Origin of the sequence: Rhizobium sp. BR 317 (assembly GCF_047445835.1) — a bacterium.
GTDB lineage: Bacteria > Pseudomonadota > Alphaproteobacteria > Rhizobiales > Rhizobiaceae > Rhizobium > Rhizobium paranaense.
On record NZ_JARWLB010000011.1, the window covers coordinates 1 to 56555 of the forward strand.

The following is a 56555-nucleotide window of genomic DNA, read 5'->3' on the forward strand; positions in this document are numbered from 1 at the left end:
TCACCAGACGCACGTCCGGCCCATTGGGCATTTCTGCGTCGATCCGCTTCAGGAGGTCGAKGAATTCCGTGGCCCGGTGACGCTTGTAGCCATGACCGATCACCGCCCCCGTGGCAATGTCGAGCGCGGCGAACAGCGGAAATTTCTTTCCGTCCAGAATGACGAGGTCCGCCTGCCTGCCAGCCATCGATCAAACTCCTGCTCTTGTCACAGAAGCCAAACAAAATGAAGCTTACTTTCGTTCCACGTGACTAAAGTCATTTGCCACAGAAGTTCATTACATTGTCTGCTTGGCCTCTTCATGGGAGGTTGAGCCATAGCAAATGAGACTGGCCGACGACGGCAGAAGGGCTCCATCACCAGCGATGGCGCACAGATCCTGGCCGGCTATGACAAGGACGGCATCCCCACGATACCAGGTGATCCACCGACCGGTGATATGCTCCTGTCTGCAACGAATGGCGACATCAATCTCAATGCCGCCACGGGCACGTCGGACTCGAATAGTTCTAACAGCTCCTGGAGCATTGGCGTAGGTGTCAACTTCGGCTGCTCGACGACATCGAAGAACTGCAGCACCAGAGTCGGCGCCAGCGCCTCCTACGGCGAAGGTGGTTCTGAAACCACAGGTATCACCCACAATCTCACTATTGAATCAAATTCTGGACGAGCGGCTTGCCAATTATTCTGAAGCAAAGGCTCAACTCAAGCAGTCTCTCTTCGCTTGCGAGGACGCGTGTGACCGACTGCTGGATGAAATAGAAATTGGGAACACGAGAAGATGCCTGCAGGAGGTCCTTCCTGAGGTTTACACCTCGATACGATTCACGAAATTTGGGCCGTAGTGGCTGGCTGGCCCCGACGTTGAACTTGAAGGTGCTCAGTGAATCCCATTGAAGAGCAAAGGCTGAAACTTGACCAGCTTTATCGCGTCGTACGCGACGGGAGCTCCAGCGTAGGTCAGCAGTTTGAATACGCTGAAGCGGGGAAAATTGCTTTCCGCGCCGCTGGGACCGCACCCTACGTGCGTCAGTGATACAGCTTGTTAAGGAACTCCACGCCAAGTTGGCCAACCTTACATTCCAGCGTTGCGATTTGCGCCTCATACTCGGCGATGACGCTGGCCTCATAGGCATACCGGCCATCCGGGCATGTTCATTCGTTTTGATGATGACGGCGCTGACGTCCTTCAGCGTGGCCCGTGCCGATKATCTGACCTTCGATTTGAGCCCCGAGCAGCCGGGCCGCATTCATGTCGGGCGGGATGGGACGGCAGTCGCGGCTATCCCTAAGAATTTCAAGTTCGTTACGCCGGGCACGCTCACGGTTGCCGTCGCACCCGGCGGACCGCCGCTCGCGACCTATGCAACGGATGCCAAGACCGTGGTCGGTGCCGATCCGGATATTGCCTATGCCATCGCCGATAGTCTCGGGCTGAAGCTGGAACTCGTGCCGGTCGCCTGGATCGATTGACCGCTGGGTCTGACGTCGGGCAAATACGATGCCGTCATCTCCAATGTCGGTGTCACCGAGCAGCGCAAGGAGAAGTTCGATTTCTCCACCTATCGGCAGGGCCTGCACGGCATCTACGTCAAGTCGGACAGCAAGATCGGCTCTATCAAGGAGCCGAAGGACGCGGCAGGACTCAGATTCATCGTCGGCGTCGGCACCAATCAGGAGCGTATCCTGCTCGAATGGAGCAAGGAGAATGTCGCGGCCGGGCTGAAACCGCTGGAGCTGCAATATTACGACGACGATGCCGCAAGCTTGCTGGCCCTGGCGTCGGGCCGTGCCGATGTGATCGTGCAGCCGCATGCGCAGCTCGTCTACATCGCCGCCCGCGACAACAACATCAAGAGCGTCGGCACGCTGAGCGCCGGCTGGCCGGATCGTTCCGACGTGGCGGTGACGACGCGAAAGGGAAGCGGCCTAGGCTGCGTTGACAAATTCAGTCGTGTCGGATTGTCCTACCTCCCGCTAAGGCACTGTTGATAAATTATCGCACCGGTGGTGGGATGATTGGGCTGATTGTGTAGTTCCAATCGCCATGGAATTGATGACGGTTGATGACGCCGGCATCAAGGTCAGCGATGCCGAGATGGATGCGATCAACACGGGGTAGATATTGGTGTCGATCTCGGACTTGACTGTGAGACCGGCCAGGCCGCGGGCAATCGTGCTGCGCGCCAGACCGGTGATCCGCGACACCGCCGTCACGCCGCCGCGGCCGGCCGCTAACGCTTCGGCCGCCGCAAAGCGACGTCGTCCACGTTCGTCCAGAACAGGTTCAAGCGCAGCATAGCGCAGTTGGATGGCGGCCTCGTCAATCACACCGCGATTCTATAGGCTTCAAACCAAAAGGGAATCCCGGCGCCGCAAAAAATCCAAAGCTGCGATTCCTTTATTTATCAACAGTTCCTAAGTGGGCATCAGGCTCGCGCGGCTATAACGCGCGGCACATATGATGGTAAGGCCGCACGGCACTTCGACGGTGTCTTCGATCCACTCGCCTCCGTTGTTTTGCAGGCAGACGTAACAGGCCTCACAGTTTACCGTTGACGCCGAACACAATGGTTGATTCAAGGCTGCTTTTTGGAGGCAGGCTTGAGCCGGGGCGATTTGACTGAAACAGAATGGCGCGCTTTGAAGGGCTTGCTGCCGATCGAGCCTGAGAATCGTGGCCGAGGCCGTCCGCCCGAGCAGAACCGCTCAATCATCAACGGCATACTCTGGCGGCTCCGCTGCGGCGCTCCATGGCGCGACGTGCCGTCCAAGTACGGAAGCTGGAACACTATCTATCGTCGCTTCCGCCGATGGAGCGAAGCCGGGGTCTGGGAGAACGTCGCTGTGACCCTGGCCGAGATCATGGCGGATACTGGCCACTACAGCATTGATAGCACCACAGTCCGCGCCCACGTTTCGGCAGCGGGCGGAAAAGGGGGACTCATCAACGCGCTCTTGGTCGCTCGCGGGGCGGGTTCACCAGTAAACTTCACTGCCTGGCTGACGCCCTTGGACGGCCGATCGCCTTCGCCCTAACCGGCGGTGAGGCGGCGGACTGCAAGGCATATGATGCCCTGATCGATCTGCCCGAACGCGCACCCGACGCATTACTCGCAGACAAGGGCTATAATGCCAACGCGATCCGTGTCGACCTTGCAGAACGGAAGATCGAGGCCGTAATCCCCGGTCGCTCGAACCGACGCGTACAGATCGAGTATGATCGGGCGCTCTACAAGCTGCGCACCCGCATCGAGCGCATGTTTGGCCATCTCAAGATCAACCGGGCCATTGCCACCCGCTACGACCAACTGGCCAACAGCTTTCTCGGCATGGTCCATCTCGCCACCGCTAGATACTGGCTAAAATTTGTCCCCACACCCCTCAGCTTGCATCAAACCGGACGCGAGCGTCCTGGATGCTCTCCCGATTGCTGTTCGCCCACATTACGAGAGCCATTACCGGCGCAAGAAGCGTCCGTCCCACCTCCGTCAACTCGTAGTCCACGCGCGGCGGAATAGTGGGAAACAATGTCCGCTTTACCAGCCCATCACGTTCCAGTCCGCGCAAGTTAATCGTCAGCATCCGTTGCGAGATGCCGTCGATCTGGCGCCGCAGTTCGTTGAACCGAACTGGTCCATCTCTAAGCGTCGCGATGATGTACAGGGTCCATTTGTCGCCGACGAGATCGAGGATCTCCCGAACGACCCGGCAGTCGTCACCTTCGCTGGGGGTAGGAAAATCAGTGTTACTGAGTGTCATGTAAGTGCCTTCTTGCGGGTGATTGCCAGTGATCTTACTATCGTTAGTAACAAGAATTTACTACCCTGTTCACATCGGAGCAATCATGACCAGCATCCTCCTCGTTACATCGAGCCCCCGTGGCCCGGAAGGCCTGTCCACCCGCTTCGCGACCGAGATCGCCGAAGGCCTCAAGGTGCGCTTGGGCGGCACCCTTTTGACCCGCGATCTTACGGTCAACCCACCGCCGCATATTGCGCAAGCCTATATTGGCGGCCGCGTCGCGGCCCCCGAGGCCCGAACCCCCGAGCAGGCCAAGGCGGTCGGCCTTGCCCAGGAGCTCGTCGATGAGGTGAAGGCGGCTGACGTGATCGTCCTCGGTTCGGGCATGATCAATTTCGGCCCATCTTCGCAGCTCAAGGCCTGGTTCGATCATATCACCTGGCCGGGAGTGACCTTTGGTTATAGCGCAGCCGGCAAGCCGCAGGGATTGCTGACCGGCAAGAAGGTGTATCTCGTCACTGCCGCAGGCGGTGTCTTCTCCGAGGGCGACTGGGCGGCCTTCGACTTCCAGACCGGGTATCTGCGCCACCTCCTTGGTTTCATCGGCCTGACCGACGTTGAAGTCGTCCGCGTGGAAGGCACCGTCTTCGGGCCTGAGGCTGCCAAGGCCGCTATCGCGGCCGCCGAAGTCCAGGTTCGCGCGGTCCTTGAACAGGCTGCCTAAAGCGGAGCCGGCCAACTGCTCAGGCTGTAAGCACGAATATGCATGTCAGCAGCCAGAGCACTTGCTCCAAGTCAGACGACAAAAAGGAAGATGAAATGAAGATCGCTGTGCTAATCAACAATGCCGGCGTGCAGGGGCCGACACTGAAGCACACAGCGCAAGGCTTCGAGCAGACGTTCGGAGTCAATCACCTTGGCTGCTTCGCGTTCACCGCGCTGCTGCTGCCCAAGCTCATGGAAACGCCAGGATCGCGCATCGTCGTCACGAGCAGCGGGCAGCACAAGGGAGCGAAAATCGATTGGGAAGACCTTAACGCGCAGAGGGATTACAAATGGCTCCCGCGCTACGGCGCCAGCAAGCTTGCGAACCTGCTCTTCGTCTTCGAGCTGGATCAGCGGTTGCGGGCGGCAGGAGCGCCGGTAACGGCGGTAGCCTGCCATCCAGGTCTTGTCGGAACGAACCTCGCCCGCGGCAGCTTGTGGGGCAACATAGCGATGACCCTGATCGGCTTGATATTCGCCAAGCCCGCCATGGGCGCGTGGGGCGCGCTGCACGCAGCGACTGGGCCAATAACGCCTGGCGGTTACTACGGGCCGACGGGATTTTCCGGGCTGCGAGGTCCTTCCGGTGAAGGGGTTCCCTCTGAGGAGGCGAGAAATCCGCAGTTCGCCGAACGACTATGGGATGTGTCAGTCAAGATGACCGGGATCGACCCTGGCTTGCCCCCCGTCAATCGCCCGTCCTGACTTACAGATGGAAAGCGCCGCAGTCGCGGCCAAGCGGCTCAGATTAATCCAAGACTGTCGGCTCAACGCTCAGAAGGATGACATAATGCTGCAAATCGATCTTTACACCGAGATCACCTGCCCCTGGTGCATCATCGGGCATCACCGCCTCGATAAGGTCCTGGCGGAACGCTTCCCTGAGCTTGACGTGGATATCCGCCAACATCCGGTCCTTCTGCTCCCCGATGCGCCAGCGGAGGGCCTCTACATTCCCGATCTTCTCCTCTCGCGTTACGGCGTGACGGATCCGAAGGCGTCCTTCGCTCGCCCTGAGGCGGAAGCACGCGCGTCCGGCCTTGATCTCGACCTGAGCCGTCAACCGTGGACTTACAGGACACAGCCGGCGCACGGGCTAGTCCTTGCGGCGCGGGCACGAGGTACGCAGCATCGGCTCGCGGTAGCGATCACCGATGCCCATTTTCTGGAAGCAAGGAACATCTCAGACGCCGATGTCCTCGCGGACATTGCCGTCGCTTATGGGTTCGACCGCGAAGAAGCACGCGCGATAGCGCTCGACCCCGCGCAACATGCACGTGTCGAGCAGGAAGCGGCCCAATCGATGGCGGCCGGGGTCAGGTCAGTTCCCCACTTCGTCTTCGGCGAGCGTATCGCCATCAACGGAGGACGCAGCGAAGACGAGATTGCATCGGCTATCCGTGAGGCTGCTGGTGTCGCCGCGTCCGCCTAGCACCGGGTCACCATCGCAGCAAAACACTCAGGGTTGCGCTCCCATGCAAAAACGGTCCGCAACTTCCGCTCCATCGTTCGCCACAGGCCCATGCTTGATCAAATTCGTCCACGCGGCCTAGCAAATGCACTGACCGTTGCCGCCAACGACCTGATCACCAGCGGCACCTATGGGAAGATTCTCGATCACTGGCATCTTTCGGAAGAAGCCCTGCCGAAGTCGGAAACCAATCCGCCCGGCCTGCCGAAATATTGATCGCCTGGGGTATCGAGGGAGTAATGACATGAGCGGCCGCAAGGTATCCATCAGCCATATCGGTTTCCTGACCCCCGGCAATTATCCGGACGATGCCCCGCTGTCAGGGATGGAGCAGACCCTCCAGCAACTGCGGTATGGGGAGGAACTAGGCTTCAACAGCGCATGGGTCCGCCAGCGGCATCTAGAGCCCGGCATTTCGTCGGGCAGCGCCTTCCTGGCGGCGGCAACCCAGCGCACCAGCCGGATTCAGTTGGGTACGGCCGTCATTCCGATCGGCTATGAAAGTCCCTATCGATTGGCGGAGGATCTCGCGACCGTCGACGTTTTATCGCGCGGGCGGCTGAATATCGGCGTCAGCGCCGGGCGTCCGCTACATGCCGACCTGATCGCGCCGCTGGTCTTCGACGGCGACTGGACGGGCAACGATTTCTCCCATGATCGCGTCCTGCGCTTTGCTGACAATCTGCGCGGCACCCATCTCGGCGACGAGCAGACCTTCATCAAGACGCCCTTCGGCCCGATCCGGCCACGCCTGCAGCCCTATGCCAAGGGGCTGATCGACCGGATCTGGTATGGTGGTGGATCGCAGCGTTCGGCCGAATGGGCAGGCCGCAACGGCTTCAACCTGTTGACCGGCAATGTGATCACGGGCGAGGAAACCGATGATTTCTTCGTCGCCCAGTCGCGCTTGGTCGAAACCTATCGTGCCGCTGCCGGGCCCAAGCGCCGTGTTGCCCTTGGGCGCGTCATCGTGCCGGTCGACAGTGCCKATGCGGTCACGCGACGCCGCTATCAAGACTACGCCGCCGGCCGCAACGAACGAACCCTATCGCCGCAAGGCGAGAAGCGCACCCTCTTTGCCCGCGATATCGTCGGCAGCCCCGAAKAAATATTGGAACGGCTCTTCGCCGATCCGTTGTTGCCGGAGGTCAGCGAGTTGCGGCTGGAACTGCCTTACGAGTTCGAACACGAGCAGTACCGCCAGATTCTCCACGACTTCGTCACGCGGATCGCGCCGGAACTCGGCTGGTCGGCCGCACTCGTGATTGCGCCGGGCGAAGAGAAAAAAGCTACGCCTGAGTTGCAGCACGCAATGCGTTGAAAGCCACGAAACTTTTCGCCAAATCAAACTCGTCATACATGTTGATAATTTCTGTCCATAAGTTTGCCGGCCACATGTGTTAGCGTCAACTTGACATACGAGTTCGCACAGTGCTTTTCTCATCGTCGAAAACCGATCAAGAGAGGTACCGACGTGGCCGTTCAGCCAAAGTCCCAGACTGAAGCCAGGTCGGAGACGCTGGTTGCGCGTCTCAGCAATACGCTGCGTCGGGCGATTGCGAGCGGACAGTTTCCGCCGGGAAGCAAGCTGCCGAGCGAATCGCAACTCACGGAGACCCACGGTGTCAGTCGTACGGTCGTGCGCGAGGCGATTGCGGCGCTGAGAGCCGACCGTTTGGTCGAGGCGCAGCAGGGAGCGGGGGTCTTCGTGCTGGAATCTCCGGCATTACCGGTGCTCTCCTTCGGGAATCTCGACCAAGCCCGAGTTTCGTCCGTTATCGAGCTTTTGGAGCTGAGAACTGCCGTGGAGGTCGAGGCCGCCGGGCTTGCMGCATTGCGGCGGTCGCCGGCACAGGAAGAGACGATCTTCGAACGGCATCACGCGTTGCGCGACTGTTTCAATGCAGGTGCTCCGACAAGCGAGGCCGATTTCGCGCTCCATCTCGCCATCGCCGAGGCGACGAACAATTCCCGCTTCCGGGAATTCCTGTCGATGATCGGGCCGCGGATCATTCCGCGCGCCGCCATGCGCGAGGGAGACCCCGAGCCCGATCAGGATGCCTACATCCTGTTGATCGACGAGGAGCATCGCCAGATCGTCGTTGCGATATCGAATGGCGATGAAGAGGGTGCCCGCGAGGCGATGCGCAGGCATCTGCGGGGCAGCCAGGAACGCTATCGCACCCTTCTGCGCGAGCAGCGTAAACATGTATGATGAGTTGTTGACAAGAAAACGTCGGACATATATGACAACTCCTGCCTGAGGAGGCAGAAGAGGAATTCCTGATGACGCCGCAAGAAATCAAGGCCGCGCTGGGCGCGGGCCTGTTGTCCTTTCCTGTTACGCATTTTGACGCAGAGGAGAAATTCCGCTCTGACAGCTATCAGCGTCATATCGAGTGGCTCTCCGGCTATGATGCTCCGGTGCTGTTTGCGGCCGGGGGCACGGGTGAGTTCTTCTCGCTGTCGCCGAACGAGATCCCGACCATCGTCAGGGCAGCCAAGGAAGCCGCAGGCAAGACGGCCATCGTTTCCGGCTGCGGTTTCGGCACGCATGTCGGTGTCGAGCTGGCGCAGGCGGTCCAGAAGGCTGGTGCCGACGGCATCCTGCTTCTACCACACTATCTGATCGATGCGCCGCAGGAAGGGCTCTACACCCACGTCAAGCGCATCTGCCAATCGGTCGATATCGGCGTCATGGTCTATAACCGCGACAACTCGGTACTCTCGGTCGATACGCTGAAACGCCTCTGCGACGAATGCCCGAACCTGGTCGGATTCAAGGACGGCACAGGCGACATCGGCGGAGTGCGCCAGATCACCGCCACGTTCGGCAACCGGCTGACCTATCTTGGCGGTATGCCGACAGCTGAACTCTTCGCCGAAGCTTATCTCGGTGCCGGCTTCACCACCTATTCTTCCGCCGTCTTCAATTTCGTGCCGGCACTGGCCGTCGAGTTCTACAGGGCGCTTCGCGCCGGTGAACGTGTGCGCTGCGAGACGATCCTGAAGGACTTCTTTTATCCCTTCATGGCTATCCGCAATCGCCGCAAGGGCTATGCGGTCGCCGCCATCAAGGCCGGCGTCAGGCTGCAGGGCTTCGAAGCAGGCAGGGTGCGGCCGCCTCTGGATGATTTAACCGCCGAAGAAGAGGCCATGCTCGACAAGCTTATCTCGCCCTGGAAGCGGTGAGATGATGGCGCCCGCGGCCCGTCCATATCGTCCCGCATGCCCATCAGGACTGCGGCTTGGCCGCCGCTTCCACGCGTTAAGGATGGTTGGACTTCGTAAGGAGGATAGGTGACATGCTGGTGCGCAAGCTTTCAGGCACTCCGCCTCGCATCGCCCTTCCCCAGGGAACGATAGACACGCAGATGCACATGTATCTGCCCGGTTTCCTGGCACAGCCCGGCGGCCCCGATCTGCCGGCCGGCGGTCTGCCGACACCTAAGCAATATCGCCAGGTAATGAGCTGGCTCGGCATAGACCGCGTGGTCATCACGCAAGGCAATGCCCATCAGCGCGACAACGGCAATCTTTATGCCTGCCTTGCCGAAATGGGCGATATCGCCCGCGGCGTCGCCGTCATCGATGCTGAGACGCCGGAGGCGGAACTCGACAGGCTTGCAGAGGCCCACGTCGTCGGGGCGCGCATCATGGACCTGCCGGGCGGCGCCGTCGGTCTCGACGCGCTCGAAGCCATCGATGACAGGGCCAGCGCGCGCGGCTGGATGCTGGCCGTGCAGTTCGACGGCAGCCATATTCTTGAGCACGAGTCCCGGCTGGCGCGGCTGAAATCTCGTTGGGTGTTCGATCATCACGGCAAATTCTTTTCCGGGGTGACGCCGGCGAGCCCGCAGGTTGCGGCCGTGAAGCGGCTGATCGACAAGGGCAATTGCTGGTTCAAGTTCGCTGGCTGCTACGAATCCTCGAAAAGCGGCGGCGGCGCCTATGAGGATATCGCCGCTGTTGCGCGCGACGTGGCCGCCCACGCGCCGGAGCGGATCGTCTGGGGCACGAACTGGCCTCACAATCTGGCACGGCAAAACGCCGATTATCCTGACGATGCAACGCTGACGGATACCGTGCTCGGCTGGCTGCAGAGTGCCGACGCCCGGAGACTTGCCCTCGTCGACAATCCCGAGGCGCTTTTTGGTTTCGCGCCGTTCGGGAGCGCAATGCAGTGAGAATTCGGCCGGGACGAGGAGGTTCCGGCCTTTGTTGAGGAGGGGAGATGATGACTATCGCCGGCATCTTGGGAACCGCTGTTGTTGGGCGGGCGCTTGGGCCGAACGCGGCGCGGACCGGAACGGTCAAGCCGCCGTTGCCATTCCAAAAGTAACCAGTGTTTTCAGCCCGATTGTGACTTGGATCTCCAGGCGCGGAAGCGGGCAGTCGTTCTTGTTTTGTGATTAGGAAAGAGGGAAACAATGAAGCGCAGCACCAGAATCATCACGACCGCATTTGCCGGCCTTCTCGCGCTCGGCACGTTTACGACGGGGCAGGCCCGTCAGTTCCGTTCAGCCGACGTGCAGGCGCCGGATTACCCGACCGTCAAGGCCGTGCAGTACATGAGCGATGAGCTCAGCAAGGCGACCGACGGCAAATATACGATCAAGGTCTTCCCGAACTCGCAGCTCGGCAGCGAGAAGGACACCATCGAGCAGGTCAAGCTCGGGGCTCTCGACTTTATCCGCGTCAACTCCGGAACGCTGAACACCATCTGCCCGGCGATGATGGTGCCGGTCCTGCCATTCCTGTTCCACGACAAGGCGCAGATGCGCACGGTTCTCGACGGACCGATCGGCGATCAGATCCTGGCGGATTGCGATGCTCATGGCCTCGTCGGCCTCGCCTTCTACGATTCGGGCTCGCGCTCCTTCTATACCACCAAGCCGGTGCGTAAGATGGAGGACCTCAAGGGTCTGAAAATCCGCGTGCAACAGTCCGATATCTGGGTCGCAATGATGAAGGCGCTCGGCGCCAACGCCACGCCGATGCCGACGGGCGAGGTCTTCACCGGCCTGAAGACCGGGCTAATCGACGGTGCGGAGAACAATTGGCCGAGCTATTACAACTTCCATCACTACGAGCTCGCCAAGTATTATTCGCTGAGCGAACACTCGATGGCACCCGATGTCTTGCTGATGTCGAAGCGCGTCTATGACAGCTTCACGCCGGAAGAGCAGGCGCTGGTGCGCAAGCTCGCCAAGCAGTCCGTCGTTTACATGCGTCAGCTCTGGGACACGATGGAAACGACGTCGGAGGAGAAGGTGAAGCAAGCCGGCGTCGAGGTCATCCCGCTGGACAAGGCGCCCTTCGAAGCTGCCATGCAGCCGATCTATGACCAGTTCGTCACCGCTCCAGCCCTCAAGGATATGATCACCAAGATCAAGGCAACGAAATAATGAAGTCTGCCGGGGGCGTTTGATGCGCCCCCGCGCCGCCTGCCTTCGCCCGGCGCCTGTAAGACGCCGAAACGACGGCAATCGATACGTCAGCACCAAATGATCAATCCGAGGAGATTAGCATGGGCGCGCATATGCATGCACTGCCGGCAGATCCCGCCGCGCGTTCGCAAGCGGTCCGTACCACCACCAACACAACGGGCTTGCTCGGCGCCTATTTCGCCTTTCATGCGTGGCTCTCGCGCGTCTGCCTCATGATCGCGGTCGTCGGGACACTTTTGATCGTTGCAGCCGTCCTCTATCAAATCTTCGGGCGCTATGTGCTCAACGACTCCCCCGCCTGGACCGAAATATTCGCGCTGGTGGTCATTCTCTACGTCACTTGCCTGGCGGCAGCCGTCGGTGTTCGCGACGGACGCCACATCGGCATGGACTCGCTCCTGAACTTCGCGCCCGAGGGTGTTCGTCTGGCGGCCGAGATCATCGTTTATCTCGGCATGATCATCTTTGGCCTGTCGATGGCCTGGAGCGGTGGCGAACTCAGCATCGAGATGGCGCCTTACATCAATCCCGGCCTGCCGATTTCGCAGGCCTGGAGCTATGTGCCGCTTGCGGCCGGCGGCGTGCTCATCGCCCTCTTCGCCGTCGAGCGGATCGTCGCCGCCGTCCTGAAAATCAAGGTTATCCCCTCATGGCATTGATCATTCTCTGCGCAGTCTTCGTGGGCGGGCTGGTGCTCGGCATGCCGGTCATCTTCGCCATCGGCCTGTCGTCGATCGCCACCGTGCTATACGAAGGGCTGCCGCTGGCGGTCGTCTTCCAGCGCATGGCGTCCGGCATGGGCACCTTCTCCTTCCTCACCATTCCGTTCTTTATCTTTACCGGCGAGCTGATGATGTATGGCGGCATCGCCGATCGGATCATCCGCAGTTCCAAGGCGATGGTCGGCCATGTGCGCGGCGGCCTCGGCATGACCAACGTCGTCGCCTGCACCATGTTCGGTGGTGTCTCCGGCTCGCCGGTCGCCGATGTCTCGGCCATGGGTTCGGCACTGATCCCCCTGATGAAAAAGGAAGGGATCGACGCGGACTATGCCGTCAACGTCACCACCTATTCCTCGCTCGTCGGCGCGCTGATGCCGACCAGCCACAATATGATCATCTATTCGCTTGCCGCCGGTGGTCTGGTGTCGATGAACGCCCTCATCATGGCAGGCGCCATTCCCGCAATGATCCTGACGGTTGCCAACGTGCTGACCGCCTATTTCGTCGCGCGGTCGCGCGGCTACAGCCGCGGCGAGTTTCCGGGCTGGACTGAGGTCTGGCGCAGTCTTGCGGCCGCAGTTCCCGGCCTTTTCATCATCGTCATCATTGTCGGCGGTATCCTGTCCGGCGTCTTCACCGCGGCGGAAGCCGGCGCCGTTGCCGTTCTCTATGCTCTGCTCCTGACGATTTTCGTCTATCGCAGCCTGTCGTTCGAAAACTTTTTGAAGGCGGTGACGAAGGCGACCAAGACCACGGGTGTCGTGTTGCTGCTGATCGGCATCTCGACGATGTTCGGCTATCTGATGAGCATTTACGGCGTCGCCGACATGGTGGGCGAGGCGCTTAGCCATGTCAGCACCCAGCCATGGGTGATCTTCATCCTGGTMAACATAGCGCTGTTCATCTTCGGCATATTTCTCGACATGGCCGCGCATATTCTGGTCTGCACGCCGATCTTCCTGCCGATCGTCACGCAATACGGCATGGACCCGGTCCAGTTCGGCATCATCGTGCTCTTGAATTCGACCATCGGCCTCAATACGCCGCCGGTCGGTGCCGCCTTCTATCTCGGTTGCGCCATCGGCGAGGTGCCCGTCAGCAAGGTGATCCGTTCGATCTGGCCGTTCATGGTCGCGCTCTGGACCACGCTCATGATCGTCACGCTCATTCCGGAAACCTCCATGTTCATCCAGGATCTCTTCCGGTAGGCTGATGGGCTGCTGTCAAGCTGCGCTTATCAGGCCAGGGTTAGCCGCCCTGGCCTGCAATTTGTTTGCCCGGCTTTCAGCCGGCTTACGACCCATGGCACGCTATCCCCGACGTTTGGGCGGCAAGCGGAAGACAACTGCGAAGATCATATCCGATCCTGTAGAAGAAGCTGCCCACAGGCTCGCCATGTTTCGTCACCTGTTGCTCCTTGATTTCGCTTATCCGGGAAAACAGCGGATCTAGAGAAGCCCGTTCCAGGTCGCCCCTTTTCAGTCCGAAAAGAATGACATTGCGTCCCTGCAGGTCGGCCGGCTTGAACCAGTAGCCATACATCAAGCTATCTTGACCAAGTGCGCCCCGCCCCACGGAGGTCTGAACGGCATCGTCGTCGTCGCGATTGTAAAAGGCGATCTCGCTTGCCACGAAATACTTGTCCATTCCGGCCAGCAGCACCTGCTTACCCGTTTCCTGCTCGACGCTATGTTCGATCAATTCGGTTTGGCGGCCGAATTCCTGCCAGGCGACAGGCAGCGTCCGGATATTGCCGAAGTGGCCGACCATCGGAAATCCGAGGACGAGGTAATGCAGACCAAGCCCGTAGACTACCAGCATGGTCATTACGGTCGGAACCCATAGCCGCCGCAGCAGGCCGTCGAATTTCGACACGCTGTTGCCGGCCGCGACGATGGTTGCCGAAATCGACGGCAGAAGGGCGAGCCAGAGCGGTCCCGTCCAATTCAGCTTGACCTCGTGGAACAGGCTGAATGCGACGAAGACCAGCAGGGGAACGATCGTATAGACCTTGATGAAGAGAGAGCGACGGATAGCCTTTGCGTCCGTCTTCGTCGCGAATGTCACGCTGTTTCTGGTCACCAGTGCCGCCATCGCGGCCACCAATCCCAAGGGCGTCAGCAGGATCACGATACTGGTAACCAGAGAGGGAAGCGAGAAGGTTGTCGTGCCTTCCAAGCGATCCGCACTCTGAAATGCGAACGAAGCCCAGCTATGCGTCGCGTTCCAGTAGATCACCGGTGAGAAAAGCACGGCGGCGAGCGCGGCGGCGAGATACGGTTCCGGCCGCAGCAGCCAACGTCGCGCTCTGGCGTCAAGGAGCAGGAAGATCAGCGTGGCGGGGCCGAGGAGCGCGATCGTGTATTTGGAGAGCATTCCGACGCCGACACACAGGCCGACGCCCCACCAGGCCCGCCGCTTCCCCGCGATCAGCGCGCGCTCCAGAAAATAGAGCGTTCCAGCCCAAGCGGCCGTCAGCGGGACGTCCGGCATCATCATGAAGCCTGTGGAAAAGAAGAACGGCAGGATAGAGATGAGCAGGACGCTGACGAATGCTGCCGACTTGCCGAACAGATTGCGCGAGAACCGGAAAGCGAAGAAGCCGGCCACGATCCAGGCGAGGTAAGCGCCGATGCGAACGCCAAATCCCGTATTGCCAAACAGACTGGTTCCCGCCCAGATCAGCCAGGCAACCATCGGGGGATGGTCGAGATATCCGATGTCGAGATGCTGGGAGTAGTTCCAGTAATAGGTTTCCTCCGGCACGAGATCCACAAGCCCGAGGAAAACCAGTCGCAAAGCAAGGATGTAGCCCAGCACGCCGATCGCCGCCACGCGCCATCGGACGTCGGATGGCATGCGCGGGCGGGCATAGGGGAACACGAAGAAGGCATTGCCGAGATAATTGACGATCGCGGCGGCACCGACGCCGAGGATAATGGCGGCCTGGGGGGGCCACCCGAGAAGATCGACTGCACCGGCAAGCACGCCGCCCCGCAGGGCGAAAGCGAGCAGGCAGATGGTCATGAAGCGGATGTATCGCCGCCAATCCCGCTCATGAGGCCGTGGCCCGTCGCTTGCAAAAGCCCATTTGGAATTCAGGATGTAGTTGGAGATCGTGGCGACGGCGAAGCTGACGAGATGAGCCGTCACCAGACCGAACCCCGCCCCGAAGAGAATCTGAAAGATCAGCAGGTCGATGGCGAGGCCGATGAGGCCGACGCCGGCAAAACGCGTTGCGTTTCCAAAGGAAACCGCGCCTCCGGCAAGGACCATGAGACGGCGGGCATAGTCTATCATATGCCCCCATCCAATCTTGGTTTGCCCATGCACTCGATCGCGAAAGATGATCGGGACCTCGGTCAGCCGAAGCGCATCGCCGCCTTCCGCGATGATTTCGAGACCGATCTTGAAGCCGATTGCCGTCGGATCGATCGCTAGAAGCCGCTCCTTGCGTACGGCAAAGAACCCGGACATCGGATCCCGCATATCGGTCAAGGGCCAGGCCAGGGCGCCGCCGAGGCGGGAGAGGAGCCGGCGAGACCGTGGCCAATCCGGCGTGGCGCCGCCCGGTACATAACGGCTTCCAACCACCATGTCGCTGGTCCCGTTGATGATGGGACGAACGAGATTGCGGATCTCCTCCGGCGGATGGCTGAGATCGGCATCCATGACCACGACGATGTCGCTGCTGGCATATTGCGCTGCCCAGAGTACATCTCCGGCCAGGCCTCCATTTCCGCCTGCGGAAATGAGCCTGACGGGCGCCTTTTTCTCCCATGCCCGGACGCGCTCGATCGTGCCGTCGGTCGATCCGCCGTCGGCGATCAGGACCTCCAGCGCGATGTCGCCACCGGACTGCGAAAACAGCCCTGACAGCAGGACATCGACATTGTCGGTCTCGTTGAGAGTGGGAACGACGACCGAAATGGATTGTTGATGCTTCACGGTATTGTGAGGGGAAACGTCAAGCTCGGATACGAGAGCTCCGCCGGCCGACTTTTGTGACCGGTCCGAAATATTGCGCGAATAGTTCACAGGCTTACAGACAATGACAAAGCGCCGGAGCGCGGGGACGCTAGAACGGCTGAAAATGGGTACAGTCGGACCTGAACGTCCGAATAATAAGTTTGTGTCTGCACTTGCTTCATAAGAGATCGCTTCCTGTTCCGGTGGGGCGCGACTATCGGCAATGACGCTGACAGCCACCTGAAGACTATTTTTTAGTCTTTGATAAGGCGAGACGACATGAGACGTGCCGGGCATTCAACCGGGGTGTTTGGACGTCATGGCCATTCAAAAGCCATAAAGCTGGGGAGGCTCGTCGCCCGTACAGACAAATCAAGTCTATCTTCGCCACCCATCGGCCAGCATGTCTGTGACAGCAGCTTTTCAGCTTCGGAGAGTTGTGCTCGCCGGAATGGGTTTTAATCCACAGGACCTGAATGAGTAGGTTCGCCGCGACCAAAGCAAATTTGCGAGGTTCAATGCGATGCACTCCATCACAGACCGTGCTTTAGTTTCTATTATCATCTCGAACTACAATTACGCTCGCTTTCTACCACGCTGCATCGACAGCGCGTTAGAGCAAAGTTACGACAATATGGAAGTCATCGTCGTCGACGATGCATCGACCGATGACACAGCCGATGTTGTTGCTTCCTACGGGTCGCGGATTAGGGCCTGCCTGAGAGAGAAGAACGGTGGGCATGCAGCGGCATTCAATACCGGTTTTGCGGCGAGCCGCGGTGCGATCGTCCTCTTTCTCGACGCCGATGATTACCTTTATCCGAACGCAATATCCGAGATCGTCGACGCCTGGGAAGACGATGCCGTCCAGGTGCAGTTCAGATTGCATATCGTCGATGAGGATATGCAGGTAAAGGACGTCTTTCCGCCTCCGGAGCTCCCGTTCGACTCCGGCGACGTGACCCCAAAACTGCTGCAGAGGGGACGGTATCAGACGACTGTCACCAGCGGCTTGGCTTTCAAACGCTCGGCTCTGGAGGTGGTCATGCCGGTTCCGGAGACGGATTTTCGCCAGGGCGCCGATGGTTATCTCGTCACCGTTGCGCCTCTCCATGGAAAGGTGACGTCGATCGAGTCCTGCCTTGGAGCCTACCGCATCCATGGTGCCAATCACTCCGTCTTCGCGGAAAAACTTGGTCAGCGCGCGCGCTGGCGAATGGAGCATGACTTCCGTCGCATCGACGCCTTGTCGGATCAGGCAGCCGAGATCGGGTTGACGGTGCCAGAGGATGTCAATCTCCATGATCCCGTCCATTTGGAAGAGCGTCTGGCATCCCTGACCATGGACAAATCCCGGCATCCCATGGTCAGCGATTCCAGATTTGCACTCGGTACTGCCGGTGCCGTCGCCAGCCTGGAGATGAATGCATCGCTGCGACGGCGTGCCATGCTGGCGGCATGGTTTCTTTCGGTCGGCGTCCTTCCCGGCCGCATGGCGAAGGCGATCCTGTCGTGGAAACTCGTCGCCTCCTCCCGGCCCGCCTTCCTGTTGCGCCTTTCGAAGACCATTCGTAGCGCCATCGGATAGGGTCCAGACTGCCTGGGATCAAATCCGTGCATGGCGCAATCCGGTTGCCGGTACTAAAGTGCGTCGTATCTGAAATGGAGTGCGACGAACTTGGCGCAAAGAGCTGGCAACGCGGATCTTCCCTTGCATGGAGGGCGGGTGCCGAAATGGCTCGGCGACCGAATGACGCGTTTGGGCGCCGTGATTACCGAGGCGGTCGTTCAACATTATGGGCGCGACGAACTGTTGCGCCGGCTGGCGAGCCCCTTCTGGTTCCAGTCCTTCGGCGCCGTCATGGGCATGGACTGGCATTCCTCGGGCATCACCACCAGCGTCCTCGGCGCGCTGAAACGAGGCCTGACGCCGCTCTCGGGCGAACTTGGAATTCACGTCTGCGGTGGCCGCGGCGCTCAGTCGCGCAAGACGCCGGATGAACTTACGGCCATCGGCCGTCGTGTCGGCATCGACGGTGTGGCGCTCGCGGCGAAAAGCCGGCTTGTCGCCAAGGTGGACAGCGCCGCCTTACAGGATGGATTCGATCTCTATCTGCACGGTTTCATAGTGACAGACGATGGCAAATGGGTCGTCGTCCAGCAGGGGATGAATGGCGATCGGCGGCAGGCGCGTCGCTATCATTGGTTGTCCGAAGGGCTGACAAGCTTTCTCGATTCCCCGCATGCGGCGATCGAGGGAAGAGACCAGGGCCGGATCGTCAATCTTGCTGATCGGCGCGCCGACCGGTCGCGTGCGGGTCAGCTCGATCTACTTTCATCGCTAGGGCCGGACAGGATCGTGCGCGAAGTCGCCGCGCTGGAAGCAGAGCCGGCGGCAATTGCTGAAAACAACGCGCAACCCATGTTGCCGCACCTGATCATGCCGGCTCATCACGATGTTCGCGAAACCGATGTGAATATGAGGCGATTGCATGGGAATCTGGCGGCGGCAGCCGATCGCGGGCCGGTGGATTTCGAGGACCTGTTGCTGACGCCAGGCGTTGGCGCAAGAACGGTCAAGGCGCTGGCGATGGTTGCCGAAGTTGTGCATGGCGCCCCCTACCGCTTTTCTGATCCCGCCCGGTTTTCGCTGGCGCATGGCGGCAAGGATCGCCACCCTTTTCCCGTGCCTTTGAAGGTCTACGACCAGACCATCAACGTGATGAAATCGGCGGTGCGGAAAGGGCGGCTCGGCCGTGACGAGGAGTTGCAGGCGCTGAAGCGCCTGGACGATCAGTCCCGTATGCTCGAACGATATGTCACCGGCCCCGATCTCAAGGAAATCGTTGCCGGCGAATTCGACAGGTCCACTTTTTACGGCGGACGCAGCGTGTTCGGCTGGGAGCCTCCCGCCCAATCCGAAGACGAGATGGAGAGACGCCGGCAGCCGTCAAAAGACTGACAAAATAGGCTTTCGTGCCAAAGGGAACATATTCCCCGTTCGATTGTTGACATCCTGATAACTGGCGCAAGGAGCGGGATGATGATGACGAATGCTGCGAAAGAGCTGGCGACAGAATATTTGCGGTTGGGTGGCCATCGTCTGCTGGTGATGGACGACAACCTCTTGTCGACGAATTGTTGGGAGCCGGATTCGCCGGAGGCGGACAGCTTCTGGAGCGAGCGTATCGAGACGCTGAGCCCCAGGGGCCGCAACGAGGTGATGTCCTTCCTGCCGTCAATCAACGCCGTCTGATCTGGGCCGGCCATCGACAATCTCTGGAAACGTTCAGCGTCCGAATAGGGCCAGCGAAAGTCGGTGGCGATCGGCCGGCTTCCATTCTCAAACCGTGAGGAGAGAAACGATGAGCGTCATGAAAGCTGTGCGTATCCACGCATTTGGCGGTCCGGAAGTTCTTCGTCTCGAAGAAATCGAACGTCCCGAGCCCAAGATCGACGAAATTCTGATCCGGGTCGAGGCTGCCAGCGTCAACCCTGTCGATTGGAAGATGCGTGAGGGAAGCTATCCGGCTGTTCAGGAAGACGATTTGCCTTACGTGCTCGGTCGAGATGTCTGCGGAACGGTCGAGAAGGTAGGGGAGGGGGTCGGCGCGTTTCGCCTCGGCGAGGCGGTCTATGCCTTTCTCAATCCACGGCACGGCGGTTACGAACAATTCGTCATCGCCAGGCCGGAAGAAGTAGCGCCGAAGCCGAGGCTGATGAACCCGGTGGAGGCTGCCGCAATTCCGCTGGCGGGCATTACCGCATGGCAGGGCCTATTCGAGCATGGCGGGCTTCAGGCAGGCCAGCGCGTCCTCATCCATGGCGGCGCGGGTGGTGTCGGTCATTTGGCCATTCAGTTTGCGAAGGCGAAAGGCGCCTGGGTCGCGACGACGGTTTCCGGCGGCGATATGGAATTCGCGCGTTACCTCGGTGCCGATCAGGTCATCGACTATGAGAGTGAGCGCTTCGAGGAGGCGATCCAGCCGGTGGACATGGTGTTCGATCTCGTCGCCGGCGAAACCCAGGATCGGTCGTTCAGCGTGATAAAGACGGACGGTATCCTAGTTTCGACGCTTGCCCAGCCCGATAAGAAACGTGCAACCGAGCTAGGGATACGCGCCATTCGCTATACGGCGCAGCCGAACGGTGTGCAGCTCGCGGAAATCAGCCGCCTCATCGACGATGGAAAGGTGCGCGTCGAGATTCGCCGCGTTTATCCGCTTGATCAGGCGCGCGCCGCACAAGAGGCGATCATGAACGAACATAATCGCGGCAAAATCGTCTTGCGGGTCGAGCATTGATGCACGCCCTGCCGGGTGTATTTCCCCTTAAAGTCCGGGCTGATCGGCCACTCGATCCTGATCATATTGCTCCGCGCCCGGTAAAGGCTTCAGCCAGGGTTCGCGCCGCTTTACCCAGAGTTCGTAGGTCGGAACCATATCGGTCGGTGCGCTATCGAGGCATCCGAACTTGATCTCGGCCTCGACGTCGTTGATCGCAAAAACATGCGACCCACAATGAGGGCAGAAGCTCCGGCCTTCGTAGGCGGTTGTCTCGCCCGTCGTCGAGAAGGCCTCGGCCTTCCAGATCCCGAAAAACGCAAAGGCCGAACCGCTTTCTTGGCGGCAGTCGGTGCAATGGCAAATACCGACGCGGTTCGGCTCACCGCTGATGGAATAGCGAACCCTTCCGCAGCGGCATGATCCATGTCGCAATGTCATTTCAAAAGCCTCCGTGCCTATTGAGTGCAACCTGACGCCTCGCGCGAACTGGAAACATCAGACATTGGGGAAATGTTCCCGATAGCGAAGACCGCTCTCGCCGCCGTCTGGCCTAAGGCAGTCGGTAGGCGATGACATAATCGCCGGGCTTGGTGCCGATCGAGCCGTGGCCGCCTGCGACCATGACGACATATTGCTTGTTGTCGCCCGCCGTATAGGTCATCGGCGTCGCCTGGCCACCTGCGGGCAAGCGAGCTTGCCAAAGCTGCCGCCCGGTGGTGACGTCATAGGCGCGCAGATAGTTGTCGACCGCCGCTCCGAGGAACGCAACGCCGCCCTTGGTCATGATCGGTCCGCCGATTCCGGGAACGCCAACCTTGAAGGGCAGGGGCAGCGGCGTCATGTCATGCACCGTGCCGTTTTTGTGCTTATAGACGATCTTGCCGGTCCTGAGGTCGACGCCGGCGACGTAGCCCCATGGCGGCGCCTGGCAGGGAATACCGAGCGGGCCGAGAAACGGCCCCATATAGACGCCGTATGGCGCACCTTCGTTTCGGTTCAAACCCTGCTCGCTGCCCTTCTCATCCTGACCTCTTGGCGGGATATTCGCACGGGCAACGAGTTCGGAGGTGAAGGCGAGATAGGTTGGCATGCCGAACATGATCTGGCGTTCGGGATCGACGGCGACGCTGCCCCAGTTGAAGGTGCCGAAATTGCCGGGATAGATGATCGATCCACGCAGGGATGGTGGCGTGTAGCGGCCCTTATATTTGTACCGGTGGAAGGCGATGCGGCAGGCGAGTTGATCGAGGAGCGTCACCCCCCACATGTCTTTTTCCTGCAGCGGCGGGGGCGAGAAGGTCAGATCCGAAATCGGCTGCGTCGGCGCGGTGTAATCTTCGGGAATGGCACCACCCGGTGCCGGTATCTCCTTGAAGGGAATGAGCGGCGCGCCGGTGCGCCGGTCGAGTACGTAGATGTCGCCCTGTTTGGTCGAAGCGACAAGCGCGGGAACCACTGTGCCATCGGATTTTGTCATGTCGAAAAGAACGGGCTGCGCCGGAACGTCCATGTCCCATAGATCGTGATGGACGAATTGCTGTACCCATTTGAGCTGGCCGGTGTTGATGTCCAACGCAACGACCGAGGAGGAAAAGCGCTCGACATTTGCGCTGCGGCCCATCCCGAGCTGATCGGGGACCTGATTGCCGAGCGGAATATAGACCATGCCCAAGGCTTCATCGACGCTGAACACCGACCAGCTATTGGGCGAGTTGGTAGTGTAGGTCTGACCGGCCAGGAGGGGCGTCGTCTGGTCGGGGTTGCCGGAGTCCCAGTTCCAGAGCAGTGCGCCGGTCCTGATATCGAAGGCGCGGATGACGCCGGATTGCTCCTGAGTGGAATAGTTGTCGTTGACGGCCCCGCCGACGATCAGCTTATCCGCGACGGCAACGGGCGGCGAGGTCGAGTAGTAGTAGCCGGCCGGGTTGTACTTCATTCCAGCTTCTAGATGGAGTGCACCCTGGTTGGCAAAGCTCGTACAGATCTTGCCATTGGCGGCATCGAGCGCGATCAGCCGCGCGTCGGACGTGGGCAGATAGACGCGGTCGGCGCAGGGTGTTCCGGCCGTCGCCGTTTGATCGTGGTAGTAGGTGACACCACGGCATGTCTGATGTTGGCGATCCGGATTCATGCCGGAATTGGCGTCGAATTTCCATTTCTCCTTGCCGGTTTGCGCATCGAGCGCGATCGCCAGATTGTGTGGCGTACACAGGTAGAGGGTGTCGCCGACCTTGAGCGGCGTCACCTGATAGGTCGTCTCGCCGACATCGTCCGGGCGCTTTACGTCGCCGGTTTGATACCGCCAGATTTCCTTCAGATTGGCGACGTTCTGGACATTGATCTGATCGAGCGGCGAATAGCGCTGGCCGAAAGGTGTCCGGCCATATTGATGCCATTCGCTATCCGCTACGTCGCCGCCCATCGGCGCATTAGCCGCAACCGTCGTCGGCAGCTCGCCTGAATGATCATGCGGATCGGTGGTCATCGAATAGATCGCGACGAGGATGGAGACGATCAGCGGTACGGCAAGTGGCCAGGGATTTGCGGCGTAGTCGACGCCCGCCGGGCTGCGGAAACCGAGTGGACGCCTGATCCAGGGCGTGAGCATCCAGAGCCCGATCAGGATGATGAGGCCGCCCCGCGGGCCGAGCTGCCACCAATCGAAGCCCACCTCCCATATGGCCCAGAGGAGTGCGGCGAGCACGAGGATTGCATAGAGCCAAAGGGCAGCCGGTTTGCGCATGAACAGCAAAAGCGCGGTGGCGATGAACATCAGGCCGGCAAAGAGATAGAAGAAACTGCCGCCGAGCAGGACAAGCCATAGTCCGCCGCCGCCGAGCCATAAGCCGATGATCGCCAGAAGTGCCGATGTGATAAGAATGGCCATGATCTACTCCAGTCTCTATCCGCTTGTTGGCGGCGATTGATCGAGCGCAGGCGACGACGATCGGTCAGGATCCGCTTGCGGATCACACCCGGCGAAGCTGAAACTCGGGAGAGTGAGGGTGGAAACGATATCGATTGGGGTCGCCGATTTTGGATCGATCCATGAAGACCTCCAAAACAAAATCTTAAGTTGAACGTAAGGCCAGCGGAAATGTTCCGCGCAAAGCGAGCACCTTTGTTGGCGCGCTGAAATTGCTCGGCTCACCCAAATTGATTAACGATCGTAGTTAATTTTTTAATAATTTTGTGTTTACTCATGGAACTAAGCGCGGGACTAATCGTTTCCGCGCGGCACCGGAGGAAACATGATGAATTTCAAAATCGTCACCGCTCAGTCCGAAGTGGAAACCGAGGACACCGGAACCTATCCAGATGGCATGATGGAGCGCGATCGTATCGACTTTTCCTCAAGTCGGGAAAAACTTAACCGCAGATCTCACGAGCGCGACTACGGTGCCGGCAAAAAGCTTGCGCCTATCCCGGTCGGCTACGTGTGAGCCGGCCATCCATTGATACCTTGATGGTTCGAGAGCAGGTCTCTCGGGCAACGATCGCCGCAGCTTTTGCCCTTCGGCCTTTACTCAGGCCGGTCGTCAAATGTACAGCGCCGCCATTTTACGCCACGCGCCTGCCCGATGGGCACGGCCGCCCCAGACATGCAGTTGATGACCGACCTGTTTGTCGACGAGAAGCTGGCTTAGGTGGCGGTTGTTGTCGAGGAAGGGATCTGCGTCCCCGATGGTGAGGACGATGTCGACCTGACGTAGACTTTCGAGCCGGCATTCGCAGGAAAGCCCTGGAAGGAAGTGCGTCGGCGTGTGGAAGTAGACATTGTCGTCGTAGTATCCCTCGAACAGGTCGCCGAAGTATTCGACCTTCATCGTGAGATCGTAGCGGCCGGAAAAGGCGACGAGCTTGCGAAAGAGGTGAGGGTGGCGAAAGACCAAGCTGGCCGCCTGGAAGGCGCCGAGGCTGCAGCCGTGTACGATGGTGCAGTCATGAGGATTTTTCTGCGCCATCAGCGGCAGAACTTCGTTCAGAATATATTCCTCGAAGGCGGCGTGCCGGCGAATGCGGTCGGCCGGATGCTGTCGCGATCCGTAGAAGGTCTCGGCGGCCAGACCCTCGATACAATAAAGCTGGAGATGACCGGCCTGCAATTTGTCGGCTAGGCTGGCGACGATGCCAAGCTGCTCATACTCCCAGAAACGCCCGTCTCTCGTCGGAAACATCAATACCTTGGCGCCGGCATGGCCGAACACCAGCAGCTCCATGTCTCGATGCAGGCGCTGGCTATACCAGCGCAGGTATTCCCGGTTCATGGCACCTAAAAAATCGTTCGACTTTTTCGCGAAGCACCGCTTGTTGCTCGGTGCTGCCAACATAGTCGAAGTGACCGGCGTCCAGGATGAAGATTTCGTTAAACTTTGGCAGCGCGTTCGCCACCGCGAACTGGCAGGGCGGCGCTACCGCGGGATCGAAGAGGGCTGCTGCGACGAGCATTGGTACCTTGATACGGGCCGCCGCGTTTGCGGCATCGAACAGGCGCAGGGTTTCGAACACGCTTCCATGCTTCTTCTCGTACGCCTGGACGGATTGCGCGCTGCCGATCGTCGGCAAGCTCAGCCATAGCGACCTGTGCCCGAAGGTCGGTACGATGAGATGCCCGCGATCGATCCGGCTGTCGAAGGGGATTGCCAGCGCCCCGATACCGCCGCCGAAGCTGATGCCGCTGTAGCCAATATGCCCCTCAAGCCAGGGATAAAGGGCAATAAGCGTCGAGACGGCGAGCCACAGATCGTCGACGCAGCCGCCGATGATATAGGAATCGGGTTTTTCGATACCGTAAAGCACATGCCCGCCAGGATCGGCTGGAATCGGCGGACGAGCGCTGAGGGAGAGGCCGCGAGAGCAAGGAAACAGTATGGCCGTCTCTTCCACCGACAAATCGAAGTCGGGCATATCCCGCCCGCCATAGCCATGTCCCACGACAAGGCCACGCCGCACCGCCCCGGTGCGGGGAAGAAGCAGCCAGCCGCTGATCCGAAACGTGCCAGTCGACCTATAGGTCACGTCGAGAACATGCCAGTCGGGATGCTGGATTTTGCTGCGGCGGAGTTTCGGCTGGGGATCGACCGCGATGGCGCGCCGATACCGCTCGGTCCAAAAATCATCGAAACCGGAGATTTCCTCGGGCGGCTTGATCGCCAGGAGCTGCTCGAGCTGCATGCCATAGGTCGGATCGAAGGCGAAGGGGTGTGTCGTTGGAACGCTCATCTTGTGCTTGTCCCGCGAAAGGATTGGCGAGGCAAGACTGGAACCTCGGCAATGCCCGCAAAACCATGTCATCTGCCACAGCGTTCAGGCTGCGAGATGTCGAACGACTGAATAGAATTCATCTTTCTTTCGATCGCATTAGAAGTCGTGGGCGCAGAGTGCTAAAGTTCTCTTATTTCCCTTGTAAGCGCGGTTTCCGGAACCAGATCAAATTTCGCCGGACGCTAGAGGGTTTCGGCATCTATCCGGACGGTCGTCCGGCCCGGTCACGGGGCATTGATCATCATTGTTTGCCATGGAGGAGAGCATGACGTTTCGACCGCTTCACGATCGCATTCTCGTTCGCCGCGTCGAATCTGAAGAAAAGACGAAGGGCGGCATCATCATCCCCGACACTGCCAAGGAGAAGCCGCAGGAAGGCGAAGTCATCGCCGTCGGCTCTGGCGCACGCAACGAGGCCGGCCAAGTCCAACCGCTCGATGTCAAGGCCGGCGACCGCATCCTGTTCGGGAAATGGTCCGGTACCGAGATCAAGATCGACAATGAAGACCTGCTGATCATGAAAGAAACCGACGTCCTGGGCATCATCGAGTTTCCGGCGGAAGACCAGAGGTCTGCCTGAGCCGTCTTCTTTCAAGCATCAGTCAAAACTGCGCTGCCTATGGAGGAGTAAAAAATGGCTGCCAAAGAAGTCAAATTTCACACCGACGCCCGTGAACGCATGCTGAGGGGGGTGGATATTCTCGCCAACGCGGTCAAGGTGACGCTCGGTCCGAAGGGCCGCAACGTCGTCATCGACAAGTCCTACGGCGCTCCGCGCATCACCAAGGATGGCGTCACCGTCGCCAAGGAAATCGAACTCGAAGACAAGTTCGAAAACATGGGCGCACAGATGCTGCGGGAGGTCGCCTCCAGAACCAGCGATATCGCTGGCGATGGCACCACGACCGCAACCGTTCTCGCCCAGGCCATCGTTCGCGAAGGCGCCAAGGCTGTTGCAGCCGGCATGAACCCGATGGACCTGAAGCGCGGCATCGACCTCGCCGTCGACGCCGTCGTCAAGGAACTGAAGACAAACGCCCGCAAGATCTCCAACAATTCCGAAATCGTTCAGGTCGGCACCATCTCTGCCAATGGCGACCCGGAAATCGGGCGCTATCTGGCGGAAGCCATGCAGAAGGTCGGCAATGAAGGCGTGATCACCGTCGAAGAAGCCAAGACGGCTGAAACCGAACTCGAAGTCGTCGAAGGCATGCAGTTCGATCGCGGCTATCTCAGCCCCTACTTCGTGACCAACCCGGACAAGATGCGGGCGGAACTGGAAGACCCATATATCCTGATCCATGAGAAGAAGCTCTCCAACCTTCAGGCCATGCTGCCGATCCTCGAGGCTGTGGTGCAATCGAGTAGCCCGTTACTGATCATTGCCGAGGACGTCGAAGGCGAAGCGCTGGCAACGCTCGTCGTCAACAAGCTGCGCGGTGGTCTGAAGATCGCTGCTGTCAAGGCTCCGGGCTTCGGCGATCGCCGCAAGGCCATGCTGGAAGATATCGCCATCCTGACGGGCGGTAGCGTCATCTCCGAAGACCTCGGCATCAAGCTGGAAAACGTCACGCTCAACATGCTCGGCCGTTCCAAGAAGGTGATGATCGAGAAGGAGAACACCACCATCATCGATGGTGCCGGATCGAAGGGCGAGATCGAGGCGCGTGTGACGCAGATTCGTGGTCAGATCGAGGAAACCACCGCCGACTACGACCGCGAAAAGCTGCAGGAACGCCTTGCCAAGCTCGCTGGCGGCGTTGCCGTCATCCGCGTCGGCGGCTCGACCGAAATCGAGGTGAAGGAAAAGAAGGATCGCGTCGACGATGCACTGCATGCGACGCGTGCGGCCGTTGAGGAAGGTATCCTGCCGGGCGGTGGCGTGGCGCTGATGCGCGCGGTCAAATCGCTCGACGGGCTCAAGGCCGAAAACGAAGACCAGCGCGTCGGTGTCGAGATCGTCCGCCGGGCGATCGAGGCGCCCGTCCGCCAGATTGCCGAGAATTCCGGCGCCGAGGGCTCCATCATCGTCGGCAGGTTGCGCGAGACGGCCGATTTTTCGTTCGGCTGGAACGCTCAGACCAGTGAGTATGGCGATCTCTACGCCATGGGTGTGATCGACCCTGCCAAGGTCGTGCGCACGGCGCTGCAGGATGCAGCCTCCATTGCTGGGCTGTTGGTGACGACGGAAGCGATGATCGCCGAGAAGCCGAAGAAGGGCTCCGCGCCAGCTCTGCCGCCCGGCGCCGGAATGGACTTCTGAGGATTGCGATGGTGGCTCGCCCGATCGGGCGGGCCATTGTCGGCGCAGATTGGGAGGAGGTTCGAACAATCGTTGGGCTATGCAAGCCTAACTTACAATGGAGCTAGTTGCTTCCATCGTTCTTGCGCGCTTTGGCGCTGTCATTGCTGGATGACGAGATTGTTTTGCCGTCAGGCTGTTGACCGAAATAGGTTCCGCCAAGATGACCGCCGGCGCTGGTGTTTTTCACTTGGCGTTCGGCTCGCTTCTGGAGCTTATGAACGTCGCTTTTGCTCATTTTTGTCTCCGTTGTTCAAGTCGTACACTTGAACAACTGGTGCGGACAGGATGGGTTCCCCAGATTTTTGAGATCGAACCTTCACGCTAAGGTGAGCGAGCCGCCGCGAAAGTCGGCTGGTGTCGGCACCATGGCCGCGTCGTCCCCCTATTGGTCGGCGCCGAAAAAGGCCAGCCGGGTAAGCGCCGTATAATGCGATTCCGACACCATAAGGGCGACGAAGACAAGCACCAGGACTGGCGGAACCAGAATAGCGTAGATCAACGCTAACCGTTCCCAGGCCATGTGCATGAAAACGGCAACGATCAGCCCCGCCTTGAGGATCATGAACAGCAGGATCAGAAACCATCTGAGATAGCCCTGTATGCCGAGATAGTCGACGAGATAGGAGAAGGTGCTGAGGACGAAGAGCAGCCCCCAGACCACCATATACAGTCTTATCGGATGCTGCTGTCCTGAATGTGCCTGCGTCTGTGCCATGATGCCATCCTCACCACAGATAGAAGAATGCAAAGATGAATACCCAGACGAGATCGACGAAGTGCCAATAAAGCCCCATGATCTCGACGATTTCATAATGGCCCTTGCGGCTGGTGAAAAATCCTCGTCTTCCGTGATCGAAATCTCCGCGCCATACCTTGCGTGCGATGATGAGGAGAAAAATGACGCCGATCGAGACGTGGGTGCCGTGAAAGCCGGTAATCATGAAAAAGGAGGAGCCAAACTGTGCCGCACCCCAGGGATTTCCCCAGGGGCGAACCCCTTCCGTGATCAGTTTGGTCCATTCGAATGCCTGCATTCCGACGAATGTCGCGCCGAGAGCCGCTGTCGCCAGCATCAGCACAGCCGTCTTGCGCCGATCGCGGCGGTATCCGAAGTTGACGGCCATGGCCATCGTGCCGCTGCTGCTGATGAGGACGAAGGTCATGATAGCGATCAGGATCAGCGGGATTTCCTGGCCGCCGATCCTTAGGGCGAAAACCTCGCTGGGATTGGGCCAGGGAACGTTCGTCGACATGCGCGCCGTCATATAGGCCAGCAGAAAACACCCGAAAATGAAGGTGTCGCTGAGGAGGAATATCCACATCATCGCCTTGCCCCAGGAGACGTTCTTGAACGCCCGCTGGTCCGATGACAGATCGGCCGCGACGCCGCGCAGTCCCGTCGGCCGCAGAAGTGGATCGTGTACCGGTCTTTCTATGGATTCGGTCATCGTCGAAGCTCCTCAGGTGACCAATTGACGGCAGAGATCGGCGAAACTATTGGCCCAGCCGGCAAAAAGCGCAAAAAGGACCAGCCAGACAACGAGCATGAAATGCCAGTAGATGGCGCAGAGATCGACGCTCAGGCGCACTCTCGCCTGCCCGACGTTGCCTTGGGCACGGATTGTCGTGCGCCCGAGCACGAAAAGCCCGCCAAGAATGTGCAGGCCGTGCAGCCCGGTAATCATGTAGAAGAAGCTGTTCGATGGATTGTCGGCGAGCACATAGCCCGCCGCAACCAATTGCCGCCACGCCAAAACCTGCCCGACAAGGAAAAGAACGGCGAGCACCAAAGCCACCGCAAGAGCCGTGTTCAGCATCTCGCTGCGGTCAAGACGGGCTTCGGTTTTCGCCCATTGCAGGGCGACGCTACTGGCGGCAAGGGCGGCCGTATTCACCCAAAGCAGCCGAGGGATGGGAATGCTCCACCAATCGGAGCCGCTGAGGCGTGTCAAGTAGGCGCTGATGAGGAGCGCGAATAAGGCGCCGACGACGGCGAGAAAGATGCCGAGACCGACTTTTGCCGTTGTCTCCGACGATCCCCGCATCTCCGGCGCATCGTCCACCAAGCCCGTTTCCAACCAGGGCTTCGAGGTCAGCCTCTGCCGCGCCATCCACCAGGCGATGATGCAGGCAATCCCCGCCATGAAGATGAGAATGGCGCTCATGACGACGCCCTTTCGGGCAATCGGCTTGGCGCCGGCTGGTTCTGCGGAATGAAGTCCTGATCCGCGCCGGGCACACTGTAATCATAGGGCCAGCGATAGACGATCGGCAGCTCCTTGCCCCAATTTCCATGCGCAGGCGGCGTTTGCGGCGTCTGCCATTCCAATGTCGTTGCCCGCCAGGGATTGCCGCCCGCCTGCCGGCCCCAGCGTAGGCTCCAGGCGAGATTGAACAGGAAGAGAATCTGTGCAGCGCCGACGATCAGCGCGGCGACGGTGATGAACATGTTCAGCGTATGCGCTGACGGCGGAATGAAGGCCGTTTCGCCGAGCTCGTAATAGCGGCGCGGCACCCCCATCAGACCGAGATAGTGCATCGGGAAGAAGATCGCATAGGCGCCGAGGAAGGTGATCCAGAAGTGGATATGGCCCATCGTCACGTTCAGCATGCGCCCGGTGACTTTCGGATACCAATGGTGGATTGCGCCGAAGATCACCAGGATCGGCGCGACCCCCATCACCATGTGGAAATGGGCGACGACGAACATGGTGTCTGACAGCGGCACGTCGACGACGACATTGCCGAGAAAGAGGCCGGTCAGCCCGCCATTGATGAAGGTGACGATGAAGGCCAGAGCAAACAGCATCGGCATTGTCAGATGGATATCGCCGCGCCAGAGCGTCAGTACCCAGTTATAGACCTTGATTGCCGTCGGAATGGCGATGATCAAAGTCGTGGTCGCAAAAAAGAACCCGAAGTTCGGGTTCATGCCGCTGACATACATGTGATGCGCCCATACGACGAAGCTCAGCGCTGCGATGATGACGATCGCCCAAACCATCATCCGATAGCCGAAGATGTTCTTGCGCGCATGCGTGCTGATCAGATCCGAGACGATGCCGAAGGCTGGAAGTGCAACGATATAGACTTCGGGGTGACCGAAGAACCAGAAGAGATGCTGGAACAGGATGGGGCTGCCGCCCCCTTGCTGCAACTGCTGGCCCATCTCGACGATGGCAGGCATGAAGAAGCTCGTGCCGAGCAAGCGGTCGAACAGCATCATGACGGCGGCGACGAAGAGGGCCGGGAAGGCGAGCAGCGCCATGACGGTTGCGGTGAAAATCCCCCATACCGTCAGGGGCATCCGCATCAGGGTCATGCCGCGGGTGCGTCCCTGCAGCACCGTGACGACATAGTTCAGCCCGCCCATGGTAAAGCCGATGATGAACAGGATCAGCGATGACAGCATCAGGATGATGCCCCAGTCACGCCCTCCCGGCGTGCCCGATAGAAGAGCCTGCGGCGGATAGAGCGTCCAGCCGGCGCCCGTCGGTCCGCCGGGCGCGAAAAAGCCGACGACCAGCACGATGACGGCAAGCAGGTAGAGCCAGTAGCTCAGCATATTCGCATAGGGAAACACCATATCGCGCGCGCCGAGCATCAGGGGGATCAGATAGTTGCCGAACCCGCCGAGGAACAGCGCCGTCAGCAGGTAGATCACCATGATCATGCCGTGCATGGTGATGAACTGGTAATAGTGGTCCGCATCGATAAAGGAGAAGTAGCCGGGAAAGCCGAGCTGCAGGCGCATGAGCCAGGACAGCACCAGCGCCACCATGCCGATGGAGATGGCGGTTAGAGAATACTGAATGGCGATGATCTTGGCATCCTGGCTGAAGACATATCTCGTCCACCAGCTTTTCGGATGATAAAGCTCCACATCCTCGACTTCAGCGGGCTGGATGACCTGCTCGGTGCCCGATCCAATATCGACCATATTCCATCCTCCCTGTTCCTTCCGATGCGGCCTTCCTCTTCAGGTACCGGTCGCACTTACTTGGCCGCCGACTTCTCCGCAGACGCCAGCGATTTCGCGAAAGTCGGCTGCTGCTGCAGCCAGGCTTGATAGGCGGTGTCGGTATCGACGACGACCGTGCCGCGCATTTGTGGATGACCGACGCCGCATAGCTCCGCGCAGAGAACCTCGAAGGTTCCCGTCCGCGTCGGCGTGAACCAATAATAGGTGACCGTGCCGGGGATCATATCCATCTTGGCCCGGAACTCCGGCACGTAGAAATCGTGCAGCACGTCGATCGAGCGCAGCAGCACCTTCACCGACTTGCCGGCCGGTATATGCAGTTCGCCACCCTCGACGATAACGTCATCCAGGCCCGCAGGATCATTCTTGTCCAGACCGAGCGGGTTGTCCGGAGTGACGTCGCGCGTATTCGCCCGCCCAAGCCGCCCGTCCGCCCCCGGCAGCCGGAAGCTCCATTGCCATTGCTGACTGACGACTTCGACCTCGCTGGCATCGGCGGGGACCGTGACGAATTGTTTCCACACGAAGAGGCCCGGCGCGAGCATTGCCGCGACGCCGATCGCGGTTCCGGCGGCAAGCCACCATTCCAACCGCTTGTTTTCGGGCTGGTATGCCGCCTGGTTTCCGGCGCGGTGCCTGAAACGGAAGACGCAATAGGCAACGAACAGCACGACGACGGTGAAGACGACGCCGGTGATCCAGAACGTGATGATAATCGTGTTGTCGATATAGCTCCAATTGGAAGCGATCGGCGTCCACCACCAAGGGCTCAGCAGGTGGAACGTGATCGATCCCACTACCAGTAGAACGAGAACCAATACGACAGCCATCGTCTCCTCCCTGACCCGGCCGAGCGTTTCCACAATCCCATCGCGAAACGTTTTAGTATTATCTCATGAACAAATCACACGGGCAATTGCAGCAACGGCAGCTGTTCATCCGGCGAACCACACGGGGCATATCAACGCCGCGGGCCGGATCGGCGGCGTCCATCATTGAGCCGAGCTCCCGCCGATCCGACGGCGACATAGAAAACAGCTCATCCGCATCAGGCATCTCGCTATTTGGAATATTGCTTCAGATAGGCGATCAGATTGGTAATCTCGGTGTCATCCTTTATCCCGGTGAAGGTCATCTTCGTGCCCTTCACCTTTGCCTGGGGCGCATGCAAATAGTCGCGCAGCGACGTCTCGTTCCATACCAGGCCATCCTTGCCCGCCTGCTGCATGGCGGGCGAATAGGCGAAATTTGGATGTGTTCCGGCCGTCCTGCCGAACAAGCCGTTCAGCGAAGGGCCGACTTTGTTCTGATCGGTTTCGGCGATATGACAGATGGCGCATTTCTTGAAGACGGTGGCGCCGGCCGTGGCGTCACCCTCCTGCGCGAGGGCATCAAGCGGTAGAGCAAAGGCGAAAAGCAGACAGATCGGAAGAAAACGGTAAGACATGGCAATCCTCATTCTCTTCATCGCTATCCCAACCAAGGCGACTGCCATCTGACAGTTCGCAACGGCTTGGAGGATGATCCCACGGAAAATTTTCTTGTGAATTCAAAGCGTGCGGTTCGGATAGGCGGAGGCAATCAATTTTCGATATAAATGCCAGGTCGGATGCCCGAGGATGGGCATGACGACAAAGCTGGCAAAGATCGGGATCGTGCCGACGACGAGCAGCGCCGCGACGATCAATCCCAAAAGCGCGGCCGGCCATGACATGAAACGCCGCCACAGCAGCTCTCCTCCACCACCACGATCCGGCTAACAGTGCGAAGATGCCCGGCAAATTTCTACCGACACGTCAAACCGCAACCGGTAGTCTAGTTTTATCAAATCTCTTTGCCTTTGTCGCCTATTCCTTAAATTAGATGTTCGTCATTTCTTGTGGTAACGATCAAGCAGGGACATATGATCTCAAGCAGCCCATAAGGCGCCGTAGCGAACTCGTCGCAGGCGTTCATTCAGGATGCCGCTACCCTTGTCGCGAATTTTGAGGTTTCAGAGGGAGGCCGAGGCCTGCTTCAGGTGCAGCCCACAGTTCATTCTACTGAGCTGCCGCCGCGCAATGGCTGGAAAAACACCACGCCCTGAGAGAGTCATGCATCGTCAGATGGGAAATCCGATATGGAAGATCAAAAATTCAGAATGGCACTCGAACAGCATTGGGCCGCTTCGGACGCCGGGGATTTCGAACTGGAACATGAAATTTATCAGGACAACGCTCTCCTCGAATATCCTCAGTCCGGCGAGCGGATCCACGGTCGTCGAAAGATTCAGGAAAGCCGGTTCGCTCAACCAAACAAGAAGCGCTTCAGCGTCCGCCGCATCGTTKGCAGCGGCGAACTCTGGGTTACGGAATTCGTCCTCACCTACGATGGCATGCCTTCCCACGCCGTAAGCATCATGGAACTCACGGATGGTCTTGTGGCGAAAGAGACCCAATACTTCGCGAATCCTTTTGATCCGGCGCAGTCGCGCGCGCACCTGGTCGATCGATAATGGGCAATCGTGTTGATTGGGGAGCACGGAGTTGATCTTGTCCCCAGCTACAGGAAAAGGGTTCTCTTCCGCACCAAGTACGAAAGTTCGACGCTGCGCGACTATCTGGGCGTTTCACGCCTAGCTCTCGCGTAACTTTTCAGAGCCGGCAAGTTGCAGATCGCCGTCCGCAGTTCGATTCTCATCAACTGCAATGCACACGTCGAGTGACCGGGTTCGGTTCTGCTCCCGTCAAGGGCTGGATAGGCGGATCGGCATCTTCTTCGAAATAGCATATCCGTCCAAATGACATCAGAGCATCGCGGCCGTAGCCACATACCCACATATGTGCTAATGTGGGTCTCCATAGTTCAGGAACACGTGAGATGAGCCGATTGACGATCGACATAACGGACCAGCAACATCAAAGCTTAAAGGCGCTGGCGGCTTTGCAGGGCAAGACAATCAAGCAGTATGCACTCGAGCGCCTCTTTCCCGGAGACACAGATGGAGAACGAGCCTGGGAGGAGCTGAAGACGTTAATGAACACGCGCATCAATGAAGGGCTCGCCGGAAAACTGTCGACCAAAACCGTAAGCGAGATCCTCGACGAGGAGATTGCCGAGGGTCGTGCTTGACGGCCTACATTCTTACCGCAGAGGCGGAATCTGATCTACGTTCGGTAATCCGCTACACACGAGCTCAATGGAGTGCCGCCCACGTACGCCGCTACGTCTCGGCGTTGGAGCGAGGTATCGCAAACCTTGCCGTGGGCAAAGCTCCTTTCAAGGATATGAGCGCGCTTTATCCGGCGTTACGAATGGCGCGATGCGAACATCACTACGTCTTTTGTCTGCTTCGAGAGGAGGCGCCTGCCCTTATCGTGGCAATTCTTCATGAACGCATGGATCTCATGAAGCGTTTGGCTGCTCGTCTGAACGAATGATTTTTGGACGAAGGCGAGATGGCCCGAGCGAAAGGCCAATAAATCGTTGTTGTCGAGTGGTTCAAAGGGGGATCGCCTGTTCTGATCCCTCAAGAGCGAGAGATCGGAAAAATCCGGAAGCCTCGGCAGCACCATTTAGGTGTTTAGTTGCGTGCATTGCCCGGTGTATGCAGTGAAGCGCCTGCCTTTTCGGCCGCCGCCTGCAGGCGCTTGTCACTGGTCCATAACGCCGCTCGCCGATCAAGCAGTATCGAGGCGAGCAAATGGGCATCTGTATAGCCGATGCCCATACTGAAAATGCCATGGCGATCAATCATTGTCATCACTTCGTCGTGCGTTGCGACGAACGCTTGGCGCTGGGCCGCCAGGAAAGCTAGTCTAAGGCTCGAAGGCTTCCTTCAGGCCGAAGCTCTTGCGCTCTCGCAGATCGAGATCCGCTTCGATGTGCGAAATATGGTGGAGCATGAGATGGCACGCCGTCTCGATATCGTTGCGCTCGATGGCAGCGATGATGTCGCCATGTTCCGCATGGCCGCAGCTCGACGCGCTCGACTGGCCGTAGAGCGCGATCACGAGCGACGAGCGGGCGACGAGCTCTTCCATGAAGCGCTGCATGATCAAATTGCCGGAGATCGAGGCGAGCATAAGATGAAAATCGCCCGACGCCTTGATTTCGGCGCGGCGCGCGGACTGGCCGCGCTCGTTCATGAGCCGGCCTTCCTCAAGCAGAAGCTGCTTCAGGTGTTGAACCTCTGAGGGCGTGATCCTTCTTGCCGCTTCGCTGAGAATGCCGGGCTCCACCAGACGGCGGGCAGCGAAGATCTGCCGGGCTTCGTCTGGAGAAGGATAGGCTACGAAAGCGCCACGGTTCTTCTCGACGCTGACAAGTCCTTCATAGGAGAGGGCCTGCAAGGCGGCGCGCGCCAGCGTCCGGCTGACGTTGAAGAGATTGCCGACATCGCTTTCCGAAAGTTTCGTGCCTGGCGAAAGCCTGCGCTMGACGATCGCTTCGCGAATGGCGTCGCGGATCTGCTGCGCACCGGTTTCAGTGGAATCGGAGGTTGTCTGAAGCGCGTCGACTGTGGAGGTCATGAAATCGGATACCTGATAATCGGCGTGATGGTATCCGTATTCCTTACAAAAGTTAAATGGAATTTGCCTCAAAATGGCGGTTAAATTGTATACGATTTTATGCCGATATTGCAGACAAAAGCCTATTTCGTGTGCAGACGAGTGTTTACCTCTCCCGAGGCAATTTTCTGAGTTTGCCGCAAAAAATCATGATTCACAAAGAGTTGGTGCGCTGCACCAGAATTGGCACGGCAGATGCATTGTCTTTCTCAAACAGAGGAAGACACGATGTCGAAAGCGGCAGAGATCGATATAGCATCCGTTTCGAAGGTCTATGGCACGACGACCGCCGTGCATGCGATCAGCCTGAAGATTCCGGCCGGCTCCTATTGCTGCTTTCTAGGGCCGTCCGGCTGCGGCAAGACATCGACCCTTCGCATGATCGCCGGTCATGAAAGCATTTCGTCGGGCGATATCCGCCTCGGAAACATCGTTGTCACCGATTTCCCGCCTGCCAAGCGCGGCACGGCGATGATGTTTCAATCCTATGCGCTCTTTCCCCATCTCGACCTCATCGACAATGTCGCTTTCAGCCTGAAGATGAAGGGCGTGGACAAGGACGAGCGCCGGGCCAAGGCGCTTGACATGCTGAAGCTGATGCAGATGGAGGCCTACGCCACGCGGCGTCCGGCGCAGCTTTCCGGCGGGCAGCAGCAACGTGTGGCGCTTGCCCGCGCGCTGATTACAGACCCCGAGGCCCTGCTGCTCGACGAGCCGCTGTCGGCGCTCGATCCGTTCCTGAAGATCCGCATGCGTGCAGAGCTGAAGAAGCTGCAGAAGACGCTCGGGATCACCTTCGTGCATGTGACGCACAGCCAGGAAGAGGCCATGGCGCTCGCCGATATCATCGTCATCATGAACGATGGCAGGATCGAGCAGGCCGCCGCGCCGCGTCAGGTCTTCGAGCGTCCGGCGACGGCCTTCGTCGCTCGCTTCATGGGGGACCACAACGTCCTCTCCGGGCGGGTTACGTCCAGTGAAGATGGCGTTCTGACGATGACAGCTCCCGAGGGGCAGACATTTTCCGTGCGCGGAACCGGCAGGGAGGTGGGCGAGGCTGTCGATATCGGCATTCGCACTGACCGCGTGAGCCTGCAGGAGGCCTCCGAAAAGGCCCTCGGCTTCAATGGCATCGTCTCCAACATCGAATATCGCGGCGCGTCGGTGAAAATCACCGTCATCGGCGCGGGCAGCGACGACTTCACGGTCATCGCGAGCGACGGCGATTATTTCGCCAAACCCGTATCGGTCGGCGATGCGGTGTCTCTGAGCTGGGCCTTGGAGGACGCAATCCTCCTTGGCCGGGCTTCCGCATGAATTTCAAGCATCACAAAAGGGGAACTGACATGACGACTGAAACGAAGACGACCAAGGCGGTAAAGGGAATCTCCCGACGCTCACTATTGAAGACCGGCGCTGCCGCCGCCGGCGCGATCGCAGGCTCCGGCCTCATCACCGGCTTTCCGACGATCTGGGCGCAATCCAACATCACGCTTCGCCAGTTCGGCACCGGCGTTTCGAACATCAATGCGATCGCCGAGAAATGCAAGGCCGATCTCGGCATCACGCTGGAGATGACGGCGACCGATTCCGACGCCGCCGCCCAGCGCGCCGTTACCCAGCCGGACAGCTATGACATTGCCGACATCGAATACTGGATCGCCAAGAAGGTCTTCCCGACCGGCGTCATGCAGCCGATGGACGTCAAGAAGCTCAAATATTTCGACAAGATCGTGCCGCTGTTCATCAACGGCAAGCTGAAGCCGGACAGCGTCATCGCCCAGGGCACGGCGCCGCACACGGTCGGCTTCGTCGAAGCGCAGGGCTCCAAGAAATTCGCCAAGGAGCCGACGCAGTGGATGACGATGGTTCCGACCATCTACAACGCCGACACGTTGGGTGTCCGTCCGGACTTGACCGGCCGCCCGATCACGAGCTGGGCCGACATTCTCGATCCCGCATTCAAGGGCAAGACCGCGATCCTCAACATCCCGTCGATCGGTATCATGGATGCCGCGATGATCATGGAAGCTGCCGGCAAGATCAAATATGCCGACAAGGGCAACATGACGAAGGCGGAGATCGACAAGACGATCGACTTCCTGATCAAGACCAAGGGTGACGGCCAGTTCCGCGCCTTCTGGAAGTCGTTCGACGAAAGCGTCAACCTGATGGCGTCGGGCGAAGTCGTCATCCAGTCGATGTGGTCGCCGGCCGTCGCTGCCGTTCGTTCCAAGGGTATTGCCTGCACCTTCCAGCCGCTAAAGGAAGGTTATCGCGCCTGGGGCGGCGGCCTTGGCCTCGCCTCGCATCTCAAGGGCGCGCAGCTCGATGCAGCCTATGAATATATCAACTGGTACACGTCCGGCTGGGTCGGCGGCTATCTCAACCGCCAGGGCTACTATTCCGCCTGCATGGAAACGGCCAAGCAATTCATGTCGGCCGACGAGTGGGGCTACTGGATCGAAGGCAAACCGGCCCAGGGCGATATCCTGTCTCCGGAAGGCAAGGTTATGGAGAAGGCCGGTGCCGTTCGCGATGGCGGCTCGTTCGAAGCCCGCATGGGCGCGGTTGCCTGCTGGAACTCGGTGATGGACGAAGACCGCTACATGGTCCGCCGCTGGAACGAGTTCATCGCCGCCTAAGCAGCATCGCCCTCAAATCAAATCCTCTCCCCGTAAGCGGGGGGAGGAAGCCGCAAACGGAGAAACCGGAACATGGCGACGATCGCTTCCTCAGAGACGGACCAGGCAGCGCAAAAAGCGGGTGGCGGACGTGGTTTTGGCGTGCCGCTGCGGTTCGTCTCCTATCTGCAGGCGGCGCCGTTGTTTCTGATTCTGGGCTTCTTCTTTCTGCTGCCGATTGCAATGATCGGCGTCGTCAGCTTTTGGGACTATKATTTCGCCGGTCTCTATCCCGCCTTCCTGACCACGAATTACACCGACACGCTGGGTTCGTGGGTCACCTGGAAGACCTATCTCAACACGCTGAAATTTACCGCCATCGTCTGGGCATTGACGCTGGTGATTGGCTTCTGGGTCGCCTATTTCCTCGCCTTCCATATCCGCCGCACGTCGACGCAGATGATCCTCTTCCTGGTCTGCACCGTGCCGTTCATGACGTCGAACATCATCCGCATGATCTCCTGGATCCCGGTGCTCGGGCGCAACGGGCTCGTCAATTCCACCCTGATCCAGATGGGGCTCATCCCGAAGCCGATCGAATGGCTGCTCTATTCCGATTTTGCCGTCGTGCTCGCCATGGTGCATCTCTATACGCTATTCATGGTGACGCCGATCTTCAACACGCTGATGCGCATCGACCGCTCGCTGTTCGAAGCCGCCCGCGATGCCGGCGCCAGCGGCTGGCAGGTCCTTTGGAACGTGGTGATCCCGCTTGCCAAGCCCGGCATGGCGATCGGCACGATCTTCGTCGTCACGCTGGTCATGGCGGATTTTTCGACCGTGCAGGTCATGTCCGGCGGCCAGAGCGCCTCCATCGCGCTGATGATGAAAAACCAGATGTCGCTGCTGCAATATCCGGCTGCGGCTGCCAATGCGGTGGTGCTGCTGATCCTCGTCCTGCTGATGGTTTCCGCCATCCTGCGGATCGTCGATATCCGCAAGGAGCTTTGAGATGAACCGCGAAAAACGCAGCCTGGAATTCTACGTCCTTGCCATCTTTTTCATTGTCTTCGTGCTGTTTCTCTACGGTCCGCTTTCGGCGATCCTCATCCTTTCCTTCCAGGGACCGGATGGCGGCCTGACCTTTCCGTTGAACGGCGTCTCGCTGCATTGGTTCGCAAACCTGTTTGAGAAGCAGGCGGTCGGCGATTTCGGCGCCTCGTTCCGCCGATCGTTCATGCTGGGGTTGATGGTGATGGTCGTCACGGTCGTCGTGTCGTTGCTGGCCGGCCTGGCCTTTCGCCGCCGCTTCCGCGGAGCATCGTTGCTGTTCTACGCGACGGTCGCCAGTCTGGTGGTTCCGTCTATCATCATCTCTCTCGGCATCGGCGTCGTCTTCCAGCAGGGCGGTCTTGCGCCGGCCTGGTATTCCTCGGCCTTCGGCGCGCATCTGACCTGGACGCTGCCTTTCGGCGTGCTGATCATGTTTGCCGTTTTCAACCGTTTTTCGCCGGCTTACGAGGAGGCCGCGCGCGATCTCGGGGCAACTTCGTGGCAGACCTTCCGCCATGTCGTGCTGCCGATGATCGCACCGAGCCTGATCGGCGTCGGCCTATTCGGCTTCACGCTGTCCTATGACGAGTTTGCGCGCACGTTGATGACATCGGGCACCTACAACACCTTGCCGCTCGAAATCTACGGCATGACCACCAACGTCACCACGCCTGTGCTTTATGCGTTGGGAACGGTGACCACTCTCTTTTCCTTCACCATCATTCTCGTGGCGCTCGGCATCATGACCATGCTCGGCCGCCGGCAGGCCAAGAAAAGCTGACATCATGCGTTTATTGCTTATCAATCCGAACACTAGCGCGTCGATGACCGAGAAGGCTGCGATTGCCGCCCGGGCTGTTGCTGCGTCCGGGACGGAAATTATCGCCGCCACGTCACGGATGGGTCCAGCCTCCATCGAGGGATATTATGACGGTGCGCTTGCCGTTCCCGGCCTGCTGAGCGAACTGAGGGAACGCCGGATAATGGGCTACGAGGCGGCGATCATCGCCTGTTTCGATGATACCGGCCTTGAAGCCGCGCGAGCGTTTTCGGATGTCCCCATTCTGGGGCTTTGCGAATCCGCCGTCGCGACCGCCGGCTTTCTCGCCCAGCGCTTCACGGTCGTGACGACGCTGGAGCGTTCGCGCATCCTGATCGACAATCTCGTTCAGCGTTACGGCATGGGTGGGCGGGCGAAAGTGCGCGCTTCCGATATCGCCGTGCTGGAACTCGAGGATGCCGTCTCTGGCGCAATCGGCAAGTTACGGGCGGAAATCGAACGGGCGCTCGACGAGGACGGGGCGGAGGCGATCGTGCTCGGCTGCGCCGGAATGACTKATCTTGCGCGCGAGTTACAGGCGATCTACGGCGTGCCGGTGATCGACGGCGTCGCGGCGGCGGTCAAACAGGCGGAAGCACTGGTGTCGCTCGGCCTTTCCACCAGCAAGCGCGGCTCCTATGCCTCACCGCTGCCCAAGCCCTTCATCGGCGCGATGAGCGATTTCGCACCGGTGTGAGCCTGCAGTCTCGGCCGGCTTGCGCGGCACGGCGTCGATCAAAAGTCAGCGCTATTTTCAACCGGTCACGGGCGCAGATCGGTGCTGGGGGCGCAGATCCAGATTGGGCAATTGCGCTTGTCCTTCGACGGCACCGAGCTTCGTTCACCGAAGCCGTTGCCGAGGCAGACATCGGAATTGGCGACGGCGCGATCATAGAGCAGGCCACCGGAGCCCCGGGTTGACGGATATTGCAGGATGACCGCGCGGTTTGCCTGAACGAAGGATTGGACTTCGGCGCACGACCTCGTGGCCGTCTGCAGCCGCTGGATTGCGGCTACCGGAGAGGCGGCGAAGACCGCGAACGCGGCAAGCACTATGATTTGAGCTTTCATCTACGTTCTCCCTCTGTAGCCGGCGAACTTTCCCATCAATCCAGTCGGCCGGCACCCCGTTTCTTGCTTTCAAACTTAAGCATCTCCTTTTATGCGCCATCTGTCATCATTCGTGGTGCGAAAGCCTTCGTTCGCCGGACGGATTTGATTGCACGGTAAGAACCGGAGTTTTGACCCCGCCGGATCAGCCTATCCCTTTGCTCAGGTMGTCGATCGAAATCGATGATCCCCGTTGGATACGTCAAAAAGGAAATCCACATGAGCAAAGAAGAAGACAACAAGGCCATCGTCGCGCGTTGGTTCAGCGAATTCTGGGGTGAGACCTGCGACCTGTCTGTCGTTGCCGACCTCGCCGCGCCGGACATGCTGTTGAAATACTCGCTGCACGAGCCGCGTCGCGGCCATGATGACATCAAGGCTTTCATGACCGACTTCCGCACGGCATTCCCGGACCTGAATTTCTGGGGCACCGCCGATCTCATTGCCGAAGGCGACTATGTCGTCGGCCAATGGGAAGGCGGCGGCACGCATACCGGCCCGGCCTTTGCCGACTTTCTGGTCGGATCGCTGCCGGCTGCGACCGGTCGCAAGATGCACTTCACCGGTACCACCATCCTGCGCATAGAGAATGGCAGGATCGCCGAGGAAATCGGCCTTGACGACGGTGTGACGGCCCTCACGCAGCTCGGCCTTATCAAGGCCGCCTGATGCAGGGTCGCCGCCCATCATCCGGGCGGCGACCTCCTGATGATCTCCGGTCACGTAGGAATCGGGTGGCTGTGCGGCTCTTTCGCTGCCAAGAATGATGGACTTACGCCGGAACACACAGGGACGAGTGATATGACCGTGATGCCCAGAAACCGGATGATGTTTACACAAACGGCGGTGGCCGACGATCCGCGTTGGGCGCGGATCGTCGCCCGAGACCGGACCGCTKACGGCTATCTCTGGTATTCGGTGGCAACGACTGGCGTCTATTGCCGACCCTCCTGCCCTTCGCGAACTGCAAACCCCAAGAATGTGCAACTGCATGATTCGCTCGAAGCCGCCAAAGCAACGGGCTTTCGCGCCTGCAAGCGATGCAAGCCGGATAGTCTTTCCGCAGCCGGAGAGAACGCAGCCATCATCGCGCGCATTTGCCGATTGATCGAAGAGAGCGAGGAGGAACCGTCTTTGCACGAACTCGCGGATGCGGCCGGACGCAGCGTCAGCCATTTCCATCGGTTGTTCAAATCGGCAACCGGCCTGACGCCCAAGGACTATGCCTCGGCGCATCGCGCGGCGAAAGTCCGTGAAGGCCTTGCGAACGGCAACAGCGTGACCGAGGCGATCTATGATGCCGGGTTCAATTCGAGCGGGCGCTTCTATGAGAAATCCACCGATATGCTCGGAATGACGCCGACTCACTATCGATCGGGAGGTGCTGATGAAGATATCCGTTTCGCGGTCGGTCAATCGTCGCTGGGTGCGATCCTGGTTGCGTCGAGCAGGAAAGGCGTGGCGTCCATTCTCCTCGGCAGCGATCCCGACGCGCTGCTGCGCGATCTTCAGGATCGTTTTCCCAATGCCAACCTGATCGGTGCCGATGGGGATTATGAGGCCCTTGTGGCGCGTGTCGTCGGCCTAGTGGAGGCGCCAGGTCTTGGGATCGATTTGCCGCTCGACGTTCGCGGTACGGCGTTTCAGCAGCGGGTTTGGCAGGCGCTGCGGGAAATCCCGGCGGGCCGGACCGTCTCCTACGCGGAAATCGCCCGCCGGATCGGCTCGCCCAAGGCGGTGCGCGCCGTTGCCGGAGCATGCGCGGCCAACAATCTGGCTGTCGCAATTCCATGCCATCGGGTGGTGCGAAACGACGGTTCGCTTTCCGGCTACGCCTGGGGCGTGGAGCGAAAACGTGTTCTGCTGGATCGCGAAGCGACCCAAGTTCGCTGAGAGCCGGATGAGCGACGCTTTCGGCTCGCGGTATATCTGGCGCATGCCGCCCGAGCGGGGCAATATGCTGACATGAGTGCTCCCCTTCAGAACCGTGTGACACCCTTCGGCGATATCGTGGCGATCTCGCAACGAGGATTGTTCACAGGCAATCGCGGCATCATCCACGATCCGGCGACGAAAACGCTGCTGAATAAGCGCTGGTCGAGCAAGGCATGGCTGGTTTGCGCTCGCGAATACAAGGGGCGGCGCCGCGATGTCATGGCCAACCGGAGCTGGACCGAGCTCTTTTTTCTGGACGAAGCGGTGGCATTAGCCGCGGGTCACCGTCCCTGCTTCTTCTGCCGGCGGGACGACGCCAAGGCATTTCGCGCGGCATGGGCAGGCGCGAGAGGGCAAGCTGAACCCTCGGTCGGTGCAATGGACGCCGTTCTCCATAGTGAACGCATGGAGCGCGGACGCAAACGGATACATCCGCTTCCCGGACCGCTCTCCGAGCTGCCGGATGGTGCGGTTATCCTGGCATCCGGTGCGGCTTGTACGATCGCCGCCGGTCGCGCCTTTCGTTGGACCGAGCATGGCTATGAACCGCCGGAAAAGCTCATCCACGCCGAAGGCATGTTGACGCCACCTTCCACATTCATGGCCCTTCGCGCCGGCTATCGGCCGATCCTTCATCCCATGATTCGGAAGTAAAATTGTCTTTCCCAGCCGAGACTTGCCGATTTGAAAGCAAGGACCGGAGTGCGGACGGATGGCTTCAGCCCTATTGTCGCCCGCAGCAACGCCCTCATCGATAAGGAGGCTAGATCATGAATGCCCATTCGAAGCTTAGTCCATCGGGCTCTTCAGTCCTGTCCGCAGAAGAGCGCGTCGCTGGGTATAACTGGCAGACGCTGTCGGAGGAGCTGAGCGGGTTCGGCTGCGCGGTCATGGAGAAGCTGCTGTCGCCTGAGGAGTGCCGGGAAATCGCCGGCCTTTATCCGCAGGAAGAGCATTTCCGCAGCCATATTCACATGGCGCGCCATGGGTTCGGCAAAGGCGAATACCGCTATTTCAAATATCCGCTGCCGGATGTGCTTGGCAGTCTGCGCACGGCGCTCTATCCGCGGTTGGCCGAGGTTGCCAGCGATTGGAACATCCGCATGGGCATCGATCAGCGCTATCCTGCAAACCATGCGGCCTTTCTCAAGCAGTGCCATGATCAAGGCCAGACGCGGCCGACGCCGCTGCTGTTGCAATACGTCCCAGGCGACTTCAATTGCCTGCACCAGGACCTCTATGGCGACCTGGCATTCCCGCTGCAGGTGGCAATCCTGCTTTCCGAACCGGGCAAGGATTTCACCGGCGGCGAGTTTGTTCTGACGGAGCAGCGCCCGCGCATGCAAAGCCGCGTCGAGGTGGTGCCGCTGCGCCAGGGGGACGCTGTCGCCTTTGCGGTCCACAATCGCCCAGTCCAGGGCTCCAAGGGGAGCTATCGCGTCAACCTTAGGCACGGCGTCAGCCGTCTTCGATCGGGTATGCGCCATACCGTCGGCATCATCTTTCACGATGCGAAATGAGCGAGCCTAACGGAGGCAGCTAAGCCCGGTTTCTGCGTCAAAGAGATGTATTGCTTCATCGTCGAAGAACAGAGTCATCTTCCGATCGGCGCTGATCGGCGTGCGGGGAGCAAGGCAAGCGGTCAGCCGCTGATCTCCGGCAATGGCGGAGACCACGAGTTCGGGACCGGTCAATTCGGCGATTTCGGGCGTTGCCTCGATGGATAGAGCGCCCTGTTCCAGACGCAGTGCTTCAGGCCGTATGCCGAGAATGACATGCTGGCCTTCTTTGACCTTCCCTTTGAAGCGTTCGGGGAGCGGCAGCCGAGCGCCGGCGCCTTCCAATAGCAGCCCATCGGCGCGAACCGTGGTCTTCAGGAGATTCATCGGCGGTACGCCGACGAAGGTTGCCACATAGAGCGTTGCGGGACTGTTATAGATCTCCTCCGGCGTGCCCAACTGCTCGATCCTTCCGTCCCGCATGACCGCGATCCGGGTGGCGAGCGTCATCGCCTCGATCTGATCGTGGGTGACGTAGACGACCGTCGTCTTCAGCATCTGATGAAGACGCTTGAGCTCCGTGCGCATTTCCATGCGCAGTTTGGCATCGAGGTTCGAAAGCGGCTCGTCGAAAAGGAAGACTTCCGGCTTCCGCACAAGGGCGCGGCCGATCGCTACGCGCTGCCGTTGGCCGCCGGAAAGCTGGCTCGGCTTGCGATCCAGCAGATTTTCGATCTGAAGCAGTCTCGCAGCCTCGCGCACGGCCTTGTCGCGCTCCGCCGTCGGCACTTTGCGCATCTCAAGGCCGAAGCCGATGTTGCGGTGGACCGTCAAGTTTGGATAGAGCGCATAGGATTGGAACACCATGGCAATGTCGCGGTCTTTGGGATGCACGCCCAGAACCGAGCGATCACCTATCCGCACATCGCCACTGGTCGCCTCGGCAAGACCGGCGATGATGTTCAGCAGCGTGGACTTGCCGCAGCCGGAAGAGCCGAGCAGCACCAGGAATTCGCCGCTCTCAAGCGCGATATCGATGCCCTTCAGCGTTTCGACCTGACCATAGGTCTTGCGGATATTCTGGATCTCGAGCGCGCTCATCGTGCGGCCTCCTTCGTCGCGTTGAGCTCGCTATAGCTGCGGGGCAGGGTGGAAATGGCGCGCGAGGCGACCTCCGTTCCAGCAGCCAAACAGGTGGAAAGTATTTCGCCGCGGGCAAGTGCGGCCAGAAATGCGGCATTGAAGACGTCGCCGGCGCCGATCGTATCCACGACTTTCACCTGGGGCGCGGTGGCGGCAATGAGTGCTCCATCACCGTCGATGGCGATCGCGCCGTCAGAACCGCGTTTGACGACGACGATCGCCCCTTCGGGCATATGCGAGCGGAGATGGCGTGCGGCGTCTGGAGGATCGTCCAAACCTGCGAGCGTGGTCGCTTCCACCTCATTCAACAGGGCAATGCGGCAGCGCGACAGCCACCCGCGCGTGGCGGTGCAATTTTCATCCGTCCAACCATTGAGCGGCCATCCGGTATCGAGTGCGAGCGCGATCCCGTGACTATCGGCCCAGTCGAACAATGCGCCGTAATCCTGCGTCAGGTCGTCCGTCAGGAAGGGACCGCAGAGAAGGGCATAACCGCCGGAAAGCGTTGATCCGTCGAGAACGGCAAAGACATCGGCAAGGCTGAGGCGCGGCAGGTGGCCGCGCGTCGTGAAGAACGTGCGTTCGCCGTCCGGATGGGTGATCCCCACCGAAAGCGTCGTGCGCTCAGGGTGCACGGGCMACTTCGCAGCCCGTTCGCCGAAAGCTTGGGCAAGCCAGTGGCCGAACTCATCGCTGCCGACACTTGCCGCGATCTCGAAGTCGACGCCCATGCCTTCCCAGGCAAGCGCGCTATTCCCCGCTGCGCCGCCGACACGCAGTTCGTCATGGTCGACGATGATCTCCGTGCCTGCCTTCGGCCAAGGTGCGGCAGGCCCGAGGATCAGGTCGACATTGACATTGCCGATGACTGCAAGCGGCTTCATTCATTCACTCCGGGTAATTTTCGTCGATCGGACCGGCGTTCCTGCATTCTCGACGCGGGCTTCCGCAAAGGCGATCATCAGCCGTTGCGCGATCGGCAGCATGGCGAAGATCGCCGMAAGACCGGTCGCCGGCTCGAAGCGAAGGGTCACGGCGCCCGCCACCGGCTCCTCACCGGATGCATCGAAGACGACGGTCGGCGCGCCGGTTTCCACGGCGGAGACGATCATCGCGGTGACAAGACCCGCCGTATTGTCCCGCCCGCGAAACAGGACGACGCCGATGTTCGGCCCGAGCATTTCCATAGGCCCGTGGCGAAGCTGTCCGCCTTCGAGCGAGAAGCAGGGGCGGCGGGACAGCTCCGTCAAACCGAGCGCAAGCGCCTCCGCAACACCCTGCAATTTGCGGCCGGACGTGACGACTGTGTCGATAGTCGCGAGTGCGGAAAGTGCCGGCGCGATATCGACGTCTCGAGGGGATTTCAAAACGGCAAGTGCCGCCACCGGGTCTTCGCCGAGCGCGGCAAGGATTGCGAGATGGAGGGCAAACGTGACGGTCAGACTGCGTGTTGCCGCAAAGGCCAGTTCCGTGCCGCCGGCGCCGACCAGGGATGGTGCAGCCTTTGCCAGGAACGAGCCGCCTTCGAGCGTCAGCCCGAATGTCTCGTCCGTGCCGCCGGTTTCGTTGAACCAACGGACKACTTCGGCGCTTTCGCCGGATTGCGAGGTAACGAAGACCGTTCGGCCCTCCAGCATCAACGGCTGGCCGAGCTGCTCGGAGAGCGGCAAGGCGATCGCATCAATGCCAAKAGCGCGATAAAGCGGCTCGACCGCGCGGTTCACCGCATGCGATCCACCCATGCCGAGGAGCAGGAGCTTCCCCGTTTTCTTCAGCGAGGAGGCTGCCTTTGCGGCCATTTCGGCAGCGCCTTGGTAGGAGGCGATGGCATCGGCATGCTGGCGCGCCATTTCGCGATCGATCGCGACAAGCCCTGTCAGTCGTGTCTTTTGTCCGGTCATGGTCATCCCTTGACGCCGCCGCTTGTCAGCCCCGAAATCAGGGCGCGTTGCATGACGAGACCGACTAGCACCGGGGGCAGGGCGGCAAGCACACCGGCGGTCGCAATCAGTCCGTAATCGGATACACGTCCGCCTGCCAAGTCGGCGATGGCGACGGTCAGGGTCTTCGCCCGCTGGTCTGACGTAAAGAGCAGCGCATAGAAGAATTCATCCCAGGCCAGCAGGAACGCGAAGAGCGCCGATGTCGCGATCACCGGCATGGCAAGCGGCAGCGTGATGATCTTCAGCGTCTGGAAGAGGCCGGCGCCGTCGATCATGGCTGCGGATTCGATCTCTTTCGGAATGGAATCGAAACCAGATTTCATGAGCCAGGTCGTGAACGGCGCGAGGATGGTGAGATAGACGAGCGCAAGCCCGAAGACGTTGTTCAGCATGCCGAGATAGGCAAGGCCCATATAGAGCGGCACGGCGAGCGCCACCGGCGGCAGCATGTAGGTGCCGATCACCATGGATAGCGACCAGCCGACGGACGGGGTGCGCGACACGGCCCAGCCCGCCGGGATGGCAAGCGCAATAGCCGCGATCGTCGCCATAGCCGCGATTTCGATGCTGTTGCGCAGCGAGGAGGTGAATGCAGCGCCGGTACTGTTCTCGATCGTCGAGAACAGCAGCCGGTAACGGGAAAAATCGGCCGTCTGCGGCCACCAGCGCAGCGGTTTCGCCGCGAGATCGGCGGCCGGCGAAATGCTCATGACGAACAGCCAGAGGATTGGCGCGAGAATGACGGCAGCAAGCAGCAGTGCCGCGACATAGATGAAGACGGTGAAGATCGGGCTCCGGCGTTCCATCAGGCAGCACTCCCAACCGTCTTGCGCACCAGCGCGGCGTAGCCGGCGGCGAGCACTGTCACCAGCAGCGTCACCATCAACGCCAATGACGCGCCGGATCCGGCCCGCTGGAAGGAGAAGGCCTCCTGATAGACAAGGATCGACAATGTCCGCGTGCTGTTGGCGGGGCCGCCGCGCGTCATGACCCAGATGATGTCGAAGACCTTGAAGGCTTCGATGGTCCGCAGCACCAGCGCCACCATCAGCGGACCCGCGAGATAGGGCAGGATCACGAAGCGAAAGCGGGCAATCGGTCCGGCGCCGTCGACCAGCGAGGCGGCGGTGATATCGCGCGGAACGGCCTGCAGCGCCGCCAGAGCAATCAGCGCGACGAGGGGAAAGTTCTTCCAGCAATCGGCGACGATCAGCGCCGAAAGGGCAGTGGCGGGCTCTCCCAGCCATGAGCGATAAGCATCGATCAGGCCTAGCTGCGTCAGCGCCGCGTTCAAGGCGCCGTATTCCGGATTATAGATCAGCCGCCAGAGCGTCGCGTTGACGACGGTCGGCAGAGCCCAAGGCAGGATCATCAGTGCACGCAACGCCGTGCGGCCGCGGAATTCCTGATTGAGCAGCAATGCGGCAAGCACGCCGATCACCATCTCGGCGGCAACGGAAATGATCGCAAACAAGGCGGTCGTGACAAGGGTCCGCTGGAAGTTCGAACCTGAGATCATCTTCGTGTAGTTATCGATCCCGACGAAACTGCCTTCAGTGCCGACGAGCTTGGCGTCAGTGAAGGAGAGACGGACGGTATCCACCAGGGGCCATCCGATAACGGCGATCATGACCACGAGGAGCGGCAGCATCAAAAGCCACGCGCGGGTCGTCATCCAGGTGCCGGACATTTTTAGGCCACCCTTTTTATTTGTCGGACTGGATTGGAAACGGGCGGCGCTTTGCGCCACCCGTTGGCGGCGGCATTAGAGACCGCTGTTATCGGCAGCCGATTTCAAAGCGTCTTCCGGCGAGGACTGACCGAGCAGCGATTCCTGGATCGCCTGCTGAAGTGCTGTCGAAAGCTCCTGATATTTCGGTGTCGTCGGGCGCGGGTACATGGCTGCAAGGCCGACCTTTGCCGCGGCGATCAGTTCTTCCTGCCCCTTGGTGACGGCCGGGTCCTCGTAGGAGGATGCCCAGATCGGCAGGCTGAGCTTTGCATATTGGTTTTGCGTMGGCTGCGAGGTCATGAAGCTGATGTATTTCCAGGCTTCGTCCGGATGCTTACTGGCTGCGGTGATGCCAAGGCCCATCGAACCGTTCACGGCGGAGGCGTCGCTCTTGCCCGCTACGCCCGGCGCCGGCACGACACCGACCTTGCCGGCCACTTTGCTGTCCTTCGGATCGTTCGCCATATTGTACATGTAGGTCCAGTTCAGCGCGAAAGCGGCATCGCCGTTTTCGAAGACCTTGCGGACGTCTTCTTCCAGGAATTCCTTGGAGTTCGGATTGGTCAGGCCGGATTTATAGCTCGAAACCATATACTTCAGGGCATCAAGGCCGCCGCCCGTCTGGAAGGCCGGCTTGCCGTCCTTCAGGAAGTCACCCTTATAGGCGCTGACGAGCGTCGTGTAATCGCAGATCGCGGCTTCGGCCTGTGACCAGCTCCAGGCGATCGGCGTTGCCAGCAGCCCCTTGTCCTTGATGGTCTTTGCCTGTTCGGTGAGTTCGTCCCAGGTCTTCGGCGGGTTCTTGATGCCGGCTTTTTCCAGGATTTCCTTGTTGTAGAACAGATACTTGGTATCGAGAATCCACGGCATGCCGAAATATTTGCCGTCATATTGCACGGTGGTCCAGGCGCCGGGCAGTACGCCCTTTTTCATGTCGTCGGTGATGCGCGAGGACACGTCGACGAGCACTTTGTTCGTCGCATATTCGGCCGGCCAAATCACGTCGAAGAGGACGACGTCATAGCCGCCGCCTGAGCCCTGTGCCAGCACGGTCTTATCGTGCAGGCCTTCATAGGGAACGAATTCGAGCTTGACCTTGATATCGGGATTAGCCTTGGTAAAGGCGTCGGTCATGGCGCGCACGTCGGCTTCGCTATAGGCGGCCTGCGCCATGAAAAGCGCGTTGATCGTCGTTTCGGCCAATGCATGCGATGCAAAAGACGCGCCGATCAGCGCGGCGCCAAACAACGTCTTGCTTAGGGATTTCAACATTCCACCCTCCAGTTTTTGACTTTCACGCGATTTCCGATGGCGGCTCTCACCGCGACCGGTTGTTAAAAAGCAGCCGGGAGCCGGATGTCCGACTCTCATCGGCGGGCCACTGCCGGCCCATTTGTTCCCACGAAACTCTTCGGTTTCTCATTAAGTCAATTGTCTTGACTTAATTACTTCTTCAATATTCTACTGGTGTCAAGAGGGAATTGCACATGAACGATAGCCGCCCGATCCGGGCCAAGAGCGGCACCAATCACGAAGGCACCAGCGCTCATAACCGACGCGTTATGATCGATGCTCTGCGCGTCAATGGAGCGCTTTCACGGGCGGATCTGGCGCGCGCCACCCGGCTGACCAAGCAGACGGTTTCCAACATCATCGACGAACTTGAGCGCGATGGTCTCGTGGCATCGCGGCAGACGGTGCGCAATGGCCGCGGGCAGCCTTCGACGCCCTACGCTCTGGTCCCGGAAGGTGCGTTTGCGATCGGCCTTCAAATCGACCGGCATATGACGAGAGCGATTGCCGTCGATCTCATTGGAAATGTGCTGGTGCGGCTGGAGGCGAAGCTTCCCTCGGGTGGACCGACGACAGGCGCCAAGGTCATTCTCGACCTTGTCGCGGATGTTCGGCAGCAATTGGCAGTGGTCGCGCCGCAATCCGAGGAGAAGCTGGTCGGCCTCGGGGCGGCGATGCCAGGTCCCTTCGGCCTTGCCGGCAACGGCGACGATCCCTGGATGATGGAGGCCTGGCAGAAGTTTCCCTTGCTTGAAACCCTTGCCGTCGGCACCGGCCTTAATGTCAGCATCCAAAACGATGCCGCCGCGGCGACGATTGCCGAGCGAATGGTAGGCGCCGCGCACGGGCTGGATCATGCGGTTTGCCTCTATGTCGGCTACGGCATCGGTGCCGGCCTTGTTCTCGGCGGCGAGCTCTATACCGGCGCKAACGGCAATGCCGGCGAAATCGGCATGGCCTTGCTCGCCGTCGGAGGCAAGTCGACGCCCCTCGAACATCGCGCGTCGCTGGCATCACTCTATCAATATCTATCGCTCGATCCGGCCGATCCGGATCTTTATGCCAAGATCCATGATCTCGTATCGGCCGACGATCGCAGGATCATCGAATGGATCGAAGCGGCCGCCTCGGATCTCAGATGGAGCGTGCATTTGATCGAAACCATCTTCGATCCGCAGACCGTCATCCTATGCGGCAGCGCACCACGGATTCTGGTGGACCGACTCATCACAGCCATGGGTTCGTTGCTGCCCTCGATCGCCGAGCGTCGCGATCGGACCGTTCCACGCTTACAGATCGGCATGGCCGACCCCTGGTCCGTCGCACTCGGAGCTGCCGCCGGACCAATCAGCCGTGAATTCGATCCGCGCTATGCTGCGATCTTGAAAGACTAGCTGTCGGTGCTGGTCTGCGGACAGCCAACCGCAACTCAAGAGCCGCCGGAAGCATCATCCCGTTCTACTCGATCGCGATCTACTGCATTGAGTGCCTGAACACTGACGGCGGCAACCAGGCCTGTCAGAATGATGCCGGAAAGACCGATCATAAGAGCCAATAGCCGCGCTACAGTGTGCTTGGGCGCAAGATCGCCGTAGCCGATCGTAAGCCCCGTGACGAAGGTGAAATACAGGGTTTCCCCGAGCCGCCAATCCTCGATCTGTCCGATGACCAGGCCGCATCCGATCATGACAATAAGCATTCCCGAAAAGATCGGCCACAATATGCGAACCTGCTGGAAGAGCGCGGCGAAAAACAGTCTTCTCATTCCCTTCGTTTGAGACCGTTTACCTCCCGCCATAGGCTCCTGCCTTTCGATTTATGGTCCTCGCAAACAGGGTGGCACTGTTCAGTCGCCGGGACCATCATAGTCGTGGTCGTCGTCGAATGCGGATGGATCGACCACGGCGATCAGGAAGACGCGCCAGCTTTTGTCATCTTCATCGGATGAAGAGGAGGCCGCAGCGGCGCGTCTGGTTTGCCAGATCTCGAGCTCCCTGGGGTTCGGTTCCCGCAGCCGCATTTTTGAAACACCGTCCCATAGCGAGCGGCCTTGATTTTGGAGAATGCGTAGGTCCCGCAGGAGCAGCGTGTCTGCGAGCCGCGTCGTTGCCTCGACATCGTTCGCCGCTTCGAACGCCAGGACGCCACGCCCGGAAATTTCGGCCACATAGAGGCTCATCTTCGATCCCTTGTCTGGTTGTAAAAAGGTATGCGAAGCGCAGGCGCTGACATTGTGGAGGTCGCAAGCGACTTTTCTGACTGTGCCCCTCCATAAGTGGTGCCGTTAGATTAAGACGGAGTTGCCGGAGGCAAGACAAACAACGTAAACGCAAAGATGGCATAAAGCGCCAGGGCCATGACACCCGCGTACCAGGCTCCACGACCACCATTGGACAAAAGAGCCGCCGCCATTGCGGCGACGACCATCATCGTGACGGCACCCCGCCAGAACTGAAGCGTCATGGGTTCAGGGCCGATGAAATAGCTGACAAGCACCAAAATCGGCGCGACGAAGAGGGCGATCTGAACCGCACTGCCCAACGCGACCCCGACACTGAGATCCAGACGATTTGCGCGGGCGGCCGAAAATGCGGTTGTCATTTCCGCTGCCGCGCCCACCAGAGCGACGACGATGAAACCTACGAAGGCCGGCGTCATTCCCAGCTGCTCGGCGGCGACCTGGACCGATCCCACGAAGATCTCGCTAACCAGCGCGACCAGCAGCGTGACGACGACCAGCATGACTATGCTCAGTTTTACCGGCCACAGCTTTTCGTGTTCTTCGGCATGGCTGACGCTGGCGAAAAGCTCTCGGTGCGTCCGCAGCGAAAACAACATGCCCAGCGCGTAGACGACGATGAGAATGATGGCCAATCCCAAGCTCAGCTTCTGGGAAACGGTGAGCGCGGGTGGCTGATCCACTTCGCTGATCAGCGAAGGAACTAGGACGGCGATCGTCGCCAGAAACAATAGGCAGGCCTGAAACCTGGCATTGATCCGGTTGAACTCCTGAAGGTGATACTTCAGACCTCCGAACAGGAATGCTCCGCCCAGCATGAAGAGGGTGTTGGTCACAATCGCACCCGCTATCGACGCCTTGACCAAGAGGTATTGACCGGCCTGGAGAGCCGCGAGCGATATAACCAGTTCGGTCAGATTGCCGAGGGTGGCGTTGAGCAGGCCGCCGACGGCATCTCCGGTTTTGGCGGCGACCGCCTCGGTGGCGCGGCTGAGCAGTGCCGCCAGAGGGATGATCGCCAGGACCGACATAACGAAGAGCAGCGTGTGCGCTTCGGGGGAAAACCGTTCCAGAAGGATCACGACCGGCACGAATATGATGAGCGCGAGAATCGGCGTCTGACGAATTTCGTTCACAACAGTGCTTCCCACTGAAGACGACGACGCCACCGACGGTTTTTCCTGAATAGTGCCCATGACCCAGGCCCCGGCATGGAATGACCAAGGGCTAAAATACCACCTTTCCTAGTCGATGTCGCGGCCGTCGATTGATGGCTTTTGGTGTGGAGACATGACGATATTAAGCGTCTCGGCCAGCGGATCGACCGTTCCGGCTCCGAAGGTGACGCTTATCGGCCGGTGGTATTTGCCGCTCACTACCACATATTGACCGCCCAGCCGGCGGGTCTGGTTGGCAAGCGTGCCTGATATCAGCGTCTTGCGGCTTTCGGGGCTCCTCGAAAATCGTCGAGCGCGTTGGCCATCGCTGCGATCGCCTCATGCCGCGTCGGTGCCCAGGAGCAGAGCTTGGCGATCATCGGATCGTAGTACATCGAGATCTCGCCGCCCTCATAGACGCCGGTGTCACGATCCACGCCCATCCAAGCCTCGGTGAAGCCCTACAGGAGGCGAGCTTTGCGGCACTCGGTCATGCCATACATGTCTGATGGTTTGTCGGATCTAGTCTTCAGCTTCGGGTCCGCTCACGCGGCTTAGAGAGGTGTAGCCGTCGTACTCTTAGCTGAACTCCACACTCATCCGCGCCAGATCGTCCCAAAGGCTTTCGGCAAAGCCTCGGAGTACGATCAGTTCAAACGCCTCTTCCTCTGTGCGCGTCAGATGCACGGTAATATGACCGATGAGGGTCGTGGTTGACTGTCCGACTGAGAATTCGGCGAGTGCAAAATCCACCGCAGTGCCCTTGGCGAGAACACGCGTTGCCATGGAACCGCGGATGGCAATCCGCACGCGCCCGTGGCTCTGATCCACTACATCCGCTTTGGGTTTCAATATCGCCTTCAGGTCATTCAGTTCAGCAAACGGGAACGGCGCGGCGCTGACCGCAAACCATTGCCCCGGAGACAAAGTGCGAAGCGAGAGACCTGCGGCTTTGGCTTCCGCGTCGAGTGCGGGGGCCTTCGGACTGGAGGTATTGGCCAGCAGATGCAGAACCGTTCCTTCAGGAAGCGCTTCGATATGCACGCCAGATCGAGAGATCGGCGGTCGGCCAGCCAATGCGGGGCGAAGCGTGACGCGGAATTCGGACATCAGATATCTCCCGGTTTAGACATGTAGCTTTTCATTGGCGGGATCGTAGAAGACTGGACTGCACAATCGGGCGGGCGTGAATTCGCCGCGCAGACCATTCCAGACCAGCACTTCTTCTCCATGGCGTTCTGAACCGCGGCGCACGAGGGCGAGGCCGATGGTCGAGCCAAGATGCGGCGAATAGCAGCTTGAGCTCACATAGCCCTGATCGTTTTCCAGCGTCGGAGCCGCACCTTTCTCCAGAATATGTGAGCCGGTGCGGAAGCTTGTTGCCTCATCGAGTGGCACCACCCCAACAAGCTGTTGGCGTTGCGGGTCGTTCAACCCTTTGCGCTCCAGCATCCGTTTGCCGATGAAATCCGGTTTCGTAGCCGAGACCATCTTCGCG

At 59.7% G+C, this 56555-nt stretch carries 57 protein-coding genes and 8 pseudogenes (1 of these 65 running past the window's edge); 34 read left to right on the forward strand and 31 right to left on the reverse strand.

Going from position 1 to position 56555, the window contains the following annotated elements; all coding sequences use genetic code 11:
• Positions 1-136, reverse strand: a pseudogene (locus QD357_RS18130) (IS630 family transposase); the annotation flags it as partial.
• A gap of 303 nt (positions 137-439) precedes the next feature.
• Between QD357_RS18130 and QD357_RS18135 the strand changes: the two are divergent.
• Positions 440-691: a hemagglutinin repeat-containing protein gene (locus QD357_RS18135; protein ID WP_414124663.1), complete on the forward strand. Its 252-nt coding sequence runs from the start codon at positions 440-442 to the stop codon at positions 689-691.
• Positions 692-1167: 476 nt separating this feature from the next.
• Positions 1168-1932, forward strand: a pseudogene (locus tag QD357_RS18140) (transporter substrate-binding domain-containing protein); the annotation flags it as partial.
• Positions 1933-2151: 219 nt separating this feature from the next.
• On the opposite strand, the pseudogene QD357_RS18145 reads toward QD357_RS18140, so the two are convergent.
• A pseudogene (locus tag QD357_RS18145) lies at positions 2152-2331 on the reverse strand (ISAzo13 family transposase); the annotation flags it as partial.
• 321 nt (positions 2332-2652) lie between these two features.
• Here QD357_RS18145 and QD357_RS18150 point away from each other — a divergent pair.
• A pseudogene (locus QD357_RS18150) lies at positions 2653-3308 on the forward strand (IS5 family transposase); the annotation flags it as partial.
• Positions 3309-3384: 76 nt separating this feature from the next.
• Here the strand turns inward: QD357_RS18150 and QD357_RS18155 are convergent.
• Positions 3385-3762, reverse strand: a complete 378-nt coding sequence (locus tag QD357_RS18155) for a winged helix-turn-helix transcriptional regulator (protein WP_183939047.1) — start codon at positions 3760-3762, stop codon at positions 3385-3387.
• An 85-nt stretch (positions 3763-3847) separates the two neighbouring features.
• On the opposite strand from QD357_RS18155, the gene QD357_RS18160 reads away from it, so the two are divergent.
• The 11 genes and pseudogenes from QD357_RS18160 (at position 3848) to QD357_RS18210 (ending at position 13360) form a co-directional block, all read left to right on the forward strand.
• Positions 3848-4468 (forward strand): FMN-dependent NADH-azoreductase, encoded by a 621-nt coding sequence (locus QD357_RS18160; RefSeq protein ID WP_183939049.1) that lies wholly within the window; start codon positions 3848-3850, stop codon positions 4466-4468.
• 29 nt (positions 4469-4497) lie between these two features.
• A pseudogene (locus QD357_RS18165) lies at positions 4498-5214 on the forward strand (SDR family NAD(P)-dependent oxidoreductase); the annotation flags it as partial.
• Between the two features lie 85 nt (positions 5215-5299).
• Complete coding sequence (locus QD357_RS18170; RefSeq protein WP_414124664.1) at positions 5300-5941, forward strand: DsbA family oxidoreductase; 642 nt, start codon at positions 5300-5302, stop codon at positions 5939-5941.
• A gap of 114 nt (positions 5942-6055) precedes the next feature.
• Positions 6056-6196: pseudogene (locus QD357_RS18175) on the forward strand (ABC transporter substrate-binding protein); the annotation flags it as partial.
• Positions 6197-6224: 28 nt separating this feature from the next.
• Complete coding sequence (locus QD357_RS18180) at positions 6225-7301, forward strand: LLM class flavin-dependent oxidoreductase (protein WP_414124665.1); 1077 nt, start codon at positions 6225-6227, stop codon at positions 7299-7301.
• Between the two features lie 153 nt (positions 7302-7454).
• Complete coding sequence (locus QD357_RS18185) at positions 7455-8195, forward strand: FadR/GntR family transcriptional regulator (protein ID WP_414124666.1); 741 nt, start codon at positions 7455-7457, stop codon at positions 8193-8195.
• A gap of 71 nt (positions 8196-8266) precedes the next feature.
• Entirely contained in the window at positions 8267-9172 is a 906-nt protein-coding gene (gene kdgD, locus QD357_RS18190; RefSeq protein ID WP_414124667.1) for a 5-dehydro-4-deoxyglucarate dehydratase, read from the forward strand.
• A 113-nt stretch (positions 9173-9285) separates the two neighbouring features.
• Complete coding sequence (locus tag QD357_RS18195; RefSeq protein ID WP_414124668.1) at positions 9286-10167, forward strand: amidohydrolase family protein; 882 nt, start codon at positions 9286-9288, stop codon at positions 10165-10167.
• Between the two features lie 243 nt (positions 10168-10410).
• Entirely contained in the window at positions 10411-11388 is a 978-nt protein-coding gene (locus QD357_RS18200; protein ID WP_183939060.1) for a TRAP transporter substrate-binding protein, read from the forward strand.
• A 122-nt stretch (positions 11389-11510) separates the two neighbouring features.
• Entirely contained in the window at positions 11511-12089 is a 579-nt protein-coding gene (locus QD357_RS18205; protein ID WP_183939062.1) for a TRAP transporter small permease, read from the forward strand.
• Complete coding sequence (locus QD357_RS18210) at positions 12080-13360, forward strand: TRAP transporter large permease (RefSeq protein ID WP_183939064.1); 1281 nt, start codon at positions 12080-12082, stop codon at positions 13358-13360. The genes QD357_RS18205 and QD357_RS18210 overlap by 10 nt, the downstream gene beginning before the upstream one ends.
• An 85-nt stretch (positions 13361-13445) precedes the next feature.
• Here QD357_RS18210 and QD357_RS18215 read toward each other — a convergent pair whose 3' ends face one another.
• Complete coding sequence (locus tag QD357_RS18215) at positions 13446-16100, reverse strand: glycosyltransferase family 39 protein (protein WP_183939066.1); 2655 nt, start codon at positions 16098-16100, stop codon at positions 13446-13448.
• Between the two features lie 544 nt (positions 16101-16644).
• On the opposite strand from QD357_RS18215, the gene QD357_RS18220 reads away from it, so the two are divergent.
• The 4 genes from QD357_RS18220 (at position 16645) to QD357_RS18235 (ending at position 20425) form a co-directional block, all read left to right on the forward strand.
• Positions 16645-17709 carry a glycosyltransferase family 2 protein gene (locus QD357_RS18220; RefSeq protein ID WP_107107324.1) on the forward strand — a complete coding sequence of 355 codons (1065 nt, stop codon included), beginning with the start codon at positions 16645-16647 and terminating at the stop codon, positions 17707-17709.
• A 90-nt stretch (positions 17710-17799) separates the two neighbouring features.
• On the forward strand, positions 17800-19083 hold the full coding sequence (locus QD357_RS18225) for a DUF763 domain-containing protein (protein ID WP_107107323.1): 1284 nt from the start codon (positions 17800-17802) through the stop codon (positions 19081-19083).
• 78 nt (positions 19084-19161) lie between these two features.
• The gene (locus QD357_RS18230) at positions 19162-19377 is read left to right on the forward strand and encodes a hypothetical protein (protein WP_181316013.1); all 216 of its coding nucleotides are present in this window, start codon (positions 19162-19164) and stop codon (positions 19375-19377) included.
• Positions 19378-19486: 109 nt separating this feature from the next.
• Positions 19487-20425: an NADP-dependent oxidoreductase gene (locus QD357_RS18235; RefSeq protein ID WP_245407428.1), complete on the forward strand. Its 939-nt coding sequence runs from the start codon at positions 19487-19489 to the stop codon at positions 20423-20425.
• 27 nt (positions 20426-20452) lie between these two features.
• Here QD357_RS18235 and QD357_RS18240 read toward each other — a convergent pair whose 3' ends face one another.
• Together QD357_RS18240 and QD357_RS18245 are read right to left on the reverse strand one after the other, a co-directional pair.
• A complete protein-coding gene (locus QD357_RS18240) occupies positions 20453-20845 on the reverse strand; it encodes a GFA family protein (RefSeq protein WP_107107321.1) in 393 nt (130 codons plus the stop codon).
• A gap of 112 nt (positions 20846-20957) precedes the next feature.
• Positions 20958-23294 (reverse strand): glucose/quinate/shikimate family membrane-bound PQQ-dependent dehydrogenase, encoded by a 2337-nt coding sequence (locus QD357_RS18245; RefSeq protein WP_107107320.1) that lies wholly within the window; start codon positions 23292-23294, stop codon positions 20958-20960.
• A 364-nt stretch (positions 23295-23658) separates the two neighbouring features.
• Here QD357_RS18245 and QD357_RS18250 point away from each other — a divergent pair, with 364 nt between their 5' ends.
• A complete protein-coding gene (locus QD357_RS18250; protein ID WP_246451390.1) occupies positions 23659-23850 on the forward strand; it encodes a hypothetical protein in 192 nt (63 codons plus the stop codon).
• Positions 23851-23946: 96 nt separating this feature from the next.
• Here QD357_RS18250 and QD357_RS18255 read toward each other — a convergent pair whose 3' ends face one another.
• Both QD357_RS18255 and QD357_RS18260 read right to left on the reverse strand, forming a co-directional pair.
• The gene (locus tag QD357_RS18255; RefSeq protein WP_107107318.1) at positions 23947-24675 is read right to left on the reverse strand and encodes an esterase family protein; all 729 of its coding nucleotides are present in this window, start codon (positions 24673-24675) and stop codon (positions 23947-23949) included.
• The gene (locus QD357_RS18260; RefSeq protein ID WP_107107317.1) at positions 24647-25630 is read right to left on the reverse strand and encodes an acetylxylan esterase; all 984 of its coding nucleotides are present in this window, start codon (positions 25628-25630) and stop codon (positions 24647-24649) included. The genes QD357_RS18255 and QD357_RS18260 overlap by 29 nt, the downstream gene beginning before the upstream one ends.
• A 307-nt stretch (positions 25631-25937) precedes the next feature.
• Here QD357_RS18260 and groES point away from each other — a divergent pair, with 307 nt between their 5' ends.
• Together groES and groL are read left to right on the forward strand one after the other, a co-directional pair.
• Positions 25938-26252: a co-chaperone GroES gene (groES, locus tag QD357_RS18265; protein WP_107107316.1), complete on the forward strand. Its 315-nt coding sequence runs from the start codon at positions 25938-25940 to the stop codon at positions 26250-26252.
• A 54-nt stretch (positions 26253-26306) separates the two neighbouring features.
• On the forward strand, positions 26307-27935 hold the full coding sequence (groL, locus tag QD357_RS18270) for a chaperonin GroEL (protein WP_107107315.1): 1629 nt from the start codon (positions 26307-26309) through the stop codon (positions 27933-27935).
• Positions 27936-28038: 103 nt separating this feature from the next.
• On the opposite strand, the gene QD357_RS18275 is transcribed toward groL, so the two are convergent.
• From QD357_RS18275 to QD357_RS18310, 8 genes are all read right to left on the reverse strand, one after another.
• Entirely contained in the window at positions 28039-28212 is a 174-nt protein-coding gene (locus QD357_RS18275; RefSeq protein ID WP_181316012.1) for a hypothetical protein, read from the reverse strand.
• A 147-nt stretch (positions 28213-28359) separates the two neighbouring features.
• On the reverse strand, positions 28360-28692 hold the full coding sequence (locus QD357_RS18280; RefSeq protein ID WP_107107314.1) for a cytochrome C oxidase subunit IV family protein: 333 nt from the start codon (positions 28690-28692) through the stop codon (positions 28360-28362).
• Positions 28693-28702: 10 nt separating this feature from the next.
• Positions 28703-29425, reverse strand: coding sequence for a heme-copper oxidase subunit III family protein (locus QD357_RS18285; RefSeq protein WP_107107313.1), 723 nt, complete (start codon positions 29423-29425; stop codon positions 28703-28705).
• 12 nt (positions 29426-29437) lie between these two features.
• Positions 29438-30142, reverse strand: coding sequence for a cytochrome c oxidase subunit 3 (locus QD357_RS18290; RefSeq protein WP_414124669.1), 705 nt, complete (start codon positions 30140-30142; stop codon positions 29438-29440).
• Positions 30139-31917 (reverse strand): cbb3-type cytochrome c oxidase subunit I, encoded by a 1779-nt coding sequence (locus QD357_RS18295; protein ID WP_107107311.1) that lies wholly within the window; start codon positions 31915-31917, stop codon positions 30139-30141. The genes QD357_RS18290 and QD357_RS18295 overlap by 4 nt, the downstream gene beginning before the upstream one ends.
• Before the next feature lie 56 nt (positions 31918-31973).
• Positions 31974-32789 carry a cytochrome c oxidase subunit II gene (locus QD357_RS18300; RefSeq protein ID WP_107107310.1) on the reverse strand — a complete coding sequence of 272 codons (816 nt, stop codon included), beginning with the start codon at positions 32787-32789 and terminating at the stop codon, positions 31974-31976.
• Between the two features lie 230 nt (positions 32790-33019).
• Positions 33020-33406 carry a c-type cytochrome gene (locus QD357_RS18305; RefSeq protein ID WP_107107309.1) on the reverse strand — a complete coding sequence of 129 codons (387 nt, stop codon included), beginning with the start codon at positions 33404-33406 and terminating at the stop codon, positions 33020-33022.
• Positions 33407-33508: 102 nt separating this feature from the next.
• Complete coding sequence (locus QD357_RS18310) at positions 33509-33673, reverse strand: hypothetical protein (protein WP_181316016.1); 165 nt, start codon at positions 33671-33673, stop codon at positions 33509-33511.
• Positions 33674-34078: 405 nt separating this feature from the next.
• Here QD357_RS18310 and QD357_RS18315 point away from each other — a divergent pair, with 405 nt between their 5' ends.
• The 3 genes from QD357_RS18315 to QD357_RS18325 all read left to right on the forward strand — a co-directional run bounded on the left by QD357_RS18315 (position 34079) and on the right by QD357_RS18325 (position 35378).
• Positions 34079-34453, forward strand: coding sequence for a nuclear transport factor 2 family protein (locus QD357_RS18315; protein WP_414124670.1), 375 nt, complete (start codon positions 34079-34081; stop codon positions 34451-34453).
• 365 nt (positions 34454-34818) lie between these two features.
• Positions 34819-35070 (forward strand): antitoxin, encoded by a 252-nt coding sequence (locus QD357_RS18320; protein WP_107107307.1) that lies wholly within the window; start codon positions 34819-34821, stop codon positions 35068-35070.
• Positions 35067-35378: a type II toxin-antitoxin system RelE/ParE family toxin gene (locus tag QD357_RS18325; RefSeq protein WP_107107306.1), complete on the forward strand. Its 312-nt coding sequence runs from the start codon at positions 35067-35069 to the stop codon at positions 35376-35378. The genes QD357_RS18320 and QD357_RS18325 overlap by 4 nt, the downstream gene beginning before the upstream one ends.
• A gap of 143 nt (positions 35379-35521) precedes the next feature.
• On the opposite strand, the pseudogene QD357_RS18330 reads toward QD357_RS18325, so the two are convergent.
• A pseudogene (locus tag QD357_RS18330) lies at positions 35522-35755 on the reverse strand (type II toxin-antitoxin system VapC family toxin); the annotation flags it as partial.
• 1 nt (position 35756) lies between these two features.
• The gene (locus QD357_RS18335; RefSeq protein ID WP_414124671.1) at positions 35757-36470 is read right to left on the reverse strand and encodes a GntR family transcriptional regulator; all 714 of its coding nucleotides are present in this window, start codon (positions 36468-36470) and stop codon (positions 35757-35759) included.
• 267 nt (positions 36471-36737) lie between these two features.
• On the opposite strand from QD357_RS18335, the gene QD357_RS18340 reads away from it, so the two are divergent.
• From QD357_RS18340 to QD357_RS18360, 5 genes are all read left to right on the forward strand, one after another.
• Positions 36738-37826, forward strand: a complete 1089-nt coding sequence (locus QD357_RS18340) for an ABC transporter ATP-binding protein (protein WP_414124672.1) — start codon at positions 36738-36740, stop codon at positions 37824-37826.
• 29 nt (positions 37827-37855) lie between these two features.
• Entirely contained in the window at positions 37856-39154 is a 1299-nt protein-coding gene (locus QD357_RS18345) for an ABC transporter substrate-binding protein (protein ID WP_414124673.1), read from the forward strand.
• Between the two features lie 72 nt (positions 39155-39226).
• The gene (locus tag QD357_RS18350) at positions 39227-40144 is read left to right on the forward strand and encodes an ABC transporter permease (protein ID WP_414124674.1); all 918 of its coding nucleotides are present in this window, start codon (positions 39227-39229) and stop codon (positions 40142-40144) included.
• Between the two features lies 1 nt (position 40145).
• The gene (locus tag QD357_RS18355) at positions 40146-40967 is read left to right on the forward strand and encodes an ABC transporter permease (RefSeq protein ID WP_107107301.1); all 822 of its coding nucleotides are present in this window, start codon (positions 40146-40148) and stop codon (positions 40965-40967) included.
• Between the two features lie 4 nt (positions 40968-40971).
• On the forward strand, positions 40972-41703 hold the full coding sequence (locus tag QD357_RS18360; protein WP_414124675.1) for an aspartate/glutamate racemase family protein: 732 nt from the start codon (positions 40972-40974) through the stop codon (positions 41701-41703).
• Between the two features lie 65 nt (positions 41704-41768).
• Here the strand turns inward: QD357_RS18360 and QD357_RS18365 are convergent, their stop codons facing one another.
• Positions 41769-42077 (reverse strand): hypothetical protein, encoded by a 309-nt coding sequence (locus QD357_RS18365; RefSeq protein WP_107107299.1) that lies wholly within the window; start codon positions 42075-42077, stop codon positions 41769-41771.
• 258 nt (positions 42078-42335) lie between these two features.
• Here QD357_RS18365 and QD357_RS18370 point away from each other — a divergent pair, with 258 nt between their 5' ends.
• From QD357_RS18370 to QD357_RS18385, 4 genes are all read left to right on the forward strand, one after another.
• Positions 42336-42785, forward strand: coding sequence for an ester cyclase (locus QD357_RS18370; protein ID WP_414124676.1), 450 nt, complete (start codon positions 42336-42338; stop codon positions 42783-42785).
• Between the two features lie 159 nt (positions 42786-42944).
• The gene (gene ada, locus QD357_RS18375) at positions 42945-44009 is read left to right on the forward strand and encodes a bifunctional DNA-binding transcriptional regulator/O6-methylguanine-DNA methyltransferase Ada (protein ID WP_414124677.1); all 1065 of its coding nucleotides are present in this window, start codon (positions 42945-42947) and stop codon (positions 44007-44009) included.
• A gap of 72 nt (positions 44010-44081) precedes the next feature.
• Positions 44082-44705 (forward strand): hypothetical protein, encoded by a 624-nt coding sequence (locus QD357_RS18380; protein ID WP_414124678.1) that lies wholly within the window; start codon positions 44082-44084, stop codon positions 44703-44705.
• A 116-nt stretch (positions 44706-44821) separates the two neighbouring features.
• Positions 44822-45571, forward strand: a complete 750-nt coding sequence (locus tag QD357_RS18385) for a 2OG-Fe(II) oxygenase (RefSeq protein WP_414124679.1) — start codon at positions 44822-44824, stop codon at positions 45569-45571.
• A gap of 6 nt (positions 45572-45577) precedes the next feature.
• Here the strand turns inward: QD357_RS18385 and QD357_RS18390 are convergent, their stop codons facing one another.
• The 6 genes from QD357_RS18390 to QD357_RS18415 all read right to left on the reverse strand — a co-directional run bounded on the left by QD357_RS18390 (position 45578) and on the right by QD357_RS18415 (position 51640).
• On the reverse strand, positions 45578-46651 hold the full coding sequence (locus QD357_RS18390; protein WP_107107294.1) for an ABC transporter ATP-binding protein: 1074 nt from the start codon (positions 46649-46651) through the stop codon (positions 45578-45580).
• Entirely contained in the window at positions 46648-47577 is a 930-nt protein-coding gene (locus QD357_RS18395) for a PfkB family carbohydrate kinase (RefSeq protein WP_414124680.1), read from the reverse strand. Before QD357_RS18395 ends, QD357_RS18390 begins: the two co-directional genes overlap by 4 nt.
• Complete coding sequence (locus QD357_RS18400) at positions 47578-48600, reverse strand: SIS domain-containing protein (RefSeq protein ID WP_414124681.1); 1023 nt, start codon at positions 48598-48600, stop codon at positions 47578-47580. It abuts the gene before it with no gap.
• Complete coding sequence (locus QD357_RS18405) at positions 48597-49442, reverse strand: carbohydrate ABC transporter permease (RefSeq protein WP_107107291.1); 846 nt, start codon at positions 49440-49442, stop codon at positions 48597-48599. Before QD357_RS18405 ends, QD357_RS18400 begins: the two co-directional genes overlap by 4 nt.
• Positions 49442-50326, reverse strand: coding sequence for a carbohydrate ABC transporter permease (locus QD357_RS18410; protein ID WP_107107290.1), 885 nt, complete (start codon positions 50324-50326; stop codon positions 49442-49444). The genes QD357_RS18405 and QD357_RS18410 overlap by 1 nt, the downstream gene beginning before the upstream one ends.
• 75 nt (positions 50327-50401) lie before the next feature.
• Positions 50402-51640 (reverse strand): extracellular solute-binding protein, encoded by a 1239-nt coding sequence (locus QD357_RS18415; RefSeq protein ID WP_107107289.1) that lies wholly within the window; start codon positions 51638-51640, stop codon positions 50402-50404.
• Between the two features lie 215 nt (positions 51641-51855).
• On the opposite strand from QD357_RS18415, the gene QD357_RS18420 reads away from it, so the two are divergent.
• Positions 51856-53055 carry an ROK family transcriptional regulator gene (locus QD357_RS18420; RefSeq protein ID WP_107107288.1) on the forward strand — a complete coding sequence of 400 codons (1200 nt, stop codon included), beginning with the start codon at positions 51856-51858 and terminating at the stop codon, positions 53053-53055.
• 35 nt (positions 53056-53090) lie between these two features.
• Here the strand turns inward: QD357_RS18420 and QD357_RS18425 are convergent, their stop codons facing one another.
• The 6 genes and pseudogenes from QD357_RS18425 to QD357_RS18450 all read right to left on the reverse strand — a co-directional run.
• Positions 53091-53426, reverse strand: a complete 336-nt coding sequence (locus tag QD357_RS18425) for a potassium channel family protein (protein WP_414124682.1) — start codon at positions 53424-53426, stop codon at positions 53091-53093.
• An 81-nt stretch (positions 53427-53507) separates the two neighbouring features.
• A complete protein-coding gene (locus QD357_RS18430; RefSeq protein ID WP_107107287.1) occupies positions 53508-53840 on the reverse strand; it encodes a hypothetical protein in 333 nt (110 codons plus the stop codon).
• 110 nt (positions 53841-53950) lie between these two features.
• Positions 53951-55096, reverse strand: coding sequence for a calcium/proton exchanger (gene cax, locus QD357_RS18435; protein ID WP_414124683.1), 1146 nt, complete (start codon positions 55094-55096; stop codon positions 53951-53953).
• A 263-nt stretch (positions 55097-55359) separates the two neighbouring features.
• Positions 55360-55494: pseudogene (locus QD357_RS18440) on the reverse strand (hypothetical protein); the annotation flags it as partial.
• A gap of 142 nt (positions 55495-55636) precedes the next feature.
• Complete coding sequence (locus tag QD357_RS18445; protein WP_414124684.1) at positions 55637-56167, reverse strand: sarcosine oxidase subunit gamma family protein; 531 nt, start codon at positions 56165-56167, stop codon at positions 55637-55639.
• Positions 56168-56182: 15 nt separating this feature from the next.
• Positions 56183-56555, reverse strand: partial view of a sarcosine oxidase subunit alpha family protein gene (locus QD357_RS18450; RefSeq protein ID WP_414124685.1) — the final stretch only. The gene runs 2591 nt beyond the window's last position; only the last 373 of its 2964 coding nucleotides appear in the window; the start codon falls outside the window, past its right edge — the gene reads right to left on this strand; the stop codon is at positions 56183-56185.

What these genes read in the sequence shown, in the direction of transcription:
- QD357_RS18365 (WP_107107299.1), bottom strand. Translation starts at nt 42,077, where the DNA reads ATGAAAGCTCAAATCATAGTGCTTGCCGCGTTCGCGGTCTTCGCCGCC.
- QD357_RS18280 (WP_107107314.1), bottom strand. Translation starts at nt 28,692, where the DNA reads ATGGCACAGACGCAGGCACATTCAGGACAGCAGCATCCGATAAGACTG.
- QD357_RS18380 (WP_414124678.1), top strand. Translation starts at nt 44,082, where the DNA reads ATGAGTGCTCCCCTTCAGAACCGTGTGACACCCTTCGGCGATATCGTG.
- QD357_RS18245 (WP_107107320.1), bottom strand. Translation starts at nt 23,294, where the DNA reads ATGGCCATTCTTATCACATCGGCACTTCTGGCGATCATCGGCTTATGG.
- QD357_RS18355 (WP_107107301.1), top strand. Translation starts at nt 40,146, where the DNA reads ATGAACCGCGAAAAACGCAGCCTGGAATTCTACGTCCTTGCCATCTTT.
- QD357_RS18255 (WP_107107318.1), bottom strand. Translation starts at nt 24,675, where the DNA reads ATGAACCGGGAATACCTGCGCTGGTATAGCCAGCGCCTGCATCGAGAC.
- QD357_RS18160 (WP_183939049.1), top strand. Translation starts at nt 3,848, where the DNA reads ATGACCAGCATCCTCCTCGTTACATCGAGCCCCCGTGGCCCGGAAGGC.
- QD357_RS18385 (WP_414124679.1), top strand. Translation starts at nt 44,822, where the DNA reads ATGAATGCCCATTCGAAGCTTAGTCCATCGGGCTCTTCAGTCCTGTCC.
- QD357_RS18285 (WP_107107313.1), bottom strand. Translation starts at nt 29,425, where the DNA reads ATGACCGAATCCATAGAAAGACCGGTACACGATCCACTTCTGCGGCCG.
- QD357_RS18155 (WP_183939047.1), bottom strand. Translation starts at nt 3,762, where the DNA reads ATGACACTCAGTAACACTGATTTTCCTACCCCCAGCGAAGGTGACGAC.
- QD357_RS18220 (WP_107107324.1), top strand. Translation starts at nt 16,645, where the DNA reads ATGCACTCCATCACAGACCGTGCTTTAGTTTCTATTATCATCTCGAAC.
- QD357_RS18340 (WP_414124672.1), top strand. Translation starts at nt 36,738, where the DNA reads ATGTCGAAAGCGGCAGAGATCGATATAGCATCCGTTTCGAAGGTCTAT.
- QD357_RS18425 (WP_414124682.1), bottom strand. Translation starts at nt 53,426, where the DNA reads ATGAGAAGACTGTTTTTCGCCGCGCTCTTCCAGCAGGTTCGCATATTG.
- QD357_RS18310 (WP_181316016.1), bottom strand. Translation starts at nt 33,673, where the DNA reads ATGTCATGGCCGGCCGCGCTTTTGGGATTGATCGTCGCGGCGCTGCTC.
- QD357_RS18170 (WP_414124664.1), top strand. Translation starts at nt 5,300, where the DNA reads ATGCTGCAAATCGATCTTTACACCGAGATCACCTGCCCCTGGTGCATC.
- QD357_RS18205 (WP_183939062.1), top strand. Translation starts at nt 11,511, where the DNA reads ATGGGCGCGCATATGCATGCACTGCCGGCAGATCCCGCCGCGCGTTCG.
- QD357_RS18445 (WP_414124684.1), bottom strand. Translation starts at nt 56,167, where the DNA reads ATGTCCGAATTCCGCGTCACGCTTCGCCCCGCATTGGCTGGCCGACCG.
- QD357_RS18405 (WP_107107291.1), bottom strand. Translation starts at nt 49,442, where the DNA reads ATGGAACGCCGGAGCCCGATCTTCACCGTCTTCATCTATGTCGCGGCA.
- QD357_RS18290 (WP_414124669.1), bottom strand. Translation starts at nt 30,142, where the DNA reads ATGAGCGCCATTCTCATCTTCATGGCGGGGATTGCCTGCATCATCGCC.
- QD357_RS18235 (WP_245407428.1), top strand. Translation starts at nt 19,487, where the DNA reads ATGAGCGTCATGAAAGCTGTGCGTATCCACGCATTTGGCGGTCCGGAA.
- QD357_RS18345 (WP_414124673.1), top strand. Translation starts at nt 37,856, where the DNA reads ATGACGACTGAAACGAAGACGACCAAGGCGGTAAAGGGAATCTCCCGA.
- QD357_RS18390 (WP_107107294.1), bottom strand. Translation starts at nt 46,651, where the DNA reads ATGAGCGCGCTCGAGATCCAGAATATCCGCAAGACCTATGGTCAGGTC.
- QD357_RS18370 (WP_414124676.1), top strand. Translation starts at nt 42,336, where the DNA reads ATGAGCAAAGAAGAAGACAACAAGGCCATCGTCGCGCGTTGGTTCAGC.
- QD357_RS18250 (WP_246451390.1), top strand. Translation starts at nt 23,659, where the DNA reads ATGATGAATTTCAAAATCGTCACCGCTCAGTCCGAAGTGGAAACCGAG.
- QD357_RS18320 (WP_107107307.1), top strand. Translation starts at nt 34,819, where the DNA reads ATGAGCCGATTGACGATCGACATAACGGACCAGCAACATCAAAGCTTA.
- QD357_RS18230 (WP_181316013.1), top strand. Translation starts at nt 19,162, where the DNA reads ATGATGATGACGAATGCTGCGAAAGAGCTGGCGACAGAATATTTGCGG.
- groES (WP_107107316.1), top strand. Translation starts at nt 25,938, where the DNA reads ATGACGTTTCGACCGCTTCACGATCGCATTCTCGTTCGCCGCGTCGAA.
- QD357_RS18260 (WP_107107317.1), bottom strand. Translation starts at nt 25,630, where the DNA reads ATGAGCGTTCCAACGACACACCCCTTCGCCTTCGATCCGACCTATGGC.
- QD357_RS18410 (WP_107107290.1), bottom strand. Translation starts at nt 50,326, where the DNA reads ATGTCCGGCACCTGGATGACGACCCGCGCGTGGCTTTTGATGCTGCCG.
- QD357_RS18305 (WP_107107309.1), bottom strand. Translation starts at nt 33,406, where the DNA reads ATGTCTTACCGTTTTCTTCCGATCTGTCTGCTTTTCGCCTTTGCTCTA.
- QD357_RS18240 (WP_107107321.1), bottom strand. Translation starts at nt 20,845, where the DNA reads ATGACATTGCGACATGGATCATGCCGCTGCGGAAGGGTTCGCTATTCC.
- QD357_RS18430 (WP_107107287.1), bottom strand. Translation starts at nt 53,840, where the DNA reads ATGAGCCTCTATGTGGCCGAAATTTCCGGGCGTGGCGTCCTGGCGTTC.
- QD357_RS18200 (WP_183939060.1), top strand. Translation starts at nt 10,411, where the DNA reads ATGAAGCGCAGCACCAGAATCATCACGACCGCATTTGCCGGCCTTCTC.
- QD357_RS18275 (WP_181316012.1), bottom strand. Translation starts at nt 28,212, where the DNA reads ATGAGCAAAAGCGACGTTCATAAGCTCCAGAAGCGAGCCGAACGCCAA.
- kdgD (WP_414124667.1), top strand. Translation starts at nt 8,267, where the DNA reads ATGACGCCGCAAGAAATCAAGGCCGCGCTGGGCGCGGGCCTGTTGTCC.
- groL (WP_107107315.1), top strand. Translation starts at nt 26,307, where the DNA reads ATGGCTGCCAAAGAAGTCAAATTTCACACCGACGCCCGTGAACGCATG.
- cax (WP_414124683.1), bottom strand. Translation starts at nt 55,096, where the DNA reads ATGGGCACTATTCAGGAAAAACCGTCGGTGGCGTCGTCGTCTTCAGTG.
- QD357_RS18195 (WP_414124668.1), top strand. Translation starts at nt 9,286, where the DNA reads ATGCTGGTGCGCAAGCTTTCAGGCACTCCGCCTCGCATCGCCCTTCCC.
- QD357_RS18135 (WP_414124663.1), top strand. Translation starts at nt 440, where the DNA reads ATGCTCCTGTCTGCAACGAATGGCGACATCAATCTCAATGCCGCCACG.
- QD357_RS18295 (WP_107107311.1), bottom strand. Translation starts at nt 31,917, where the DNA reads ATGGTCGATATTGGATCGGGCACCGAGCAGGTCATCCAGCCCGCTGAA.
- QD357_RS18300 (WP_107107310.1), bottom strand. Translation starts at nt 32,789, where the DNA reads ATGGCTGTCGTATTGGTTCTCGTTCTACTGGTAGTGGGATCGATCACG.